This is a genomic window from Variovorax sp. 10N412 (assembly GCF_056394985.1).
Map to the genome: position 1 here is coordinate 502443 of NZ_JBFTIO010000002.1, position 56255 is coordinate 558697.

Sequence of the window (56255 nt, forward strand, 5' to 3'; positions counted from 1 at the left end):
CGCCCTTGCTGGTGCGCTGCGGGCTCAGCTCGTACAGGTCGGCGCCGCTTTCGAGCAGCCGCTGGCGGTAGCGCGCATAGCCGGTGTGCACCAGCGGTTCGTCGTTGGCGGCCAGCGAGTTGGTCAGCAGCGTGAGCTTCACGTTGCGCTTGGCCAGGTCTTCGAAGGCGGCCATGCCGCGCTCGCCGGGCACGAGGTAGGGCGAGGTCAGGTCGACCTCGGTCTTGGCGTCCAGCAGCAGGGCCCACACCTTCATCGTCACGCTGGTGGCGATGGCCTCGTCGGCCGTCATGGTCGCGGGCTTGGTGGGCGGGTCTGCGATGGCGCGGGCCTCGCCCCACAGCAGGCCCATGCGGCCGCCGTCGAGCTCCTCGGCGATCGGGCCGTAGCCCAGGATGTCGGAAGGCGGCAGCACGATCTTCGGCGGCGGCGCGGCCATGCCGACCCAGCTGTCGAAGTCGGCGGTGCCGGGCTTGTGGCCGCCCTCGCCCGCCACGATGTCGGCAATGGGCCAGACCTGCACGCTGTTCCAGTAGGCGTCGAAGATCTGCTCGAGCTGCGGCACCACCTTGCCGACCACCAGCGCGTCCATGTCGATGAAGTTCTGCGCCTCGCTCAGCACGAAATACTCGTCGGCGATGTTGCGCCCGCCCACCACCGCCATCACGCCGTCGGCGATGAACAGCTTGTTGTGCATGCGGTGGTTGAGCCGCACGATCTCGAAGGGCGAGGCCGCAAAGCGCGACAGGAAGCCGTTGCGCCCGCAGCAGAACGGGTTGAACAGGCGCACTTGCACGTTGGGCGTTTCGGACAGGGCCAGCAACAGTTGCTGGCTCTTGACCGTGTACAGGTCGTCGACCAGCACGCGCACCTTCACGCCGCGTGCCGCCGCTTCGCGCAGCGTGCGCAGCAGCAACCGGCCCACCGCGTCGTTCTCGAGCTGGTAGTACTGCACCACCAGCGAGCGCTGGGCCCGCTGCGCGAGCTGGATGCGCGCGTCCAGCGAGTAAACGCCCAGCGGCATCAGCCGGAAGCCCGAATGCTCGCCCGGCGGGGTGGACGCGTCGACGATCTTCGCCAGCGTGGTCGACGCATCGGCGGACGCGGAAAACTCCGCCGGCCTTTCCGGCGTCGGCGGCAGGGAGCCGCAGGCGCCGAGCGCCGCGGCCAGAGCGCCTGCAAGCGCCATGCGCAGAAGTGAGGTCCAGGCCTTCATGATCGAGATTTACCTTGCGTTGTGGTTTTGTCGTTGTCTTCTTGTACGCCCGCGGGGCGGTGCCGGTTTCAGGCAAGCCCCTGCGTTCACGCCGCGGCCTAGAATTCCCGCCACACCGCACCGGAGTACATCATGGCCCGTTCGACCTTCTCGCGCATCGCCGTGACGACTGTTTTTGCCGCTGTCCCGGCCCTTGCACTCCCCGCCTGGGCCGCGCTGGACATCGGCGACCCCGTGCCCCGCTTCACCGCCGACGCCGCCCTGGGCGGCAAGACCTTTCGCTATTCGCTGAACGACGCGCTCGCCAAGGGGCCGGTGGTGGTCTACTTTTTTCCGGCCGCCGACTCCGCCGACTGCTCCATCGAGGCGCACGCCTTCGCCGAGGCCGTCGACAAGTTCGCCGCCCTGGGCGCCACTGTCATCGGCGTCTCGGCGGACGACATCGGCACGCTGTCGAAGTTTTCCGTCAAGTCCTGCCAGAGCCGCTTTCCGGTGGCGTCGGACGAAGCCAAGACCGTCATCAACGGTTTCGACGCGCTGATGCAGACCCGGCCCGACTTCGCCAACCGCCTGTCCTACGTGATCGCACCCGACGGCAAGGTCGCCTATTACTACCAGAACCTGAACCCCGACAAGCATGTGGAACGCACGCTGAACGCCGTGCGGGCACTGCCGAAGGCCACGGCCGCCAAGTAGAGGCGGCACACAGCAGCTGCACAGGGGTTGCCGTCGCGCCCGGCCACGGATTTCGCGCGCTTCGCGCAAAATCCTGCCCCATGCAGCTCAACTACATCGCCAACGCGGACGTTCCGTCCTCCTCCGGCCGCACCCTGCCGGTCATCGACCCTTCCGACGGTCAAACCTTCGACGAGATCCAGCGCAGCAACGCCGCCGACATCGACTCCGCCGTGCGCGCCGCGCGCGACTGCTTCGAGGGCGTGTGGCACAAGGTCAGCGCCGCCGACCGCGGCCGCCTGCTCTACAAGCTCTCGCAGAAGATCGCCGAGCACGTCGACGAACTGGCGCTCATCGAGCAACGCGACTGCGGCAAGCCCGTGAAGCAGGCCCGCGCCGACGCCGTGGCCCTGGTGCGCTACTTCGAGTTCTATGCCGGCGCCTGCGACAAGCTGCACGGCGAGACCATTCCCTACCAGGACGGCTACAGCGTGTTCACCTGGCGCGAGCCGCACGGCGTCACCGGCCACATCATTCCCTGGAACTACCCGATGCAGATCTTCGGGCGCAGCGTGGGCGGCGCGCTGGCCGCGGGCAACGTGTGCGTGGTGAAGCCGGCCGAAGACGCCTGCCTGTCGCTGATTCGCGTGGCGCAGCTGGCGGCCGAGGTCGGTTTTCCGGCCGGCGCGCTCAACATCGTGACGGGATACGGCCACGAGGTGGGCGACGCGCTCGCGCGGCACGAGGGCATCGACCACATCAGCTTCACCGGCAGCCCGAAGATCGGCACGCTGATCCAGCAGGTGGCGGCCGAACGGCACTGCCCGGTCACGCTCGAGCTCGGCGGCAAGAGCCCGCAGATCGTCTTTGCCGACGCCGACCTGGACGCGGTGATCCCGGTGGTCATCAACGCGATCGTGCAGAACGCGGGCCAGACCTGCTCGGCCGGCTCGCGCGTGCTGATCCAGCGCAACATCTACGAGCCGCTGCTCGAGCGCCTGGGACATGCCTTCGAGGCGCTGCGCGTCGGCCCCGCCGCGATGGACCTCGACGTGGGCCCGCTGATCCGCCAGACGCAGCAGCAGCGCGTGTGGGATTTCCTGAGTGATGCCCAACATGCCGGCATTCCGATGGTGGCGCAGGGCGTCGTGGTCGAGGAAGCGCCAGAAACGGGCTTCTACCAGGCCCCCACCCTGCTGCGCGACGTGCCCGTGGGCCATCGCCTGGCGCAGGAGGAGGTGTTCGGCCCGGTGCTGGCCGCCATGTCCTTCACCGACGAAGACGAGGCGGTGGCGCTTGCCAACGCCACGCAGTTCGGCCTGGTGGCCGGCGTGTGGACCGCCGACGGCTCGCGCCAGTTCCGCATGGCCAAGCGCGTGCGCAGCGGCCAGGTGTTCATCAACAACTACGGCGCGGGTGGCGGCGTGGAACTGCCCTTCGGCGGCGTGAAGTCATCGGGCTACGGCCGCGAGAAGGGCTTCGAGGCGCTGTACGGCTTCACCACGCTCAAGACCGTCGCAGTCAAGCACGGCTAGAACCTGGCGCTCCCCCAGGCTGCGCGCACTTCGTGTCGCTTCGCCAACCCCCTCGCCGGGGGCGACACCTGCGGCCCGGCAAAGCCGGTTCCGCGGTGTCCCACGAAGGCCCCCTACCCCAACGCGGTGTCCAGCAGCATCATCAGCACGAAGCCGATCATCAGCCCGCTGGTGGCGAAGGCTTCGTGCCCCTTGCGGTGCGACTCGGGAATGATCTCGTGGCTGATGACGAACAGCATCGCGCCCGCCGCAAAACCCAAGCCCCAGGGCAGCAGCATCGCCGAATGGCCGACCACCGCGGCGCCCAGCACCGCGCCCAGCGGCTCCACCAGGCCCGATGCCATGCCGATCAGCACCGCGAACACGCGGCTGTAGCCCGCGGCCAGCAGCGCCACCGCGACGACCAGGCCCTCGGGCACGTCCTGGATCGCAATGCCGGTCGCCAGCGCGTCGGCGCGCAGGCCGTTGTCGGCCGCATAGCCTACGCCGATCGCCAGGCCCTCGGGCACGTTGTGCAGCGCAATCGCGAACACGAAAAGCCAGGTGCGACGCAGCTGTTTCGCGCTCTGGCCTTCGCGGCCCTTGATGAAGTGCTCGTGCGGCAGCACGCGGTCCATCAGCATCAGCACCGCGCCGCCCAGCAGGATGGCCGAGCCGATCACCCCGCCCGCCGCCCAACTGCCGCCGCCGAACACGCCCACCTGCTTCGCGGCCTCCAGCCCCGGAATGATCAGCGAGAAGGCGCTGGCGGCCAGCATCACGCCGGCGCCGAAGCCGAACAGCGTGTCCTGCAAACGGTCGGGCAGCTTCTGCGAGAACAGCACCGGCAGCGTGCCCAGCGCCGTGGCCAGCGCGGCAATCGAGCCGCCGAGCAAGGCGTTCCACACCAGCGGGTCGGCGCGCACGAACTGCCAGAACTGCGACACCGCCACCAGCCCACCGGCCGCGACGATGGCCAGGCCGACCCATTCGCGCATCGGACGTGCCGGCTTCGGCTGTGCGCCGGCCACCGTGGCGTGCAGCGGTTCGTTCATGGGCCCGCTCCTCAGCCGGCGGTCGCGGCGGCGTGGCGCCGGGCCACCTCGGCCCAGTTCACCACGTTGTAGAAGGCCGCGATGTACTCGGGGCGGCGGTTCTGGTACTTGAGGTAATAGGCGTGCTCCCACACGTCCAGCCCCAGGATGGGCGTGTTGCCCGAGCCGATGCCCCGCATCAGCGGGCTGTCCTGGTTGCCGCTGCTTTCCACGGCGAGCCTGCCGCCAGCGCCCACCGACAGCCAGGCCCAGCCGCTGCCGAAGCGCGTGAGGGCGGCCTTGGTGAAGGCGTCCTTGAACGCGTCGAGGCCGCCCAGGTCGGTGTCGATGGCCTGGGCCAGCGCGCCCGTGGGGGCACTGCCGCCGCCCTGCCCGACCGGCGCCATCACCAACCAGAACAGGCTGTGGTTGGCGTGGCCGCCGCCGTTGTTGCGTACCGGTGCGCGCAGCGCCTCGGGCAGATCCTCGACACCGGCGATCAGCTGCTCGACCGGCGTGCCCGCGTGCGGCGTGTCTTTCAACGCCGCATTGAGGTTGTTCACATAGGTCTGGTGGTGCTTGCCATGGTGGATTTCCATGGTCTGCGCGTCGATGTGCGGTTCGAGCGCATCGAAAGCATAGGGCAAGGCTGGCAAGGTGTACGGCACGGGCTGGAGCTCCTGGGTTGGAAGAGCCCTTTGCGTTGTCGACTTGGTGCGTACTCAGGCAGCCAAATGATAGGAATTCTCATTGGCCGCGTCAAGACATCGAAACATGCGATGCCTCAAACAAGCCAACACCGCACACCCGGCGAGGGCATCGATACACTGCCACGCGTCCTCACCAAAGGCTTCGCACCGATGAAATTGCATCGCATCCTGTCCCTCGTACCCGCGTTCCTGTTGCTGCTGGGCACCGGCGTTGCCGGCGCCCAGCCCGCCAATCCACCCGCCGGCGAGTACATCTACGAAGGCGGCGCCGGCTCGCTGAACGTCAAGCCCAGCGGGCGCTTCGACCTCAACACCATTGGCCCGAACGCCCACCTGTGCGCACTCGACGGCACCATCGTGCGGGGCAAGTCGAAGATCGACGACACCGCGTGCGTGGTGAATTTCACCGTCAAGGGCCGCGTGGTCGAGGTCACCAGCAACGGCTCCGAGGACTGCCGCCAGAGCTGCGGGGCGCGCGCCTCGTTCGAAGGCACGTACACCATGCCGGCCCCCGCCTGCACCACCAAGGCCGTGGCCGCCACCCGCAAGACCTTCAAGCGCCAGTACGACGCCAAGGACTACGCCGCCGCCCGGACCACCCTCGCACCGGTGCTCGGCGACTGCGACAAGACGCTGGACTGGATCACCAAAGGCCGCGTGCGCAACGACCTGGCGATCACGCAGTTCCGGCTCGGCGACCGCGCGGGCTGCCTCAAGACGCTCGAACCGCTGGCCGAAGATGCCGCGCGCACCGACGAGGGCGTGAAGGAAAACTATCCACCGGCGGACGCCGAGGACATCCTGCCCGTCGTGCGAGCCACCCGCACCAACCTGAAGCTCTGCCGCGGATAGCCCGGTGCGGACACGCAACAGACGGCGCCCAAGACCGTCGTGCCGGTTTTGAATTCACCACAACAAGACGGAGACAAATCCATGAGATTCCTGAAACGCACCCTGTGCACCGCCGTGCTGGGCCTCGGCCTGGCCATTCCGCTGCTGGCCGCCGCGCAGGCGCTGCCCACCGCCACGCCCGAGCAGGTCGGCCTGTCGAGCGAGCGCCTGCAGATGCTCAGCGACGTGCTCAAGGCCGACGTGGCCGCCGGCAAGATCCCTGGCGCGGTGCTGCTGGTGGCGCGCCAGGGCAAGGTGGCCTGGTTCGAGCCGGTGGGCAAGCTCGACACGGCCACGGGCGCGCCGATGCCGCGCGACGGCATCTTCCGCATCTACTCGATGAGCAAGCCCATCACCACGGTCGCCGCGATGATGCTGGTGGAAGACGGCCGCCTGAAGCTGGACGACCCCGTCGCCACCTACCTGCCGGAGTTCGCCAGCATGACGGTGGGCGTCGAGAAGCCCGGCCCCGACGGCAAGCCGGTGCTCGACACCGTGCCCGCGCGCCGCCCGATCACCGTGCAGGACCTGATGCGCCACACCTCGGGCCTGACCTACGGCTTCTTCGGCCCGGGCCTGGTCAAGCAGGCCTACAACGCCGCCGGCCTGGGCGCCGGCGACCCGACGCTGGCCGAGTTTTCCCAGCGCCTGGCCAGGCTGCCGCTGGCCTACCAGCCCGGCACGACCTGGGAGTACAGCCAGTCGACCGACATCCTGGGGCGCGTGATCGAGGTGGTGTCGGGCCAGTCGCTCTACCAGTTCGAGAAAACCCGCCTGCTCGACCCGCTGGGCATGAAGGACACCAGCTACTACGTGCCGGAGGCGGCGCGCCAGCCGCGCATTGCCGAGCCGCTGCCCAGCGACCGCAGCTTCGGCGTGGGGGCCGACTTCAACGACCCGCGCATCGTGCGCAAGTACGAGTCGGGCGGCGGCGGGCTGGTGTCGACGGCGAACGACTACGCGCGCTTCCTGCAGATGCTGCTGAACGGCGGCTCGCTCGACGGCAAGCGCTACCTCGGTCCGCGCACCCTGGCGCTGATGACCTCCGACCATGCCAACGCGGGCGCCGGCATCGTGCCCGGTCCGCTGTACCTGCCGGGCCCGGGCTACGGCTTCGGCCTGGGTTTCGCGGTGCGCCGCAACGACGGCGAGGCGCCCTATCCGGCGGCCGGCGGCGAATACAACTGGGGCGGCGCGGGCGGCACCTACATGTGGGTCGACCCCAGGAACGAGATGTTCGTGGTGCTCATGCTGCAGTCGCCCAAGTACCGCACGCACTACCGGAGCCTTGCGCGCAACATGGTCTATGCGGCCGTGCTCAAGTAGCCTGCGCCGAGTGGGCTCATGGGCGATGGCGCAAAATCGCCCTCTCCCCTCGACGCCATGAAGAACAGCAGCAGCACCGTCATTCCCATTTCCGCCGTCGGCCACGCGCAACCCGCCGTGGCCGTGCCGGAGCTGACCGTGCCTGCCACCGGCCAGTTGCTCGACCGCCTGGGCCGGCCCCTGACCGACCTGCGCATCAGCGTGACCGACCGCTGCAACTTCCGCTGCAGCTACTGCATGCCCAAGGACGTGTTCGACAAGGACTACAAGTACCTGCCGCACAGCGCGCTGCTGAGCTTCGAGGAAATGACGCGGCTGGCCCGCCTGTTCGCCGGCCACGGCGTGCGCAAGATCCGCCTCACCGGCGGCGAGCCCCTGTTGCGCAAGAACATCGAAGGGCTGATCGAACAGCTCGCCGGCATCCGCACGCCGGGTGGCGAGCCGCTGGCGCTCACGCTCACCACCAACGGATCGCTGCTGCAGCGCAAGGCCGCCGCATTGCGGGCCGCGGGCCTGCAGCGCGTGACGGTGAGCCTCGACAGCCTGGACGACGCCGTGTTCCGCCACATGAACGACGTCGACTTTCCGGTGGCCGACGTGCTGGCCGGCATCGACGCGGCGCTGGCCGCGGGCCTGGGGCCCATCAAGGTCAACATGGTGGTCAAGCGCGGCACCAACGAGCAAGAGATATTGCCGATGGCGCGCTACTTTCGCCAGCACCACGGCGGCAAGGTGGTGCTGCGCTTCATCGAATACATGGACGTGGGCGCCACCAACGGCTGGCGCATGGACGAGGTGCTGCCCTCGGCCGACGTCATCGCGCGCATCCATGCCGAGTTCCCGCTGGTGCCGCTGGAGGCCTCCACGCCCGGCGAAACGGCCCAGCGCTGGGCCTACGCGGACGGCGGCGGCGAAATCGGGGTCATCAGCAGCGTGACACAGGCCTTCTGCCACGACTGCAGCCGCGCGCGCCTGTCGACCGAAGGCAAGCTGTACCTGTGCCTGTTCGCCAGCGCGGGCCACGACCTGCGACCGCTGCTGCGCGGCACCGCGAGCGACGACGACCTGTCTTCCGCCATCGGCCACATCTGGCAGGGCCGCGCCGACCGCTATTCCGAGTTGCGCGCCCTGCGCGGACCGGAGGACGAGCGCAGCGGCAGCGCGGGCGACAAGGCCCCGCGCCGCGTCGAGATGAGCTACATCGGCGGATGAGGCCGGCCGTGGCCATGCACGCGCAGCCCGCCATCGCGCCTGTTGACATCACGGGCTTGCTGCTGGCCGGTGGACGCGGCTCGCGCATGGGCGGCGTCGACAAGGGCCTGCAGCTCTTCCGAGGCGAGCCGCTGGCGCTGCATGCGATTCGCCGCTTGCGCCCGCAGGTCGGTGCGCTCATGGTCAATGCCAACCGCAACCGGGCCGCCTACGAAGCCTTCGGCGCACCGGTGTGGCCCGACAGCCTGGCCGACTACCCGGGGCCGCTCGCCGGCTTCCTGAGCGGCCTCGAACACTGCACCACGCCCTGGCTGCTGACCGTGCCCTGCGACACCCCGCTGTTTCCGCTCGACCTGGCAGCCCGGCTGGCTGAAGCAGCGGCGGCGGCCGCCGAAGATGCCGAGATCGCCATGGTTGCCGCCCCCGAAACCGCCGAGGGCGATACCGCCGCCGCGCTGCGCCCCCAACCCGTGTTCTGCCTGCTGCGCGCCGACCTGCACCACAGCCTGCGCCGCTACACCGAAGCCGGCGGCCGCAAGGTCCACGCCTGGACCGCGCAGCACCGCACGGTGCGCGTGCCCTTCGACCGCCCCGGCGATGCGCCCGAGGCCTTCTTCAACGTCAACACCCTGATCGAGCTGCACGCGCTCGAGAACCGATGAGCCGCATCGCAGACATCGCCGCCGCCCTGCCGGGCTACGACGCCGCCGACCTGAGCGTCGAAGCGGTGCATGCCTTTCTTGCGCGACTCACCGCGCCGTGCGTCGTTACCCAGCGCGAAAGCGTGGCGCTCTTCGATGCGCTGGGCCGCGTGCTGGCCGAGGACATCGTCTCGCCCATCAGTGTGCCGCCGCACGACAACTCCGCCATGGACGGCTATGCCTTCGACGGCGCCTTGCTGCGGGAAAACGCGCCCAGCGACGCCTCTGTCACCGTGCGCGTCGTGGGCACGGCGCTGGCCGGCGCGGCCTGGCGGGGCGCGCTGGGCGCGGGCGACGCGGTGCGCATCATGACCGGCGCGATGATGCCGGCCGGGCTCGACACCGTGATTCCGCAGGAGTTCTGCAACGTCGAGGGCGACCAGGTGCGCTTTCCGGCGCATGTGGTGCGCCGTGGCGACAACCGCCGCTTTGCCGGCGAAGACCTCATGCAGGGCCAACCCGCGCTGCGCCGGGGCGAGCGCCTGTCGCCGGCCGCGCTGGGCATGGTCGCGAGCCTGGGCCTGCCCGGCGTGAGCGCGCTGCGGCGGCTGCGGGTTGCGTACTTCTCGACGGGCGACGAAATCCTGAGCCTGGGCGAGGCGCCGCGCGAAGGCGCGGTGTACGACAGCAACCGCTACACGGTGTTCGGCCTGCTCGCGAAGCTGGGCTGCGAGGTGATCGACCTCGGCCTGGTGCGCGACGACCCGGCCACGCTGGCGGCCACGCTGAAGCGCGCGGCGCGCGAGGCCGATGCCATCGTCACCAGCGGCGGCGTCAGCGCGGGCGCTGCCGACCACACGCGCGACGTGATGCAGCAGCTGGGCGACATGGCCTTCTGGCGGGTGGCCATGCGCCCCGGCCGGCCGTTGGCCGTGGGGCTCATTCCACGGGACGGGCCCGACGCCTCGACGCAGCCGGCCTTGCTGTTCGGCCTGCCGGGCAATCCGGTGGCCGTGATGGTGACCTTCCTGGCCTTCGTGCGCCCGGCCCTGCTGCGCCTGATGGGCTGCCACGCAACCGCCTGCGCCCCGCCGCCCTTGCTGCGTGCCCGCAGCACGGGCCCCATCCGCAAGAAGCCCGGACGCACCGAGTACCAGCGCGGCTTTGTCACGTCGGTGAACGGGGCCTTGCCCCAGGTGACGGTGGCCGCCAACCAGGGCTCTGGCGTGCTGAGCTCGATGCTCGAGGCCAACGGGCTCGTGGTGCTGCACCACGCCCAGGGCAACGTCGCGCCGGGCGACGAGGTCGACGTGATGATGTTCGACGGGGCGATCTAGGCCGAAGCGTCGTTGTCGCGCGCCCGTTCCTCGAGCTTCGTGACCACCTGCTGCGCCAGGAAGCGCAGTTGCTCCAGGGCTTCGAGGCTGATCTCGCGCGGCTTGGTGTCGATCACGCACACCGTGCCCAGCGCTTCGCCATTGCTCGTCACCAGGGGCGCGCCTGCATAGAAGCGGATGCTCGGGTCGCCGGTGACCAGCGGGTTCGACTTGAAGCGCTGGTCCGCCAGGGCGTCGTTGACCACCATCACCTCGCCGGGCGTCTGGATCGCATGCGCGCAGAACGCATGCGCCCGGGGCGTTTCCGCCGCCTCCAGCCCCACCCGCGACTTGAACCACTGCCGCCGGTCGTCGACCAGCGAGATCAGCGCAATGGGCGTTCCGCACATCTGCGCGGCAAGGCGGGTGATTTCGTTGTAGGCGGCCTCTTCGCTCGTGTCGAGGATGGCCACGCGGCGCAGTTCAGCCAAACGTGAGGTTTCAGTCATCCCGCGATTATCAGGCCCCCGAAAGTACTCAAAACGCCAGGTACGTCTTCGAAATGCCGGCCCCCACGGTGTACTTCGGGTCGACGAAGTTGCCCAGCCGCACCTTGCCGCACTGGCTCAGCATCATGTAGGCGTCCCAGCGGTCGTAGCCGTATTCGGCCTCCATCCAGAGCACCAGCTCCTTGTAGGCGATGCGGGTCGCGTCTTCCAGCGGCCGGGCGCTGCCGATGGCCATGATCATCTCGGCGGTCTCCAGCCGCGGCCATTCGAGGCTCCAGCCCTTGACGAGGTCCACGCGGATGGTCGTGAGGCTCGGGTACTCCACCGCCGTGCCGCAGACCTCGCCGTCGCCCTGGCAGGCGTGCGCGTCGCCGATGAACAAGCGCGCGCCCGCGGTGCGCACCGGCAGGTAGGTGATGCTGCCCGGGCCCATGTCGGGCAGGTCCATGTTGCCGCCGTGCTGGTCGGGCGTGAGGCTGTTGATGGAGTCGATCTCGGGCGAACAGCTCAGCGTGCCGATGTGCGGCCTGTAGGGCAGCGTGACGCGCTTGCTCCAGTACACGCCCTCCTCGTCCACGTCGATCTTGCGGGTGATCTCGGGCAGCGGCTCGTTCAGCAGCGCGGTGAAGGCGGTGCCGCTCAGCGCGCCGAACGACGGGATCATGCAGCAGGTGCCGCGCGGGTTGGGCCCGCGCGGCGCCATCGACTCGATGTGCACGGCGAGGGTGTCGCCGGGCTCGGCCCCCTCGACCATGATCGGCCCGTTCTGCGGGTTCACGAAGGGCATGGTCAGCACCTTCGAGGGCAGGTCCTGCTCGGTCACTATCTTGCCGTCGAAGGCGTCGCGCGTCTCCACCACGATGCGGTCGCCGGGCTTCACCGTCATCACGGGGCTGGAATACGGGCCGATGGTGAAGTGGAAGGTGCCCTGCTTCGCCTCGGTGAGTTCATGCGTGACAATGCTGCGTTCGCGGCCGATGCCGCGCGTGTGCATGATCGATTGGTCGAGCCAGCTCATGGGGTTGTCCTTCAGATCATCAGGTGGTTGCGCACGGTCTGCGCGTTCATGTGGCCCGCTTCGATGCGGCCCACCACGCGGCCCTTCTCCATCACGTAGGCGCGTTCGCCGACGTCCAGGATCGTGTCGAGGTTCTGTTCCACGAACAGAATCGTCGTGCCCAGGTCGCGCCGGATGGCGCGCAGCACGTCGCAGATCAGTTGCACGATGGAAGGCTGGATGCCTTCGGACGGCTCGTCGAGCAGCATCAGCGCCGGGTTGCCCACCAGCGCGCGGCCGATGGCGAGCTGCTGCTGCTCGCCGCCCGACATGGTGCCGGCCAGCTGGTTGCGGCGCTCCGCGAGCTTGGGAAAGTACTGGTAGACCAGGTCGGGCAGCTTCTTGCCCTGGGGCCCGCCGACCAGCTCGCCCACCATCAGGTTCTCCGCCACCGTCATGCGCGCGAACACGTCGCGGCCTTGCGGCACGTAGCCGATGCCCAGGCGCGCGCGCGCATCGCTCGGCAGCGCCGATATTTCCTGCCCGCGCAGTTGCACGCTGCCGCCGCGCGTGCGCAGCAGGCCCATCAGGCAGCGCATGGTGGTGGTCTTGCCCACGCCGTTGCGCCCGATGAGGCTCACGATCTCGCCCTTGCGCACCCTGAGGTCCACGCCCTGCAGGATCGGCGTGGCGCCGTAGCTCGCATGCAGGCCCTTCACGTCCAGAACGACTTCAGTGCTCATGGGTCTTCCCCAGGTAGATCTCGGCCACGCGCGGGTCGGCGATGACTTCTGCGATGGAACCTTCGGCAAACACCTTGCCGAAATGCAGCACCGTCACGCGCTGCGCGATCTGGCGGATGAAGGCCATGTCGTGCTCCACCACCAGCACCGTCATGCCTTCGGCGTTGAGCTTCTGGATCAGCTCGCCGGTCTTGAAGGTTTCCTCGGGCGACAGGCCCGCGGTGGGCTCGTCCATCAGCAGCAGCACGGGCTTGAGCGCCAGCGCCATGCCGATCTCCAGCCACTGCTGCTGGCCGTGCGCCAGCTCGCCGGCCAGCTTCTTCGCGTCGGCGGCAAGGTCGAGCAGCGCCAGCAGCCGGTCTTCCTCGCGCGTGAGTTCCGCGCGGCCCGCCACGTGGTGCTGCAGCGCGATGTGGATGTTCTGCCGCACCGGCAGTTCCTTGAACACGCTGGGCGCCTGCATCTTGATGCTCATGCCCTGCTGCACGCGCTGGAACGGGCGCTGGCGCGTCACGTCCGCGCCCTGGAAGGCGATGTGGCCCGAGGTGGCCTCGTGCGTGCCCACGATCAGCTTGAACAGCGTGCTCTTGCCCGCGCCGTTGGGGCCAATGAGGCAGTGAATCTCGCCCTGCGTCACCGACAGGTCCACCTCGGACACGGCCGCATGCCCGCCGAAGTGCTTGGTCAGCGAGCGGGTTTGCAACAAGGGGGTCATGCGCGCACCTCCTGTGCGTCGGGCACGCTGTGCACCGAACGCTCTTTCACGGCGCTGCCGCCGCGCCTGGCGAACACGCGCCGCACCGCCTGCACCACGCCGATGACGAAGCCCTGCGGCGCCACCATCACCGTGCACAGCAGCATCGCGCCCATCAGCAGCAGCGCGGCCTGCTGGCTGTAGACCGTGATGGTCTGGAACGCCCACAGCACCAGGAACGAGCCGACCAGCGTGGCCGTGATGTCCCCGCGCCCCGAGAACGCCACCCACACGATCGGCATGGCCGCCGCCGGCAGCCCGATGCTCGCGGGCGTGATGAACTGGCCCCACGAGGTGTAGAGCACGCCGCTCAGGCCCGCCAGGGCCGAGCCGATGACGAAGGTCGCCAGCTGGTACTTGCGCACGTCGTAGCCCAGCAGCTCGGCGCGCTGCGGGTCTTCGCGCACCGCGACCACCACATGGCCGAAGCGTGAGTTCAGCAGCATGCGCAGCCCGATGTACACCACCACGATGAGCCCCACCACCAGGTAGTAGAGCGGCATGCCGTCGAAGTACAGCGTTTCGCCGCCCGGCAGCGGCAGGTTCAGCGGCGCCATGTCCTTCATGCCGTTGAAGCCGTTGAGCCGCGCGCTGCCGATGTGCCATTCAGGTCCCGCCGTCTGCCCCAGGAAGAAGGCCAGCACCAGCGTGGCCGACAGCGTGACGATGCCGAAGAACACGCCGCCCACGCGCCCCCAGATCATGAAATACCCCAGCACCGCCGCGGCCAGCGCCGCGAGCACCAAGGCACCCAGCAGCGCCAGGAAGGTGGTGCCCGCCTCGCCGCCCAGGTTGATGGCGAGCACGCCGTAGCCGTAGCCCGCGATGCCGAAGAACAGCGTCTGCCCGAAGGACAGCATGCCGCCGTAGCCCCACACCAGGCACAGGCCCATGGCCATGAAGACCCAGGTGAGCAGGTAGGCCATGTTGCCCACGTCGTAGGCGTCGGCGACCACCGGGTACAGCAGCACCGCGGCGAGCACCGCCAGGAAGGGAAGCCAGAAGACGCGCGTGGTGCCTAGCGTCTGCGGGCCGTTGATGAGTTGGAACATGAAAGATGACTCCGTCGGTTCAGCGTGGTTCAGCGCGGTTCATCGGGTTTTGCGTGCCAGCCAGCCCGACACCCCCTCGGGCAGGATGCGGATGACGACGATCACCGCGAGCAGCATGCCGATCTGCCCCACGATCTGTCCGCCCCAGCCGTTGAGCCCGGTGCGGATCACCGCCAGCAGGATGCCGGCCGGCGCGGTGCCCAGCAGCACGTTGGCACCGCCCACCACCACCGTGACGAAGCTCTCGACCAGGAAGGCCGCGCCCATCGTCGGGATCAGCGTCATGGTGGGCGCATACAGCGCGCCGCACAGGCCGGCCAGCGCCGCCCCGATGCCGAAGCTCAGCGCATACACCCGCCCCACGCGCACGCCGGTGGCCTGCGCAATGGACGCGTTCTGCATCGTGGCGCGCGCATGCACGCCGAAGCGGGTGCGCATGAAGATGAAGTAGATGCCGCCCAGCACCGCCACGGCCGCCGCGAACAGCACCATGCGGTACACCGAGAAGGTGTAGCCGCCCACCACGAAGCTGCCTTCGGGCGTGCCGATGCCCGTGACCGACGAGCCCACCGTCAGCAGCATGCCCTGCGTGACGATCAGGCTCAACCCCCAGGTGGCCAGCAGCGAATCGAGCGGGCGCTTGTAGAGCTTGCGCACCAGGCTCCACTCCAGCACCACGCCGATGAGCCCGGCGGCCAGCGTGCCGCACAGCTGCGCGAGCGGCAGCGCAAAGCCCGCATGCACCAGGCCCACCGTCACGTAGGCCCCGCACATGATGAACTCGCCGTGGGCCATGTTGATCACGCCCATCATCCCGAACACGATCGCCAGGCCGGCGGCCGACAGGATGAGGAACGCGAACACGTCCGCGAACTGGTAGAAGAACGAAAAGATTTCGGCGAACACCGCAAGGTCCTCGGGGCGCGGGCTTCAGGACTTCTTCGGCAGGTCCGAAGGCGTGTACTGCTTCTTGTCGTTGCTCTTCGTCAGGTCGCAACCGATCTTGCCGAGCCAGTAGGGCTGGATGGTCCCGTAGTCCTTCAGCACGTTGACCTTGTGCTTCTCGTCCACCGCGATCAGGCGCATCTGGTGCGAGGCGTGCTGGCTCTTGGGGTCGATGCAGACCTTGCCCTCGCCTGCCTCGATGCACGCGTCGCCCGCGGCGATCACCTTGCGCAGGTCGGCCAGCTTGGTCGACTTGGCCTTCTCCACCATCGTCTTGTACATGTACAGCGCGTTGTAGGCGTTGTAGCCCATGTCGTTGATGTACGGCTCGTTGGGGAACTTGGCGTGCCAGCGCTTCTTGAAATCGGTGGCGGCGGGCGAATCGATCTCCTCGAACCAGTTGGCCGTGGCGTGCATGCGGTTGAGCGCCGGCGGCGCGAAGCGCTTGTGCTCGAAGCCCAGCATCACCTTCACCGACGAGCCCATCGGCAGGTTCAGCTTGGCGGCGGCGGCCTGCTCGAAGAACGAATCTTGCGCGGCGCCCACGTTGAGCATCAACAGCCAGTCGGGCTTGGCCTTCTGGATGTTCTGGATGGTCTGCGCGAACTGCGACACGCCCAGCGGAATGAACTCTTCGCCCACCACGGTGCCGCCGATGTCCTTCAATATCGAGCGGTTCCACTCGGCGCTGATCTGGCCGAAGTTGTAGTCGGCCGCCACCACGTAGACCTTCTTGCCGAACTTCTCGACCATGTAGGGAATGAGCGTGGAGAACTGCTGCTCGGGCACCGCGCCCATGCTGATCATGTTGGCGTCGCACACGCCGCCTTCGTACTGGTTGGTATAGAAGTACGGCGTCTGCGTGCGGTCGACGATGGGGCGCACGGCCTCGCGCGAGGCCGAGGTGATGCCGCCGATGAGCACGTCGACCTTGTCCTTGCTCAGCAGGCGCCGCGTGAACTCCTGGTAGCGCGCGTTGTCGCCCTGCGGGTCGAGGTGAATCAGCTCCACCTGCCGGCCCATGATGCCGCCGGCCTTGTTGATTTCTTCCACCGCCAGCAGCGAACCGTTGAGCTTGGGCTTGCCCATGAAGGCGAGGTCGCCCGAGACGTCTTCCATCAGCCCGACCTTCAGCGGGTCCGCGGCCCATGCGGAGGTGGCCAGGGCCAGCGTGCAACCCAGGGAGACAAGCGCGTGACGTAGTTTCATGGTGATGTGCTTTCGAGGGATGTGAAGAAAGGAGGAAAGAGATTCAGAGCGCCGGGTGCTTGCGGTGCCAGTCGGTCGCTTGCTGGAAGGCCGCGCCCGCGCGCACCAGCAGCGCCTCGTCGAAGTGGCGCGCCACGAACTGGAAGGCCACCGGCATGCCCGCGGGCGTGAAGCCGCCGGGCAGCGTGATCGTGGGGCTGCCGGTCATGTCGAAGGGGCAGGTGTAGCGCAGCATCGCGGCCATCAGATCGGCGTCCACGCCCATCTGCGACATGCGCTCCATCGTCGGCGACGCGATGCCCGTGGCCGGGATCAGCAGCAGGTCGATGTCCTGGAAGAGCGCCCTCACCTTGCCGCTGAAGTCGTGGCGGCGCAGCACGATCTTCTGGTAGTCGACACCGCGCTGCGCCAGGCCCAGCTCGACCAGGCCGGCCACCGCCGGGCCGTACATGTCCTTGCGCGAGGGGTAGGTCTGTTCGTGCACCACTGCGGCTTCCATGCCGCACAGCGGGAACCAGTCTTCGATGGCCTGCGTGGGGTCGGGGAAGCTCACTTCGCGCACCTCGCCCCCCAGCGTCTTCACGGCCGCGATGGCGGCGTCGAGCACCGCGCGCGTCGGCGCATCGACGCCATCGGTGGTCCAGCGCGTGTCGATGCCCACGCGCAGGCCGGCCAGGCCCTTGGCCATGTCCGCGAGGTAGTCGGGCACGGGCAGCAGGCTGGCCGTGGGGTCCTTCGCGTCGGCGCCGGCGATGGCGCCGAGCATGGCGCCCGCGTCGGCCGCGCTGCGGGTCATCGGGCCGATGTGGTCCAGCGTGGCCGCCAGCTCGAAGGCGCCGTAGCGGCTCACGCGGCCCCAGGTCGGCTTCAGGCCCGTGAGGCCGTTGGCGGCCGAGGGAAAACGGATGGAGCCGCCCGTGTCGGTGCCCAGCGAGCCGTAGCACAGGCCCGCCGCCGTGGCCACGCCCGAGCCGCTGGACGACACGCCCGGCCAGTGCGCCGCGTTCCACGGATTGACCGGCGGCGACACCGACGGATGGTGGTCGGCGTACGCGCTCTCGGTGAGCTGCAGCTTGCCGAGGATGACCGCACCGGCTTCGCGCAGCTTGCGCACCACGGTGCCGTCTTCGGTGGGCACGAAGTCCTTGTACAGCGTCATGCCGGCGGCGGTGGGCACGCCTTGCGTCCAGCACAGGTCCTTCACGCCGACCGGCACGCCCTGAAGAGGACCGCGCAGCTGCCCCTTGGCGATCTCGGCATCGGCGCGCTCGGCTTCGGCCAGCGCCGAGTCGGTCATCACGCGCACATAGCTCTTCAGGGCGCCGTCGACCTGGTCGATGCGCGCGAACTGCGCCTTCGTCACCTCCACCGAAGACAGTTCCCGGGACTGGATGAGGCGGCCGACTTCAAGAAGCTCGAGGTAATGCAGATCGTTGCTCGACATGGCGGGAGGACTCCGGTCGTGGTTGAAGAAGAAGGGCTCTGGAAGTGCGTCCAGAGCAGGTACCGAAGTTATCGGCCGGCGGCTGCGAGCGCTTTGCTCACAGCGCCATTGCGATGTGCTGGTTCGGCCAGCCTGTGCCTCAGCACAAGACACGCACGCGCCGATCGAAGGCGCTGGCAAGCCGGAAGGCATGGCCGGCGCGCAGCGGCGCGGCTCGGCGCAGGGCCGGCCGATGATCTTTGGGAGGGTGCCGGCTCAGTGCCGGCGCAGGAGCGTCTGCGGCGTCACGCCGTAGGCCTTCTTGAAGACCCGGCAGAAGTGCGACATGTCGCTGAAGCCGTACTGGAACGCCGCCTGCGTGACCTGCCGCACGCGCCCGTCCGTCAGCGCACGGTGGCTGGCTTCGAGCCGCTGCTTCCACAGCCACTGCGCCGGTGTGGTGCCCTGCTCGGCGAACACCCGCGCCAGCGTGCGGGCCGAGACGTTCTGTGCGCGGGCGATCTGTGCCACGTCGAGCTCGCAGTCGTCGAGATGAGCCACGATGTAGTCGCGCGTTCTCTGCAGCAGTGCGCCGTGCGCCGTGCGTGCCGAGTCCGTGCCTTCGGCCTGCACTTGCAGCGCGGCCGAGAGCATGTCCAGCAGCGAGCTCGCCAGGCTGGCCTGCATGCCGTCGCGCCCTGAGATGTCGAGCACCGCCGCCTCGCGGATCATGGTGCCCAACAGCTTCGCGATGGGGTGGCCCTCGGCCAGGTGCATGGCCGTGAGGTTGTGCGCCTCGGGCACGCGGCACAGCAACTGCATGCGCGGAATGCGCACCAGCAGCGCCGATTCGGGCGCGAGGTCGAAGCTGAAGGGGCGCGCGGCGTCGTACAGCACGATGTCGCCGTTGCGCTGCATCACGCTGCGGCCCGACTGCGACAGCACGCCATGGCCCGACACCATCAGGCTGAGCATGAAGTCCTCGTTGGGCCCGCTGCGCAGGTGCCGGGCATCGCGCTCCCAGAGGCACCGCGGGGAACACATCTCGGCCAGCGTGAGGTTGCCCAGCGAGCGCACCGAAAAGCGCGCATTGAAATGCGCGCGGTCGGGCACCAGGCTCTTGGCGGGAATGAAGTGCCTGCAGACCACGTCGCTCCAGTAGTCGAAGCGCTGGCCGGGGTCGACCGCGTCGGTGGTGTAGTCGAGGTTCATGCTGCGAACGAGTGAGTGACCGTGGGACGGGAACCGCCCGGTGGCGCCGCAGCGCACTCTAGCAACATCCATGCCCCTTGCGCAGGGGCCCGACCCGGGTCAGCCGCGCATCAAAGGCGGCCGAGTGCCTTGTCCACGCCCTTGTTGGCCAGCATGTCGGCGCGCTCGTTGCCCGGGTCGCCGGAGTGGCCCTTTACCCAGCGCCATTCGATCTGGTGGCCGCCCTCTGCCACCAGCTTGTCGAGCCGCTGCCAGAGCTCGACGTTCTTCACCGGCTGCTTGCTCGCGGTCATCCAGCCCTTGGCCTTCCAGCCGCGGATCCACTCGGTGATGCCCTTGCGCACGTACTGGCTGTCGAGGTAAAGCAGCACCTTGCAGGGCCGCTTGAGCGCGGCCAGGCCTTCGATGACGGCGGTCAGCTCCATGCGGTTGTTGGTGGTGTCGAGTTCACCGCCGAACAGGTCTTTCTCGGTGGCACCGGACTTGAGCCACGCGCCCCAGCCTCCGGGGCCGGGGTTGCCCTTGCATGCACCGTCTGTGTAGATCACGACTTCGTTCAAACCGACTGTCCTTGTGTATTCGTTGGCGTCATTGTCTTGTCAATTGCCGGGTTCGCCGGTCTTGTTGCGGTGCACCTTGCCCGTAATGGGCACGGGCGCCGTCGTCCGGGCGGCGGCACGGCGCCAGTCGGCGCTGAGCAGGCGCATGCCGCGCACGCGCTTCACCGCCACCAGGAAGTAGGCCGCGCCGAATATGGGCCACCAGCGCTCGCCGGCGGCGTCCATCCAGCGCGCGCGCTCCAGCCAGGCCTCGCTGCGCACGGCCGGCCGGTAGATGCCGAAGCGGCCCGACTCGACCTCGAAGCTCAGCAGCCGCAGCCAGTCGCGCATGCGCCAGTAGCCGATGAACTCCCCGCCCTCGGGCAGGTAGAGATCGCCCACGCCCAGCTTGCGGTAGAGGTGCGCCCGGCGCTGCCGCATGCCCCACAGGCTGGCCGGGTTGAGCCCGCAGATCACCACCCGGCCCTCGGGCACCAGCACCCGCTCGACCTCGCGCAGGGTGGCGTGCGGGTCGGGGCTGAGCTCCAGCGCGTGCGGCAGCACCACCAGGTCGAGGCTGTTCGCCGCGAACGGGAGTGCCGCAAAGTCGGTCAGCAGCGTCCCCCTGGCGCCGCGCGCCGGGTCGTCCAGCGCCAGCCAGCGGTGCGGCATGCGGTTGGTGCGCAGGGCGTCGACCTCGGCGGCGCCCAGCTGCAGCGCGTGATAGCCGAACACGTCGGCCACCGCCTGGTCGAACTGGGCCTGCTCCCAAGCCAGAAGGTAGCGCCCCGGGGGGGTCGCGAACCACTCGTGCAAACCTATAATTTGACCGCTCATGACCCTTGTTCCGCTGCCCGCCTTCGCCGACAACTACATCTGGATGCTGCACGACGGGTCCCACGCCATCGTGGTGGATCCGGGCGATGCCCAACCGGTGTTCGACGCGCTCGCGCGCCACAAGCTGCAGCTCGCCGCGATTCTAGTCACGCACCACCACGCCGATCACACGGGCGGCGTGGCCGCGCTGCATGCGGCCACCGGCGCGCCGGTGTGGGGACCCGCGACCGAGCGCATTCCCGAGCCCTTCACGCCGATGGCGCAGGGCGACGTGGCCGAGGTGCTGGGGCTGCAGTTCCAGGTGATCGACGTGCCGGGCCACACCGCCGGGCACATCGCCTACTTCCTGCCATCGGCGCCTTCCCAGGCGCCGTTGCTCTTCTGCGGCGACACGCTGTTCTCCGGCGGCTGCGGACGACTGTTCGAGGGCACGCCCGCGCAGATGCTGCATTCGCTCGACGCGCTGGCGGCGCTGCCCGGCGATACCCGTGTCTGCTGCGCCCACGAATACACACTTTCTAACCTGCGTTTCGCGCTGGCCGTGGAACCGGGCAACGCCGAACTGAGTCTCTACTACGCGCACTGCGAAAGCCTGCGCGCGCAGGGGCAGCCCACGCTGCCCTCGCAACTGGCCACCGAACGCCAGATCAACCCTTTTCTTCGCAGCCGCGAAGCCACTGTCCTTCGAGCGGTGCGTGCCCACGCCGAGCTGGCTGCCGATGCAGCCGAAGCCGACGTGTTCGCCGCACTGCGCCAATGGAAAAACGACTTCCGATGAAATTTTTCGCTGCCACCTGCCTTGCAGGTTCACTGGTGCTCGCGGGCTGCGCGGGCCCGAACAACAGCTCCGCACCCTCCTCTTCTTCACCCCAGGCCGGCGGCACCGGCAGTGCGGCCCCGGTCTATCCGCGCAGCGCCCTCTCCCCGCTTGCCGATGGCAGGGCGCAGTCGCAAAGCGTCGTCACGCTCGCCCCGCCGGTGGACATGTGGGACCGCATCCGCCGCGGCTTCAAGATGCCCAACCTCGAAAGCGACCTGGTTCGCGACCGCGAGCAGTGGTACGCCAGCCGGCCCGACTACATCCAGCGCATGACCGCGCGCTCGGACAAGTACATCTTCCACATCGTCGAGGAACTCGAGCGCCGCAACATGCCGACCGAGCTCGCGCTGCTGCCCTACATCGAGAGCGCGTTCAACCCGCAGGCCGTCTCCAGCGCTCGCGCGGCGGGCATGTGGCAGTTCATGCCGGCCACCGGCAACGACTTCGACCTGAAGCAGAACATCTTTCGCGACGACCGCCGCGACGTGCTGGCCTCCACCCGCGCCGCGCTCGACTACCTGCAAAAGCTCTATGGCATGTTCGGCGACTGGCAGCTCGCCCTGGCCGCCTACAACTGGGGTGAAGGCAGTGTGAGCCGCGCCATCGCCAAGAACCAGCGGCTGGGCCTGCCGACCACCTACAGCGACCTGACGATGCCGGCCGAAACGCGCCTGTACGTGCCCAAGCTGCAGGCCGTGAAGAACATCGTGGCGAACCCGCAGGCCTTCAACACCGAGCTGCCGGTGATCGCCAACCACCCGTACTTCCAGACCGTCACGCTCACGCGCGACCTCGACGTGGAGCTCGCCGCCAAGCTGGCCGACGTGCGGCTGGAAGACTTCCGCGCCCTGAACCCGGCCGCGCACAAGCCCGTGCTCATCGCCTCTGGCACGCCGCAGATCCTGCTGCCCTGGGACAACGCGGCCGTGTTCCAGCGCAACTTCGACGCCTACTCGCAAGGCCAGTACGCCAGCTGGACCGCCTGGGTCGTGCCCACCACCATGACGGTGGCCGACGCGGCCCAGCGCTCGGGCATGAGCGAAAGCGACCTGCGCGCCATGAACAACGTGCCGCCGCGCATGCTCATCAAGGCCGGCTCGACGCTGATCGTGCCGCGCGGCGCGCGCGTGAAGGAAGACGTGGCGGCGGTCGTGGCCGACGGTGGTCACCTGAGCTTCCAGCCCGAAATCGTCACCCGCCGCACCACCGTGAAGGCCGGCCGCGCCGACAACGTGGCCAGCATCGCGCGGCGCTACAACCTCAAGCCCGCCAACGTGGCCGAGTGGAACGACGTGCAGCAGAACCACGCGTTCAAGCGGGGCTACAGCGTGGTGGTGTACCTGCCCATCCGCGCGAGCGTCGCGGCCCGCGTCGGCACCGGCATCCGGCCCGTCGCCCACACGCCCACGGTCACGACCTCGCGGCGCGGCGCGGCGGCGCCCTCCAAGGCGGCGGCGCCCAGGGGCTCCAACATCGTCAAGGTGCCTGCCAGCAGCAAGCAGCCAGTCGTGCGCGAGAAGCGCGGCGGCACGCCGGCGAAGAAGCAGCGCTGAACCCCGCGGTTCGCCGCATCTACTGCATTCGCCGTATCAGGGCGCCTTGGCGGCCCACGCCCTGCGGCGGACCACCGCTTCGAGCGCGGCCACGGCAATCATGATGACCGTGGTCAGTGCGCCCACCGTCATCACCGTGAGGTGCGACCCGAAGACCGCAAGCACGGCCAGCAGGCCCAGCCCGTACAGGTGCGACTGCGGCAGGAAGCCGCGCACCACGCGCTTGAACAGCGCATTGCCGAACAGGTAGAGCGCCGGCCCGCCGATCAGGGCGCCCAGGTACTTGAGTTCGGCATGGTGCGCGCCCTCGCCGATCGTCAGTTCGTCGGCCACCGCGCACACGATGATGCCGGCCACCAGGATCACGTGCGTGTAGTGGAACTTGGCGCCGATGGCGCCCGGGTCCGGCGAATGCTCGATGACGTGCGTCGCCTCCTTGGCGCTGGTGTCGAAGTACATCCACCACATCGCCAGGCTGCCCGCAAAGCCCACGAGCAGCGCGAACAGGTCGGCGGCATGCCATTCGGCGTGGTGCCCGAAGGCGATGCCGGTGGCCAGCACCGACTCGCCCAGCGCCACGATCACGAACAGCTGGCAACGCTCGGCCAGGTGGCCGCCGTCGATGGTCCATTCGCGGGTCGACGAGCGCCCCAACCCCGGAAAGTGCAGCCCGATCATCGGCGCGATGTACTCGCACAGCACGCCGCCGAACCACAGCGCAAGGCGCACCGGCCCGTCGGCCAGGCCGCCCGCGATCCAGAATGCCCCCGCCACGCAGTTCCAGGCCAGCAGGCGGCGGAAGTTGGGCGTGAGCGGATCGTTGCGGCCGATGGCGATCAGCATGCAGAGCGTGCGCCCCGCCTGGATGCCCACCAAGCACAGCGCGAACACCAGCCCCCGCTCGGCAAAGGCCCCGGGCAGCGCCGAGGCCATCACCAGGGCCAGCAGCATGATCGCGAACAGCACGCCGCGGATGCGCAGCGTGCCGGGGTTGAACCAGTTGGTGGTCCACGCCGTGTACTGCCAGCCCAGCCATACGGCGAACCACATCACCAGTGTCTGGAACGCGCCCAGCAGCGTGAGGTGGTCCAGCAGATAGTGGGACAGCTGCGTGACGGAGAACGCGTAGACCAGGTCGAAGAACAGTTCTTCGTTCGAGACCCTGGCCGCCTGGTCGCGCGAGCGCAAGGTCGTGGCCCGCTTGTGGTCCTGATTCATTGTTCACCCCGGTGGATTCGTTGCGGCGCCCTGCGCACCGCGCGGGATCATCGCACGCACGCCGGGGCTAGAGCTTTTCGGTTTCGCCCGTTCTGGGCTGCCACTTCATGAGGCGCTTTTCGACCAGGCCCACGATGCCGTCGAGCACCAGCGCAAAGGCGGTGAGCACCACGATGCCTGCGAACACGGTGTTGACGTCGAAGGTGCCCTCGGCCTGGAGAATCAGGTAGCCCACGCCGCGCGCCGAGCCCAGGTACTCGCCCACCACCGCGCCCACGAAGGCCAGCCCCACCGACGTGTGCAGGCTGGAGAACACCCAGCTCGTCGCGCTCGGCAGGTACACGGTGCGCAGCAGCTGCCGCTGGTTGGCACCCAGCATCTTCGCGTTGGCCAGCACCACCGGGCTCACCTCGCGCACGCCCTGGTAGACGTTGAAGAAGACGATGAAGAACACCAGCGTGACGGCCAGCGCCACCTTGCTCCAGATGCCCAGGCCGAACCACAGCGCGAAGATGGGCGCGAGGATCACGCGCGGCATCGAGTTGGCGGCCTTGATGTAGGGGTCGAGAATCAGGCTCGCGGTGGGCGCGAGCGCCAGCCACAGCCCGCAGGCCAGCCCGAGCACGGTGCCGATGCCGAACGCCAGCACGGTCTCCAGCAGCGTGGTGCCCAGGTGCAGGTAGATGTCGGCGTTGCCCTTCAGTCCTTCGGGAAAGAACACGTTGGCCGGCACCGCGAACGGCAGGAACCAGCTCCAGATGCGACCCGCCACCTGGATGGGCTCGCCCAGGAAGAAGGCGAACTGCTGGTTGCGCGAGGCAAGGTGCCACGCCACCAGAATGACCACCAGCAGCGCCAGTTGCCAGAAGCGCGCATTGCGTTCGTTGAGTCCGAGGCGGGCCATCAGGCGGCCTTCCTCAGTTGCTGCGCATAGCCCTTGAGCACCTCGTCGCGCAGCACCTCCCAGATCTGCGTGTGCAGCTCGACGAAGCGCGGCTGCGTGCGCACCTCGGCCACGTCGCGCGGGCGTGCGAGGTCGATCGCGAATTCGCCGATCGGGTGCGTGGCCGGCCCGGCCGACAGCACCACCACGCGGTCGCTCATGGCGATGGCCTCGTCGAGGTCGTGCGTGATGAACAGCACCGCTTTCTTCTTGGCGCTCCAGAGGTCCAGCACCTCGTTCTCCATCAGCTGGCGCGTCTGGATGTCGAGTGCGCTGAAGGGCTCGTCCATCAGGATGATGTCGGGGTCGAGCACCAGCGTCTGCGCCAGCGCCACGCGCTTGCGCATGCCGCCGGAGAGCTGGTGCGGGTAGCGGTCGCCGAAGCCCGAGAGGCCCACGCGCGAGAGCCACGCCTCGGCCTGCCGGCGCGCCTCGGCATCGGGCACGCCGCGGTACTGCAGCCCCACCATCACGTTGTCGACGGCGCTGCGCCACGGCATCAGCGCCTCGGTCTGGAACATGTAGCCCGCGCGCGCGTTGACACCCGCAAGCGTCTTGCCGAAGACCTTCACGGTGCCCGACGAAGGCTCCAGCAGGCCCGCGCCCACGTTCAGCAGCGTCGACTTGCCGCAGCCCGTGGGGCCGACCACCGACACGAACTCCCCGGCCTTGATGCGCAGCGTGGTGTCCGCCACCGCGGTGTAGCGCTGGCCGGGATCGTCCTTCGAGTGGAAGGTGCAGCTGATGGAGAGGAGTTCGAGTGCGTGGTCGTGCATCGTCGGACGGGGGAATAAAAAACCCGGCCGAAGCCGGGTCGCGGGGACGTTCGTCGTCAGGCTTTGAACCTGTCTTTCGCGCGCCGGGCAAAATCGTTGGTGTAGGTTTTCGCGAGGTCGATCTTGTCGGCCTTCACGGAGGTGTCGAAGCTCGCGATCGCGGTGAGCGCCGTCCTGGGGCCGTCCGTGGGCACGAGCCCGTCGGTGGCGATCGATTCGCGCACCTTGTCGAAGGACGCGAGGTACAGCGCGCGGTCGCCGAGCAAATAGGTCTCGGGCACCGTCTTGATGATGTCGCCCGGCCCCGCCGTCTGCAGCCACTTCAGCCCGTGCACGATGGCATTGGCCAGCGCCTGGCAGGTGTTGGGATTCTTCTGGACGAAGTCGGCCGACGCGTACAGGCAGGCCGCCGGCATCGTGCCGCCGAACACCTGTTCCGTACCCTTGAGCGTGCGCGTGTCGCTGATGATCTTCACGTCGCCCTTCTGCTCGAGCATGGTCATCACCGGATCGGTGTTGCTGATGGCGTCGATCTGGCCCGAGCGCAGCGCGGTGAGCGCGCCGGCCGCCACGCCCACGCCGATGAAGCTCACGTCGCTGGCCTTCAGCCCGCCGCGCGACAGCACGAGGTTGGCCACCATGTTGGTCGACGACCCCGGCGCCGAGACGCCGATCTTCTTGCCCTTGAGGTCTTGAATGCCGGTGTAGCCCGCCATGTTCTTGGTCGACACACCCACCGCGATCTGCGGTGCGCGGCCCTGCAGCACGAAGGCCTGGAAGAACTGGTTCTTGGCCTGCAGGTTGATGGTGTGTTCGTACGCTCCCGAACAGACATCGGCCGAACCGCCGACCACCGCCTGCAGCGCGCGCGCGCCGCCGGCGAAGTCGGAAATTTCGACATCGAGCCCTTCGGCCTTGAAGTAGCCCAGCTGCTCCGAAATGGTGAGCGGCAGGTAGTAGAACGCCGCCTTGCCGCCCACGGCGATGGAGATCTTCGTCTTCTCCAGCTTCGCCTGCTGCGCAAAGACACGCGGCAACGCGATGGTTGCGGCGGCAATGGCGGAGGCTGAAATGAGGGCGCGGCGATGAAGCATGAAACGGTGCCTGTGACGGGGCCTGCAATGGCGCCTGCAATGTGGCTTGAAGGCTCTGTGATTCCTGTGAACTGAATCGAGCTTAGAGGCCGCATCACGCCACTGCATCGGGGTCATCCCGTGCGGGTTTTCACGTAAGCACGAAGGCCTCCAGGAGGCCCGTGGCCAACCGTTCTTCTGCGCTTGTCCTGCGCGCTTACCGCGCGAGGAAAAGAATCGCGACGTTCACCAGGAACGCCAGGGCCCAGACCGCGCTGCGCGCACCGCCGATGCCCTTGATGTAGAGCCCCAGGTAGATCACGCGCAGCACCACGTAGGCCACGGCGAGCATGTCCAGGCGGGACTGCGCCGCGCCAAGCTGGTGCGCAATGATCACCGCGCCGACGAAGAACGGCAGCCCTTCGAAGCTGTTCGCCTGCGCACTGTTGGCGCGTGCGCGCCAGCCGCTCTGCCTGGCGGCCCAGTCGCGCGGGTGCTGGTTGTCGCGCGGCCCGAAGCTGCCGGCCTTGGCGAGCCACGCGGAGAGGTACGGCAGGCCGCAGGCGATGAACACGCACCAGTAGGCGACGGTGAGCAATGAGAAGGTCATGTCGAGGGGGGCTGTGTTAACGGCGGTCGACCAGCGCGTGGGCGATGGTGCCCAGGTCCACGTATTCGAGTTCGCTGCCGGCCGGCACGCCGCGCGCCAGGCGTGTCACGGTCAGGCCATGCTGCTTGAGCGCTTCGCCGATCACATGCGCGGTGGCTTCGCCTTCGGCCGTGAAGTTCGTGGCCAGGATGACTTCGCTCACCGTGCCGTCGCGGGCGCGGTCGAAGAGCTTCTGCAGGCCGATGTCGTTGGGCCCGATGCCGTCGAGCGGACTGAGCTTGCCCATGAGCACGAAGTAGTAGCCGCGAAAGGCGCCAGTGCGCTCCAGCGCGGCCTGGTCGGCCGGCGTCTCGACCACGCAGAGCTTGGTGCCGTCGCGCCGGGAGTCCATGCAGACGTTGCAGATGGGCGCTTCGGTAAAGGTGTTGCACAACTCGCAGTGCCGCACATGGCCCGCGGCCTGCTGCAACGCGCGCGCGAGCAGCTGCGCGCCGTCGCGGTCGTGCTGCAACAGATGGAACGCCATGCGCGAGGCCGACTTGATGCCGACACCCGGCAGGCGGCGCAGCGCATCGACCAGGGCGTCGAGCGAGCTTGCGTCTGCCATGTACCGCTTAGAACGGCAGCTTCATGCCGGGCGGCAGACCGGGCATGCCGGCCGTCAGCTTGCCCATCTTCTGTTCGCTCGTTTCCTCGGCCTTGCGCACGGCAGCGTTGAAGGCTGCGGCCACGAGGTCTTCGAGCATGTCCTTGTCGTCCGCCAGCAGGCTGGGGTCGATGGTGATGCGCTTGACGTCGTGCTTGCAGGTCATGACGACCTTCACGAGACCGGCACCGGACTCGCCTTCGACCTCGATGTGCGCCAGTTCTTCCTGGGCCTTCTTGAGGTTGTCCTGCATTGCCTGCGCCTGCTTCATGAGGCCGGCGAGTTGTCCTTTGTTGAACATCGTGTGGTCCTAGTCGATTGAGATGGGTTGGAAAGTGGGGAAGGATAAGAGAGACGGGCCATCGGTCCGGTGTCAGACCGGCTTCAGCGTGCCAGGGACGATCTTCGCATCGAAGTCGCGCATCAGCGCCTGCACCTCGGGGTCGCTCAGGATGGCGTCTTCGGCCACCCGCTGGCGCTCTTCGGCGGCCTGCTTGTTGCGGCGCGCGGGGCTGTCGATGACGCCACCGATCTCGATGGCCAGCTTGACGTCATGGCCGATGGCAGCAAGGGCAGTGGTCAGCTTTTCGCGGCTGGAAGGCTGGCTGAGCGTTTCGCGCTCGATGCGCAGCAGCCATTGGTCGGTGTCACGCCCCACCAGTTGCGACTGCAGCGCCAGTTCGCGCGCCAGTGCCGTGATGGCCTCGGCTGCGACCAGCTGGGTGACCGTGGCGTACCAGAAATCGCCGTCCTCGCTGGGGGGAATGGGCGTGAAGGCACCGCGTTGCCCTTCGGCATGCGGCACGTCGCGCGCACCCGCCGGCGGCTGCACGCGAATCGGTACGCCGAAGACCTTGGCAGACGCTTCCGTGGGCGCCGGACGGGGGTCGGCATGGCGGGGTTCGTCGACCACCGAGAGGCGTTGGCCTGCCGGGGCGGCGGGGGCAGCGGGAGCAGTGGGTGCGGGAGCGGCCAAGGCCGGCGGCTCTGCGGGAGGGCGAACCGCTGCGGGTGCGGGTGCGGCCGCAGGCACGGGTGCAGGTACCGGGGCAAGGGGCACCGCGGGCGCGTTCACCGATGCAACGGGCGCCGCGGGGGCGGCGCGTGCCGGGGCCTGCGGCGCGACCGCCGCAGCTTCATTCAGAGTTTTTTTTTCCGTGGAGGCTGTTGAAGCAGCCGCGTGGGACGGTTTGAAGGCCAGCAGCCGCAGCAGCACCATGGTCAGCGCGGCGTACTCGTCGGGCGCCAGGCCCAACTCGCCGCGGCCGTGCAGGCAGAGGCTGTAGAGCAGTTGCGTTTCGTCGGCCGGCATCAGCGCGGCGAGGCGCGCGGTGTCGGCCGCGTCGGGGTCGGTGGCCGAGTCGGCCGATTCCGCCCGAGAAGGCACCGCCTGCAGCACCGCCATGGCCTGCAGCACAGCCGTCATTTCTTCCAGCGTGGAGGCGGCGGACATGCCGTCGACGCGCAGCGCCTCCGAGGTCTCGACCACCGTCTTGCCGTCTCCTTGCGCCAGCGCCTCGATCAGGCGGAACACATGCCCGCGATCGACGCTGCCGAGCATCTGGCGCACGCCGGTCTCGAGCAGCTCGCCGTTGCCGAAGGCGATGGCCTGGTCGGTGAGCGACAGCGCATCGCGCATCGAGCCGCGCGCCGCGCGCGCCAGGAGGCGCAGCGCCTGCTGCTCGGCGGGGACCTGCTCGGTCTGCAGCACGCTCGTCAGATGTTCGAGCACCGTCTCGGGCGCCATCGGGCGCAGGTTGAACTGCAGGCAGCGCGACAGCACCGTGACCGGCACTTTCTGCGGATCGGTGGTGGCCAGCACGAACTTGAGGTACTCGGGCGGCTCCTCGAGGGTCTTCAGCATCGCGTTGAACGCGGTGTTGGTGAGCATGTGCACTTCGTCGATCATGAAGACCTTGAAGCGCCCCTGCACCGGCTTGTAGACGGCCTGCTCGAGCAGCGACTGCACTTCGTCCACGCCGCGGTTGGAGGCCGCGTCGAGCTCGGTGTAGTCCACGAAGCGGCCCGAATCGATGTCGCGGCAGGCCTGGCAGACACCGCACGGCGTGGCCGTGATGCCGCCCTGCCCGTCCGGCCCCTGGCAGTTGAGCGACTTCGCCAGGATGCGCGAGACCGTGGTCTTGCCCACGCCGCGCGTGCCGGTGAACAGATAGGCGTGATGCAGGCGCTGCGTGGTCAGCGCGTTCTCGAGTGCCTGCACCACGTGCCCCTGGCCGACCATCTCGGCGAAGGTTTTCGGACGGAACTTGCGGGCGAGCACGAGATAGGACATTGCGGGCATTCTAAAAGGCACCAGCCGCCGATCCGGGCCGCCGGCCAAGAAACGCCGTGCGACACCCCGGCGCAGAAAAGGGTTGTCAATGCGACATCCAGTGCGCGAAAAAGTGAGGGTTAGAATGCAGTTTGACGGGCCTCCCTGCATGGTGAAGTGGCCAACCGGGTCAGGTGGGGAACCAAGCAGCCCTAACTGCGTAGTCAGTGCCAGGGGTAAGGCTCGTCAACCTCTTCAGCAGCCTCGTTTCATTCCGTGCGAAATGAAACGAGGCTTGCAAATTCACTCAGCCAGTCAGCAGAAACACCCAGCGATTCGGGGCCTTCACAGGCCCAGCCGCTGAATCGCGCCGCGCGCTGCCGCCGCACCGCTGGCCATCGACGCCGTCAGCAGGTAGCCGCCGGTTGCCGCTTCCCAGTCCAGCATTTCTCCCGCGGCAAACACACCCGGCAGCGCGCCGATCATCAGCTGTGCATCGAGCGCGCCGAAGCGCACACCGCCCGCCGTGCTGATGGCCTCGTCCACCGGCCGCGTCGCGACCAGCTTCAGCGGCACCGCCTTGATCGTGGCCGCCAGTTGCGCCGCATCCTGCATTGCTTCGCGGCTCAGCGCCTCGTGCAGCACACCGGCCTTGATGCCCTCCAGGCCCAGCCGGCTCTTGAGGTGGCTGCTCAGCGAACGCGCACCGCGTGGATGCCTCACCGCGGCCAGCACCTGCTCGGCACTGCGGTCGGGCAGCAAGTCCAGCAACAGCGTTGCACTGCCGTTGGCTGCGATCTCGTCGCGCAGCAGCGCGGAGGCCGCATAGACCAGGCTGCCTTCGATGCCCGTGGCGGTCGCCACGAACTCGCCCTTGCGCGCAAACTGACGGCCCTGGCTGTCGGTGAATGCAATGGCCACCGACTTGAAGGGCTGGCCGGCGAAGCGGCTGGAGAAATGCTCGCTCCAGCCCGCGCCGTCGAAGCCGGAATTGGCGGCCAGCAGCGGAGCCACGTCCACGCCCTGCGCCTGCAGCCAGGGCGCCCAGGCACCGTCGGAACCCAATCGCGCCCAGCTGGCACCGCCCAGCGCCAGCACCACCGCATCGGCCTTCGCCGTGACCTCGCCGCCCGGCGTCCTGAAGCGCAACGCACCCAGGTCCAGCGCCCCGTCGCCCTGCCAGCGATGCCGCATGTGAAATTGCACGCCCGCCGCGCGCAGCCGCTGCAGCCAGGCGCGCAGCAGCGGGGCTGCCTTCATGTCGGTCGGGAACACGCGCCCCGAGGTGCCGACAAAGGTCTCCACGCCCAATCCAGCCGCCCATTCGCGCACCTGCTGCGGCCCGAACTGCGCGAGCATCGGCTCGAGCTGCGCGCGCCGGTCGCCGAAGCGGCTCATGAACACGTCGAAAGGCTCGGAGTGCGTGAGGTTCAGCCCGCCGCGGCCGGCCAGCAGGAACTTGCGGCCCACCGAGGGCATGGCGTCGTACACATGCACCTGCGCGCCGGAGGCGCTCAGCACTTCGGCCGCCATCAGGCCGGCAGGTCCGCCGCCGATCACGGCAACGGTAGAGGAAACAGTCATTCGAGATTTACCAGTTCGCCCTGCCCGGTCAGGAACGCGACGCGCACCGTGGCACCGGGGTAGGCATGTTGCACCGCGGCGCGGTAGCGCTGCATCTGTGCGATCAGCGCGGCGTCCCGTTCGGGGCGCGCCGCGGATTTGTAGTCGAGGATCCACCAGGCGCCGCCGTCGCGCTCGCGCACCAGACGGTCGATGCGCAAGGTCTCGCCTTCATGCACCAGCGTGACTTCGTTGCCATGCCAGTCGACCCTGCGATCGTCCCACACCCAGGCGCCCTCGCCCGCGCGGATGCGCTGGGCCAGCGCCGCCGCGCCGCGCGCCTGCTGCGCGTCGAGCATGAATTCGCGTGCCGCGGCACGCACATGCGCCGCCGGCAGCGCCTCGCCCGGCACGGCCCATTCGAGCAGCCGGTGCATGGCCTGGCCGAAGGCCGCCGCGCGCGCATCGACGGTCGCATCGGCGGCCTTTTTCGCGGTCGGCGGCTCGGCGGATGCGGGCACCGCAGGCATCTGCTTCATGCCGAAGGTGACCGCGCTCGCTGCCGTCGGCAGCGCGACCACCGGCTCGTCGGCCTCGGTGGGCTCGCACAGAGGCTCCAGCCGCGACCACCAACTGCTTTCGTTGGCACGCGCGGGACGCACCGACGACAGCACCAGCCGCTCGCGCGCCCGCGTGGTCGCCACGTAAAGGCCGTTGAGCTCCTCGCGATGCCGCGCGCGCTGCTCTTCCTCGAGCAGCGAGACCGCGCAGGCGGGCGGCGCCTTCTCGCTCGCAAGGAACACGAAGCGCGTCGGCGCGCTGTCGCTTCCCTTCCATTCGACCAGCACGCCCATGGTCTGGGCGCGCGGTGGCGCGGCGTCGCAGTCGAGCATCAGCACCGTGTCGGCTTCGAGGCCCTTGGCGCCGTGCACGGTCAGCAGTTGCACTGCATCGGGCGCAGCCACGGTCGGCGCACGCACCCCGCCGGCGCGCAGCGCACGCACCAGCGCGTAAGGTGTGACGAAGCGCGCGCCGTCGATGTCGAGCGACGCCGTCAGCACGCCGCGCAGGTTGGCCAGTACGCCTTGGCGCAGGGTGGCCGGCACGGCGGCGCCGAATTTTGCGAGCAGGTCGCCGTCGTGAAAGATCGCGTCCAGCGCATCGTGCGGCGGCAGCGTCATCAGCCAGCGCTGCCACTTCTTCAACCTCGCGCCCGCCTCGGTCAACACCGGCGGCAGGCTTTCGTCCTTCTGCACCAGCGCAAACCAGCTGACCATGCCGCGCTCGCGCTGGCGCAATGCCAGTTGCACCAGCACCTCGTCGTCGACGCCGAACACGGGCGACTTGAGCGCGCGCGCCAGCGACAGGTCGTGCGCGGGCGACACCAGCGCGTCGATGAGCGCGACCACGTCCTGCACTTCGGGCGCGTCGTGCAGCTCGTTCTTCTCGGGCTGCTGCACGGGAATGTGGCGCTGGCGCAGGGCGTCCTGCATGGCGGACAGGCGGCTGCGGCGCCGCGCCAGCACCATGATCTGCCGCGGCGGCGTGCCGTCGGCGATGCGCTGCGCGACCCATCTGGCGGCCTGCTCGCACTCCTTCTGCAGCAGTTGCTCTTCGGGCAGCACGCGCGGGGTGACGAGGCTGTCGCGCCAGTGCAGCATGCCGTCGTCCGCCGGCGCCGCCTCGGCCGATTCACCGAGCGCATCGCGGTCGATGGCCGGCAGCTTGAGCAGCTCGCCCTCGTCGCCGCGTTCGGTGGTGTGGGCGCGGTAGCCGTCGAACTCACCGGCATCCTGCGCGGCCAGCATCGCCGCGTTGACCAGGCCGACCACGTTGCGCGCGTTGCGGTGCGTGTGGTCGCAGTTCAGCAGCTCGCCGCCCAGCCCTTCGCGCACGAACTTCTTGGCCGCGATGAACACCTGCGGCTCGGCCCGGCGAAAGCGGTAGATGCTCTGTTTCGGGTCGCCCACGATGAACACGCGCGGCGCGCTGCTGCCTGCGCCGACGTAGGCGCTGAGCCAGCCGTAGAGCGCCTGCCACTGCAGCGGGTTGGTGTCCTGGAACTCGTCGATCAGCAGGTGCGCGATGCGCGCGTCGAGCCGCTCCTGCACCCAGCCTGACAGCGCCGACTGGCCCAGCAGCAGTTGCGCGGCCTGCTCGACGTCGTTCATGTCGACCCAGCCGTGGGCGCGCTTGACATCGGCAAAGGCGGCGATCAGCAGGCGCGTGAGGCGCGTCATGCGCTGCTGGTAGAGCCAGGCCGCGTGCTGCGCCTGCGCGCCGCACAGCACCTGCAGTTCGGCCTCGGCCTCCTGGGCGGCGGGGAACTTCTGCAGGTTCTTGTTGAGCCGGTCTTCGGTCGCGACGAAGAAGTTCTTGCGCAGGTGCGCGAGTGCGGACGACAGCGATTCAACCGCGGGCTCGCCCGTGCCGAACACGTCGATGATGGCTTCGGCCGCCTTCTGCGGCGTCTTGTTGGATTCGCGGCCCAGCGCGGCGGCGCGGTCGAGCCAGCGACGCCGGACGGGTTCTCCGCGCAACGCATCGGTCGGCGCGTCCAGGCCTTCGAGCGACGGATGGAACGCGCTGAAATGCTGCACGGCGTTTTCCGGGTCGGCGAGCGAGAACTCCACGCGCTTGGACAGGGCTTCGCTCAGCGCCTTGGCCGTCTGCGAGCGGCCGTGCGTCGCGACGACGGCGTAGTAGTCGGCCAGGGCGTCCTTGTCGGCAGTGACCGCTTCGAAGAACGGGCGCCACGTGTGGCCGCGCGCCTCGGCATCGTCTTCGAGCAGCTCGTAGTTGGAAGGCAGCCCCAGTTCGCGCAGCACCGCGAGCGGCGCATTGCGCAGCAGGCCCGCAAACCAGGCGTGGAAGGTGCGGAACTGCACCGGCCGGCCGCCTTCGAGCAGGCGCCGGTAGAGGCCCTTCAGGCGCGGAACGGCGGCCCCTGCGGCCGCAGGTTCGACACCACGGATCACGAGTTCGCGCACCAGCTCCTCCGGCGGGCGCTCGGCGAAGTCTTCGAGCCACTGGTCGAGCCGCTCGCGCATTTCACCGGCCGCCTTCTTCGTGAAGGTGATCGCCAGGATCTCGTGCGGTTCGCAGGCGGATTCGCCCTCTTCGAGCAATGCACGCAGGATGCGCGAGACCAGCATCCAGGTCTTGCCCGCGCCGGCGCAAGCCTCCACCGCCACGGAGCGGCGCGGGTCGCAGGCGACCGTGTAGAAAGCCTCGCGCGCGACGTGGCGGCCGTTGTGTTCGTATGCCGCGCCGTTCATTTCGTATCGCCTCCGACCGCCGGGCCGCCCCAAGGCGCAGGCGCCTCCCCCTCGGGGGGTGGCGAAGCAAGCCGGGGGGCCTTATCGCCCCAGAAATCCTTGCGGCACAGGCCGCGCGCCACGCAGTAGTCGCACACGGCGCCCTCCCCCAGCGGCGGTAGCGCAGCGCCCTGCGCGATGCGGGCGAAGTCTTCGATGATGCCGGCCACCAGGGCGTCGCGCGCCTCGACCACGGCGGGCTGCTCGACGGTCTGCGTGCCGGACGATTTCTCGCCCACGTTCACGTAGGCCGCGCGCAGGGTGTCGTCGGCCACCAGCGCCGCGTAGAACGCGAGCTGCGTGTCTTCGGTCGGATCCTTCACGCGCTCCTTGGTCACCGAGGAAGACTCGGTCTTGTAGTCGATCACGAAGGCCTGGCCGTCGGGCATGCGGTCGATGCGGTCGAGACGGCCGACCAGCCGAAGGTTGCCCAGCGACTGCTCCTTCCAGGGCTCGGACTCGACGAAGACCGCGCCGCCCGCTTCGTGGCCCGTGAGCCAGCCGAGGTAGCCGTCGCGTACCGCAGGCCAGGCCGCGGCAAAAGGCAGGAACTCGGCGTCGGACAGCGCCATTTCACGGGTGGCGCGCTGCGCGGCGTCTTCGATGAACGCGAGGCGCTCCTGCGCATCCTGCGTCGGGGTTTCGATCAGCGCCTCATGAAAATGGCCCAGCACGGCGTGCAGCCAGTTGCCGAAGTCGCGCTTGTCGACCTCGGCGTCGAGCTCGTCGGCGCTGCGCAGGCCCAGCTGGCGCAGCGCGAAGAAACGGTAAGGGCAGCGGCGCAGGTCCTCGTACACGCTGGTCGAGATGTTCTCCAGCGGCAGGAGTGCGCCCGAGGGCTTCGGATACGCGGTCGGCTCCACGGCAACCTCGCGCGGCAGGCGCGGATCGGCGGAAGGCTGCAAGGCATGGTCGAGCCGCAGTGCCTGCACCAGCGGACTGGGACTCACCGGCTCACCGGTGGCATCGGACTGGCGCCAGAGCAACTCGCAGCAGGGGTTGCGCAGGGCCGCGGCCCATGCCGCGCGCTGTGCCGCCTCGAGCACCTCGCGCGAAGGCAGGCCGAGTTCGAGGCGTTGCGCCGCGCTCCAGTTGCCGGGTGGCTCGGGCGATGCGGGCAGGCGCCGGTCGTCGCAACCGGGGATGACCACGGCGCCGAAAGCGCGACCCAGCAGTTGGTACAGCGGGAGCACGACGACGCGCGGGGCCTGATCGCCGGCCGGCGGCACGAAGCTGGCGTCTTCCAGCACGTCGCGGGCCCAGGCGGTGAACTCGGCCAGCGTGTGGCGCCCGCCCGGAAACGCGTCGTCGTCGCCGTGCGCGCCGGCGTCGAGCCACAGCGCACCGATGACCTTGCCGCCGGCGAAGTCGTCGACCAACAGCTGCCAATGGCCGCCCGCCTCGAGCAGCTCTCGCAAGGCGAGCAGCCATTCGGCCAAGGGGCGCGAACGGGCCATCGGCATGCGGCGCGCCTCGACGGCCTCGGTGAAGGGCAGCAGCGCGACGTCCTGCGCTTTCTCGCTGCGCGCCACCAGCGCACACCACGCGGACCAGTCGCGCAGGCCCTCGCGGCGAAGGCGGGCCTCGAGCGACTGAACGGCCGGGGCATCGCCATCGGCGCCGCCCTTGAGCCACTCGAGCACCTGGTCGCTGCCGGCGTCGTGGGCGCAGGCGCGCAGCGCGCTCATCAGCGTGGCGGCGGCGCGCGTGGTCGACAGCTTCCAGCCGGTCTCGTCGTGCGTGACCACACCTTGCGCGGCGAGCTGGGCATTGATGCGGCGGGTGAGCGCGCGGTCGGTCGCAACCAGCGCGACGGGCGCGCGCTCTTCGGCCAGGTGGCGCAGCACGCAGGCGGCGGCGAGCTGGGCTTCGTCTTCCGGATCCAGCGCCACGTGGAAGGCGGCCGGCTCCCCGACCGCGCCCGGCGGCACGAGCGTAAAACGCAGGGCATCGTCGCCCCACAGGGCGCACAGCGACTGGGTGAGCGGATCGGTCTGGAAGCCTTCGAGAACGATCAGCGCATCGACCTGCGCGCGCGTGGATTCGCGCAGCAGCACGTCGGTCGCGTAGCCCGAGGTCGAGACCCACGCGACGGCGATGCGGATCAGCGCGCTTTCGGTGCGGAACCACTCCGATTCGCTGCCCGCCTCGGCCACGCCGGCGGCACGCTGCGCCCAGTCGCCGGCGCGCGCCTCGGGCGTCTCGGCTGCCGCGAGGGGCGCGAGCTGGTAGGCCAGCTCGACCACACGGCCAGCCAGGGCAAATCGCTCGGCGGTGAACCCCGACTGCGAAAGCAGCGCCTGGGCCGTGACGAGGTCGCGCGCCATGTCGTGCGCGATGTCGTAGCCGCTCGGCACGAAGCCGCCCGCGCTGCGTGCCCAGTTGTGGGTGGTCTCGAAGCGCGGCACAAAGCCGGTGCTGCCGCAGCGCGCCCACATGGCGCGCGCCACGCCCATCAGCTGCGCATAGGGCACCAGCACCACGGTGCGGGCGGCATGCAGCTGGCGGTCGTCGAGCGCGCGGACGATGCGCGCAACGACGCCGTCGGCGGGATCGCACCACAGGGCCTGGACAGGGTGGCCTTCGTTCATGTTCTATCGAGGGGGTTGGAGGAGCGCGTGGAGGTGACGGACAAGGGCTTTGGCTATCGCTGCCATAGCATGCCCGCACGGCACGCCACCCCTTGGTTTCTGTCACAATGACCAGCACTTTAGCTGCACCGAAACTCTCCGCGCACCAAGGACACATCACATGGCCAGCGAACTCATCAAACACATCTCCGATTCCTCTTTCGAGGCCGACGTGCTCAAGTCCAGCCAGCCCGTGCTGGTCGACTACTGGGCCGAATGGTGCGGCCCCTGCAAGATGATCGCCCCGATCCTCGACGAAGTGTCGGCCACCTACGAAGGCAAGCTGCAGATCGCCAAGCTGAATGTGGACGAGAACCGCGACATCCCCGCCAAGTTCGGCATTCGCGGCATCCCCACGCTGATGCTGTTCAAGGACGGCCAGCTGGCCGCCACCAAGGTCGGCGCCATGAGCAAGGCGCAACTCACGGCCTTCATCGACCAGCAACTCGCCTGAGCGATTTCAACCGGCCAGCGCGCAATGCGTTGGCCGGCGCGTTTTTCCTGTCATAATCTCCCACAGATCACCGGCCCTTCCAGGCAACCGGTTCGAGTTCCCCGGTTAGTGAAGCACTTCTCGCTTCACATTCAACCTCCCCCCGTTTTCCGTTCGATTACCCCGCGAGGGGTCATTCCATGCACTTAAACGAACTCAAGGCACTCCACGTGTCTGAAGTCCTCAAGCAAGCTGAAGCGCTTGAAATCGAAAACGTCGGCCGCATGCGCAAGCAGGAGCTGATGTTCGCGATCATCAAGAAGCGCGCCAAGGCGGGCGAACAGGTCTTCGCCGACGGTGTGCTCGAAATCCTGCCCGACGGCTTCGGCTTTCTGCGCAGCCCCGACACCAGCTTCACGGCCAGCACGGACGACATCTACATCTCGCCCAGCCAGGTGCGCCGCTTCAACCTGCACACCGGCGACATGATCGAAGGTGAAGTGCGCACGCCCAAGGACGGCGAACGCTACTTCGCGCTGACCAAGCTCGACAAGGTCAACGACGGTCCGCCCGAGCAGAACAAGCACAAGGTGATGTTCGAAAACCTGACGCCGCTGTTCCCCAAGGAACAGATGAAGCTGGAACGCGACGGCGTCAAGGGCGAAGAGAACATCACGGGCCGCATCATCGACATCATCGCCCCCATCGGCAAGGGCCAGCGCGCCCTGCTCGTGGCGCCGCCCAAGAGCGGCAAGACGGTGATGATGCAGCACATCGCCCACGCAATCAGCGCCAACTACCCCGACGTGCACATGATGGTGCTGCTCGTGGACGAGCGCCCTGAAGAAGTGACCGAAATGCAGCGCACGGTGAAGGGCGAAGTCATTGCTTCGACCTTCGACGAGCCCGCAGCGCGCCACGTGCACGTGGCCGAAATGGTGATCGAGCGCGCCAAGCGCCTGGTCGAACTCAAGAAGGACGTGGTGATCCTGCTCGACTCGATCACCCGCCTGGCCCGCGCCTACAACAACGTCGTGCCCTCCTCGGGCAAGGTGCTGACCGGCGGCGTCGACTCCAACGCACTGCAACGCCCCAAGCGCTTCCTGGGCGCCGCGCGCAACGTGGAAGAAGGCGGCTCGCTGACCATCATCGGCACCGCGCTGATCGACACCGGCAGCCGCATGGACGAAGTGATCTTCGAAGAGTTCAAGGGCACCGGCAACTCCGAAATCCACCTCGACCGCCGCCTGTACGAAAAGCGCGTGTTCCCGTCGATCCAGCTCAACCGCAGCGGCACGCGCCGCGAAGAGCTGCTGCTGGCGCCCGAGATCCTGCAGAAGACCCGCATCCTTCGCCAGCTCATGTACAACATGGACGAGATCGAGTCGATGGAGCTGATGCTCAAGAACATGAAGGCGACCAAGACCAATGTCGAGTTCTTCGACATGATGCGTCGCGGCGGCTGAGCACCACGCTCTGTCGCAAAAGCGCGTTGGCCCTCACGGGTCAACGCGCTTTTTTCATGGGCGCGCGATGCAGATCGCGCGGCCCTCATGGGCGCTCTGGCGACCGATGTCCAGCAGTTCCATCAGCGCGACCGCCTGCTCTGGCGGCACCGGGTTCTGCCCCTGGCCGAGGATCGCGTCGCGCACCGCGGCGTAATAGTCCACATAGTTGCCCGGGCGCGTCGGCACGGCCCGCGTGCTGGCGGCCCCGTCGCTGCCGATCAGCGTGAGTTCGCCGTCCAGCGGATCGGCGCCCCACCCTTCGGACGGCGGCCGCTGGCCGGCGCGCAGCGCATCTTCCTGCGTATCGACGCCGTGCTTGACGTAGCTCCCGCGCGTGCCGTGAAGGATGTAGCGCGGCGCGGCATGCGCGGCCAGCGTGGTCGAATGCAGCACCACGCGCAAGGGTGCATGCGGCCCGCTGTCATAGCGCAGCACGGCGTGAAAGTAGTCTTCGACCACGGCGCCGTCGCGCAGGACGGCGGTGTCGAGCTGGAGCGCGTCGGGCCGGCCGAACAGCTGCACGGCCTGGTCGACCAGGTGGGCGCCCAGGTCGACCCAGAGGCCCGAACCTGGCACGGCCTGCTCGCGCCAGCGCACCTTCACTTCCGGCCGGAAGCGGTCGAAATGCGACTCGAAGTACACAGGTCGGCCCAGCTCCCCGCTGGCCAGAACGTCTTTCAGCGTCAGGAAATCGGCGTCGAAACGCCGGTTCTGGTAGACACTCAGCACACGGTGGTGGCTCCGCGCCAATGCCTCCAGCGCCCGGGCCTGCGTCACGTCGAGGGTGAAGGGCTTGTCCACCACCACATGCCTTCCAGCCTCCAGTGCCGCCCTGGCGACCGGAAAGTGCTCGGCATTCGGCGTTGCCACCACGACCAGGTCGATGTCCGCCCGGGCCACGAGCGCTGCCACGTCGGGCACCACAGCCACGCCCAGCCAGTCGGCGTGGACCTTGTGCGGCTGCGAACTGGCCACGGCGGCCAGTTCGAGCCCCGGCACGGCGGAAAGCACCGGGGCATGGAAGGTCTGGCCGGCAAAACCATAGCCGACGAGGCCGGCGCGCAGGGGTCTGGAAGTCATGGAAGCGCCTCGGTTTGCTCGAAAATGGGGCAGTATGCGATAATCATTGGCTCCGCGAAAAGTGCGGCTGGGCAGCTTGGCCCGGCTCCCCAGCTTGCCTGGGGCAGCGCGCCAGACGACTGGCATGCTGGTGGCTCTCGCATCGACCGCGCATTGATTCCAACAGCGCAAAAGGAAACACCATGGCAAAAGAAGGCATCCACCCCAATTACCGCGACATCCTGTTCGTCGACATGTCGAACGGCTTCAAGTTCGTGACCCGTTCGTGCGCGAACACCAAGGAAATGGGCAAGACCGACGACGGCCGCGAGCTGCCCCTGTTCAAGCTCGACACCACGAGCGAATCGCACCCGTTCTACACCGGCACGCAAAAGTCGGTCGACAACATGGGCGGTCGCGTCGAGAAGTTCCGCAACCGCTTCGGCAAGACCACCGGCACTGCTTCGAAGTAAAGCACGCGCTTGTGCGTCGAGGGCAGCCCGGTTTACCGCGCTGCCCTTTTTCTTTCCGACTCCTGCTTTTCGCCACTTGAACCAGCCCACCCCCGCCATCGTTGCCCAGAATGCCGTGCGTCGTCTCCCGCGCATCGCATTGCTCCTGCTGTGCGCGGCCTATCTGCTGCCGGGCCTGGTTGGCCGGGGCCCCTGGAAGAGCGCGGACATCACCGCCTTCGGCTACATGGCCGAGCTGGCCCACACCGCCGAAGGCATCGCGCGCTGGTTCGACCCGATGCTGCTGGGCCTGCGCCCGGAAACGCCCGCGCTGGTCCCCTACTGGATCGGCGCCCTCGCCATCAAGATCGCCCCCTCGTGGCTGAACCCCGACCTGGCCGTGCGCATCGTGTTCGCGTTCCTGCTGTGGGGCGCGTTCACCGCCACCTGGTACGCCGTGTACTACCTGGCCCGCACCGCGCGCGCGCAGCCAGTGGCCTTCGCCTTCGGCGGCGAGGCCCGCCCGACCGACTATGCGCGCGCCATTGCCGACGGCGGCCTGCTCGCGCTGATTGCCTGCCTCGGCCTGGCCCAGCTCGGCCATGAAACCACGCCCGCGCTGGCGCAGTTGTTCTTCGCCTCATACCTGTTCTACGGCGTTGCCGCCTTGCCCTACCGCCGGACCGGCCCGGTGACCGCCCTGGTCGTGGGCACGCTCGGCGTCACGCTGAGCGGCGCGCCCACCGTCGGCCTGGCATTGGCGATCGGGAGCGCGCTCTACATCGCCTACGAGCGCCGACTCGTGGCCGCGCGCCTCGCCAAGGACGCGTTCAGCGAAGACGACAGCGGCCGCGGCTACACGCGCGCCGCCTTCCTCACGATGGTCGGCGTCACCGTGCTGGCCGCCGTGCTGGTGTTCGCCCTGAAGCTGCCGACCTGGAAAATCACCATGACCGGCGGCTCGCTGCTCGGCGACGTCCGCAGCCAGGCCAAGCTGCTCCTGTGGTTCACCTGGCCGGTCTGGCCGCTGGCCCTCTGGACGCTGTGGCGGTGGCGGCGCCAGCTCACGGCACGCCATGTCGCCCTGCCGTTCTGGTTCGCGCTGGTGCCGCTGGCCGCCACCTGGACCACCGACTTCTCGGACCGCTCGCTGCTGTTGGCCCTGCCCGCCTTCGCCACGCTCGCGGCTTTCGCCCTGCCCACGTTCCGGCGCAGCGCGGCAGCGCTGATCGACTGGTTCAACGTGCTGTTCTTCAGCGGCCTGGCCGTGCTGGGCTGGATCTACTGGATCGCGATGCAGACCGGCGTGCCGCCCAAGCCGGCCGCCAGCGTGGCCCGCCTGGTGCCGGGGTTCGTGCCCGAGTTCTCTCTGATTGCCGTCGTGCTGGCGGTGGCCGCGACCATTGCCTGGTGCTGGCTGGTGCGCTGGCGCACCGGGCGCCACCGTGCGGCACTGTGGAAGACGCTGGTGCTGCCGGCCGGCGGCACCGCGTTGTGCTGGATGCTGCTCATGACGCTGTGGCTGCCGCCTATCGACTACGCGCGCAGCTACGTGCCGCAGGTCGACGCCGTGGTCCAGCGCGTCGGTCGAAACGGCTGCGTGGCCGAGCTGGCCCTGAGCCGTGCGCACATCGCGGCGCTGCGCCACCACGGCCAGCTCGACGTCAAGCCGCTGCTGCTGGACAACAACTGCCCGTGGCTGCTGGCCAGCCCCGAGACCATCGAGCGGCTGCACACCATCATTCCGTTCGACCAGTGGCGCTTTGCCGGCACGCTGCGCCGCCCCAGCAGCGCGGCGGACGACCTTCTCCTGTACCAGAAGATCCCGGCGCAGTGAGTGGCGAACGGGGCCTGATCGCGCGGCACGCCGGCACCGTGCTGGTCGGCCAGTTGGCCGTGATGGCCTTCGGCGTGACCGACACCATCATCGCGGGCCGCTATTCCGAAAACGCACTGGCCGCCCTGTCGGTCGGCGCGGCCGTGTTCATCAGCGTGTACGTGTCGCTGATGGGGGTGCTGCAGGCGCTGTTGCCGATCTGGGCGGAGCTGCACGGCGGCGGCCGCGGCGCGGAGGTGGGCCGTTCGGTGCGCCAATCGCTGTACCTTGCCGGCATCGCCATCGTGGTCGGCATGGCGGTGCTGCTGTCGCCCGGTGCCGTGCTCCGGTGGACCCAGGTGCCGGCCGAGATGCGCGGCGAGGTCGAGGCCTACCTCATCGTGCTGGCCTTCGGCCTGGCTCCCGCCCTGCTGTTTCGCCTCTTCAGCACGCTCAACCAGAGCCTGGGCAAGCCACAGCTCGTGACGTGGTTGCAGCTGGGCTCGCTGCTGGTGAAGCTGCCGCTGTCGGTGTGGTTCACCTTCGGTGGCGCGGGCGTACCGGCCATGGGCCTCGTGGGCTGCGGCTGGGCGACGCTGTGCGTCAACTGGGCCATGCTGGGCTGCGCGGTCTGGCTGCTGCGCAGCATCCCCCTGTACCGCGGCTACAGGCTGTGGGAGCGCCTGGAAGCCCCCGACTGGCACACGATCCGCCACTTCGCGCGCATGGGCGTGCCCGCGGGGCTGGCGGTGCTGGTGGAGGTGACCTCGTTCACGCTGATGGCGCTGTTCATCGCCCGCCTCGGCACGGCCGCGGCCGCTGCGCACCAGATCGCCGCCAACCTGATGGCGGTGGCCTACATGGTGCCGCTGTCGCTGTCCATCGCGACCAGCGCGCGCGTGAGCTTCTGGCTCGGCGCGGGAGATGCGGCCAGGGCCAGGCACGTCTGCCGGCTGGGGTTCGAGCTGACGGTGCTGTGCGCGCTCCTGTTCGCGGGGGTGATGGTTGCGCTGCGCTCGCAGCTCGCCAACGTGTATTCGGACAACCCCGCCGTGGTGGCGCTGGCCGCCGCATTGCTGCTGCCCGTGGCGGCCTTCCACCTGTCGGACGCCGTGCAGACGCTCTGCGTGTTCGTGCTGCGCTGCTACCGCGTGACTCTGGCGCCGTTGCTCATCTACTGCGCCATGCTTTGGGGCCTGGGGCTGGGCGGCAGCTACCTGCTGGCCTACCGAGGCATTGGCCCCTGGCCTGCCATGCAGTCGCCGCTGGCGTTCTGGGTCATGAGCGCCGGCGCGCTGGCATTGACGGCGTTGATGTTCATCGCGCTGCTGCGCCGCACGATGGCGCAGCGGCCGGGCTGAAACGCCCCGCCGGCTACCTGACCAGCACGCGCGCTTCCCGCACGCGCGCGGACGGAAACAGCAGCGCGAAGCGCGAGCCCTTGCCCACGGTGCTTTCGATGCGCAACTCTGCGCCGTGCCGCTGCGCGATGTGCTTCACGATCGCCAGGCCCAGCCCCGTGCCGCCCGTCTCGCGCGAACGGCTGCGGTCGATGCGGTAGAAGCGCTCGGTCAGCCGCGGAATGTGCTCCGCGGCAATGCCCGGCCCGGTGTCCTTCACGGCATATTCGCCGCGCCCGTCGGGCAGCACGCGCCAGCTCACGGCCACCTCTCCTCCGCCCGGCGTGTAGCGGATGGCGTTGCTCAGCAGGTTCGACATGGCGCTTTGCAGCTCGGTCGGCGCGCCCGACACCTCGGACTCCGCGTCGATGGTGAAAGACAGCCGGTGCCCCAGCGGCGCCAGCCGGCCGGAGAGCCCGCGACCTTCGTCCTCGCAGTGCGCAAGCAGCGCGCGAATGCGGATCCACTGGTTGCCAGAAGGCGCCGCGCTGCCTTCCAGCCGCGACAGCGTCAGCAGGTCGTTCACCAGCGTTTCCATGCGGTGCGACTGCTGCCCCATCAGCGACAGGTAGCGCATGCGCTCGTCCGCATCGAGCGGCAGGTTCTGCAGCGTTTCGACAAAACCGGCCAGCACGGTCAGCGGCGTGCGGATTTCATGCGACACGTTGGCCACGAAGTCGCGCCGCATCGCCTCGGCCTGCTCCAGTGCCGTGATGTCGCGCGTGAGCAGCATGCGGCGGTTTCCGGCATAGGGATGCACCTGCACCGACAGCCGCATCGCATGCCCGCGCTGGTGCGCGTGATGGCCGATGCCCGGCGCGTCGATGACCACGTCGCGGCTGTAGTTCCACGAGGCCAGGTAGGCCACGAAGGCCGGATCGCGCACCAGGTTCGCCAGGTGCTGGGCCAGGTCGCGCTCGGCGTCGATGCCGAACTGGGCCGCCGCCGTCTGGTTGCACCACTCGATGCGGCCCTGTTCGTCGAGCAGCACCACGCCGTTGGGCGAGGCCTGGATCGCCGCCAGAAACTCCTGCAGCCGGTCTTCGGCCTGGCGGGTCTGCTGCTCGCGCTCGCGCAGCAGCTTGCGGATGCGCTCCGACAGCTCGCCCCACACACCCGGCCCGCGCGTCGGCAGGCCCGCTGCGTCGTTGCGCAGCACCTGCAGCAGCCGCTCGGCGCGCCACGCGTCCAGCGCCAGCCAGAGCACAGCGCCCAGCCACGCACCCAGCCAACCGTATGTCCAGCCGAAAACAACGATGGCGCCCGCCGCCATTGCGAGGGACGCTATTAAAAATGTAGCAATGCGAAAAGGCATGGCGGGCGATTATCCGCGCCTGCCATCGGGCGGCGCCGACGGCACGGCGCTCAGACCGTGACCTGGGCCGTCAGGCGATAGCCCGCGCCGCGGACGGTTTCCACCATCGGTGCGGCCGCGCCCAGCGATTCGCGCAGGCGCTTGACGTGCACGTCGACCGTGCGCTCCTCGATGTAGACGTGGTCGCCCCACACCTTGTCGAGCAGTTGCGCCCGGCTGTGCACGCGCTCGGCATGCTGCATCAGGTAGGCCAGCAGCTTGAACTCGGTCGGCCCGACCTTCAGCGCGCCGCCCTGCCAGGTCACGCGGTGCGTGGAGGTGTCGAGTGCGAGCTCGCCGATCTCCACCCGCTCCGTGACCACTTCCGGCGCCCGGCGACGCAGCACCGCACGGATGCGCGCCAGCATTTCCTGCGTGGAAAAGGGCTTGGTGATGTAGTCGTCGGCACCGGCGTCCAGGCCGGCCACCTTGTCGGGTTCGTCGCCGCGCGCCGTCAGCATCAGGATCGGAATGGCCTTGGTGCGCGGATCCTTGCGCCACTGGCGCGCGAGTTGCAGGCCGCTCTGGCCCGGCAGCATCCAGTCGAGCAGGATCAGGTCCGGCAGCAGCGCGTCGATCTCGCGCTGGGCTGCCGCGCCGTCTTCAGACCAGATCGGCTCGAAGCCGTTGTGGCGCAGGTTGACGGCGATCAGCTCGGCGATCGAGGACTCGTCTTCGACGATCAGGACTCGGGGTTTCTTCATGCTATTTGAGGGAGTCTTGCCGCCGCCGTTACAGGAGCGCGGACTCGATTTCCTGCATCGAAGTGTGCCGCACATCGGCGCCCTTGACGATGTAGATGATGAATTCGGCAATGTTCTTGGCGTGGTCGCCGATGCGTTCGATCGCCTTGGCCAGGAACAGCAGGTCCAGGCTGGCGGAGATGGTGCGCGGGTCTTCCATCATGTAGGTGACCAGCTTGCGCACGAAGCCGTCGAACTCCTTGTCGATCAGGTCGTCGTCCTTCAGGATCGACACCGCGGCGGCCGTGTCCAGGCGCGCGAAGGCGTCGAGCGCCTTGCGCAGCAGGCCCGAGGCCAGGTCGGCCGCAATGCGCAGCTCGGTGGTGGGCAGGGCCCGGGCCGAACCGCTCTCGATGATCGACTTGACCATGCGCGCGATCTTGTTGGCCTCGTCGCCCACGCGCTCCAGGTTGGCGGTGGTCTTGCTGATGGCGATCAGCAGGCGCAGGTCGCGTGCCGTCGGCTGGCGTCGCGCAATGATCGAGGAGAGCTCGCGGTCGATGTCGATTTCCATCGCATTGACGCGGTTCTCCGTTTCCATCACGCGGTCGGCGGCTTCCACGTCGAACTGCAGCAGCGCGTACACGGCCGTGTGGATCTGCGACTCGACCATGCCGCCGAGCTCCATCACGCGCGACGAGACGCCGTTGAGTTCGCTGTCGAACTGGCTGGACAAATGTTTTTCAGTCATGGTTGTCTCCTTAGCCGAAACGGCCGGTGATGTAGTCCTCGGTCTCCTTGCGCTGCGGCTTGAAGAACATCTGTTCCGTCGCGCCGAACTCGATCAGGTCGCCCAGGTACATGTACGCGGTGTAGTCGCTGCAGCGGGCGGCCTGCTGCATGTTGTGGGTCACGATGACCACGGTGTACTCGTTTTTCAGCTCGGCGATCAGCTCCTCGATCTTCGCGGTCGAGATCGGGTCCAGCGCCGAGCAGGGTTCGTCGAGCAGCAGCACTTCGGGCTTGATCGCGATGCCGCGCGCAATGCACAGGCGCTGCTGCTGGCCGCCAGAGAGGCCCGAGCCGCTTTGCTGCAGCTTGTCGCGCACTTCGGTCCACAGCGCGGCCTTCTTCAGTGCCCATTCGACGCGGTCGTCCATGTCGCTGGCCGAGAGGCTCTCGAACAACTTCACGCCGAAGGCGATGTTGTCGTAGATCGACATCGGGAACGGCGTGGGCTTCTGGAAGACCATGCCGATCTTGGCGCGGATCAGTGCCACGTCCTGCTTGGACGTGAGCAGGTTCTCGCCGTCCAGGGCGATCGTGCCTTCGGCACGCTGCTCCGGGTACAGCTCGAACATGCGGTTGAAGGTGCGCAGCAAGGTCGACTTGCCGCAGCCCGACGGGCCGATGAAGGCCGTGACCTTGTTCTCGGGAATCTCGAGGTTGATGCCCTTGAGCGCGTGGAACTTGCCGTAGTAGAAGTTCAGGTCCTTGACCGAGAGCTTCGAGCGCGACATTTGGGGTGCGACGGTGGTTGGCATGAAAGCTTCTTCTTCAGTGTTTGTTGCGCGTCAGCACACGCGCCAGGATGTTGAGGGCGAGCACGGCGACGGTGATCAGGAACACGCCGGCCCAGGCCAGCTTTTGCCAGTTCTCGTACGGGCTCATCGCGAACTTGAAGATCGTGACCGGCAGGCTGGCCATCGGCTGGCTCACGTCGGCGGTCCAGAACTGGTTGTTCAGCGCGGTGAAGAGCAGCGGCGCGGTTTCACCCGCGATGCGCGCCACGGCCAGCAGGATGCCCGTGACCACACCGGCGCGTGCGGCGCGCAGCGTGATGCTCAGAATGACCTTCCACTTCGGCGCACCCAGTGCGTAGGCGGCTTCGCGCAGGCCCGGCGGGACCAGCTGCAGCATGTTCTCGGTGGTGCGGATCACCACCGGAATCACGATCAGCGCGAGCGCCAGCGCACCGGCCAGGCCCGAGAAGGTCTTGAAGTAGGCCACCACCACGGCGTAGACGAACAGGCCGATCACGATCGACGGCGCCGACAGCAGGATGTCGTTGACGAAGCGCGTGACCGAGGCAAGCCAGCCCTTGGTGTTGTATTCGGCCAGGTAGATGCCGGCCATGATGCCGATCGGCGTGCCCACGAAGGTGGCGAGCGCCACCATCACGAACGAGCCGAAGATCGCGTTGGCGATACCGCCCATCTCGTTCGGCGGCGGTGTCATTTCGGTGAAGGTGGCGAGCGCCAGCCCGCCTAGCCCCAAGCGCAGCGTTTCCCACAGGATCCACACCAGCCAGAACACGCCGAACACCATCGCGGCGAGCGACAGCGTGAGCGCGATCTTGTTGACGCGGTTGCGGGAAGCAAACCGGGCCTGGCGCGTTTCGGCCAGCGCCTGTGCGTTCATCAGGTTTTGAGCAGTACTCACGACTTGGTCCCTTCGCTCTTCTTCATCTGCGCCAGCAGCACCTTCGAGAGCGTCAGCACGACGAAGGTGATGAAGAACAGCACGAGGCCGAGGTACATCAGCGCGGCCTGGTGCAGGCCTGCGCCGGCTTCGGCGAATTCGTTGGCCAGTGCCGAGGTGATGCTGTTGGCAGCCTCGAACACCGACAGCGAGTTGAGCTGGTTCATGTTGCCGATCACGAAAGTGACCGCCATCGTTTCACCCAGCGCCCGGCCCAGGCCGAGCATGATGCCGCCGATCACGCCGGCCTTGGTGTACGGCAGAACCACCTTGGAAACGACTTCCCAGGTGGTCGAGCCGAGGCCGTAGGCCGACTCTTTGAGCAGCGGCGGCGTCACTTCGAACACGTCGCGCATCACCGAGGCGATGAACGGAATGATCATGATCGCCAGGATGATGCCGGCCGACAGGATGCCGATGCCCACGGGCGGGCCGGACACCAGCGCGCCGAGGTACGGCACGCCGGCGAGCAGCTTCTGCAGCGGCTGCTGCACCCAGGTCGACAGGATCGGGCCGAACACCAGCAGGCCCCACATGCCGTACACGATGGACGGCACGGCGGCGAGCAGCTCGATGGCAGTGCCCAGCGGGCGCTTGAGCCAGTTGGGCGAGAGTTCGGTCAGGAACAGCGCAATGCCGAAGCTCACCGGCACGGCGATCACCAGCGCGATGAACGAGGTGGCCAGCGTGCCGTAGATCATGACCAGGCCGCCGTACTCCTCCTTCACCGGGTCCCACGTGCTGTTGGTGAGAAAGCCGAGGCCGTACTTCGAAATGGCGGGCCAGGCGCCGACGATCAGCGACAGCAGGATGCCGATGAGCATCGCGAGCGTCAGCAGCGCGGCGCCCTTGGCGGCCCAGCCGAACAGGCGGTCGGCCATGGGGCCGGAACGCGGTGCCTTCACGGGCGGCGGTGGGGCGGTGGCGCGACCGCGCTCGGCCGAGAGGTCGAGCGAGGTGGCAGCGGTGGGAAAGGTGGATGACACAGGTCGCTCCGGCAAAGACGAAAGCGGCGCGTCCTTGAGCGAGGAGTTGCTCATGGCGCGCCGGTCTGGACTGATGGTTGGATTTACTTGAACGCGACGGCCTTGCCCGACGCGTCCTTCACATCGCCCCATGCCTTGGCGATGGTGGCCTTCACGGCGTCAGGCATCGGCACGTAGTCGAGGTCGTCGGCCGTCTTGTCGCCGCTCTTGTAGGCCCAGTCGAAGAACTTCAGCACGGTGGTCGCGTTGGCCGGCTTGTCCTGCACCTTGTGCAGCAGGATGAAGGTGGCACCGGTGATGGGCCATGCGCCCTTGTCGGCCTGGTTGGTCAGCACCTGGTAGAAGCTCTTGTTCCAGTCGGCAGCGGCGGCGGCAGCCTTGAAGGCGGTGTCTTCGGGCGAGACGAAGTTGCCGGCGGCGTTCTGCAGCTGGGCGTAGGTCATCTTGTTCTGCTTGACGTAGGCGTACTCGACGTAGCCGATCGAGTTGGGCAGGCGGTTCACGAAGGCGGCGACGCCTTCGTTGCCCTTGCCGCCCGCGCCGGTGGGCCAGTTCACGGCCGTGCCTTCGCCGACCTTGGTCTTCCATTCGGCGTTGACCTTGCTCAGGTAGTTGGTGAACAGGAAGCTGGTGCCCGAACCGTCGGCGCGGCGAACCGGGGCGATGGCAGCGTCAGGCAGGGCCAGCGAACCGTTCAGCGCCTTGATGGCGGGGTCGTTCCACTTGGTGATCTTGCCGAGGTAGATGTCGCCCAGCACCTGGCCGTTGAGCTTCAGCTCGCCGGGCTTGATGCCCTGGATGTTGACCACGGGAATCACGCCGCCGATGACGGTGGGGAACTGCATCAGGCCCTTGGCTTGCAGTTCGTCGTCCTTCAGGGGAGCGTCGGAAGCGCCGAAATCGACGGTCTTGGCTTCGATCTGCTTCAGGCCGGCACCCGAGCCGACCGACTGGTAGTTGATCTTGACGCCGGTGGCCTTGTTGAAGTCAGAAGCCCACTTGGCGTACAGCGGTGCGGGGAAGCTGGCGCCGGCGCCGGTCACGTCCTGTGCGAAGGCGGGAATGGTGAACATCGCGGCCAGCAGGCCGGCGGTTGCAAATTTGAACGTCGTTTTCATGAAGCTTCCTTTAGAAGTAAGAAGTAGTCCCCTGAGGGCTTGGCACGGACTCTAAAAACCTTGTGTGACATCGGTGTGACACCCCGCTGTCGAGGGAAAATGCCCCGATTCACCCCGTGTCGCGTGTGACGCTGTCACACAACCGTCATGCGTCGCGCCTAGCCTTGCGAGCCTCGCTGCTGCGCGAAAACGGGAGGCCGCACGCGCTGTCATGGCGCTACGATCGAACTCCAGGGCACCCGCCTTCTTCATCAGAACAACATGCAAAACGGCACCCGCCTCGCAGCAGTCGACCTGGGCTCGAACAGCTTCAGGCTCGAAATCGGACAGGTCGACCACGGCCAGATCCACCGCACCGAATACCTCAAGGAAACCGTGCGCCAGGGCAACGGCCTGGACAGCGCGCGCAACCTGACGACCGAAGCCATGCAGCGCGGCTGGGACGCCCTCGCCCGCTTCGGCGAACGCCTGGCCGGCTTCAAGCGCTCGCAGGTAAGGGCCGTAGCCACGCAAACGCTGCGCGAAGCGCGCAACCGCGAAGAGTTCTTGTTGCGCGCACGCACCATCCTGGGCTTCGGCATCGACGTGATCCCCGGCCGGGAAGAAGCGCGACTGATCTACCAGGGCGTGGCGCACATGCTGCCGCACACCGACGCCTCGGACAGCGAACGCCGGCTGGTGGTCGACATCGGCGGGCGCTCCACTGAAATGATCATCGGCCAAGCCTTGGTGGCCGACCGCATGGAGTCGTACCGCGTCGGCAGCGTCGCCTGGTCGATGAAGCACTTCAGCGAAGGCCAGTTCACGCCCGCAGCATTCCGCGCCGCCGAAGTGGCCGCCAAGGCGGTGCTGGACGACGCGCTCGCCAGCTACACCCGCGACCAGTGGGACGTGGCGTACGGCGCCTCCGGCACCATCGGCGCGGTCGGCGACGTGCTGGCGGCTTCCGGTGCCGAGCCCGGCAAGGTCACGCGCGAAGGCCTCGACTGGCTGCTCGACCGCCTGCTGAAGGCTGGCAGCGCCGACAAGCTGCGCATCGAAGGCATGCGCGACGACCGCAAGGCCGTCATCGGCGGGGGTGTGAGCGTGCTGCGCGCGGTGTTCGACCTGCTCGGCATCGAGGAAATGAAGGTCGCCCAGGGCGCGCTGCGCCACGGCGTGCTCTATGAACTGCTGGAACGCGACGACAGCGTGGCCGACATGCGCACCGCCACGGTGGCGCGCCTGGCCAACCGCTTCGCCGTCGATGCGGCGCAAGCCAGGCGCGTGGGCGACACGGCCGCGGCGCTGTTCGTGCAGCTGGCGCCCGCCGCGCGCGGCGGCAGCACGGCCAACCGCGCGGGCCGCGCGCTGCGCAAGCTGGGCTGGGCGGCGCAGTTGCATGAAATTGGCACGCAGATTTCGCACAGCGACTATCACAAGCACGGCGCCTACATCCTCGACAACACCGACGCGCCCGGGTTCGCGGTGAACGAAATGCATGCGCTGGCGCAACTGGTGCTGGGCCAGCGCGGCAAGCTGCGCAAGCTGGAGGCGGCGCTGGACGACGAGACCTTCGTCATGCAGCTGCTGTCGCTGCGCCTGGCGCTCATTCTTTGCCACGCGCGCCGCGACCCCGATCCGCGGGCGCTGCACCTCGCGGCACTGGGCGCACAGGCCTTCACGATCGTGTGCGCACCCGACTGGGCGGAGGCCTATCCGCAGTCGGCCCACCTGCTGCGCGAGGAGGTGCTGGCCTGGCAGAAGACCAGCAGCTGGCGCGTGGAGCTCAACGGAGCCTGAGCGAAGAAGGCTAGAGCAGCTCGGGCGACTGCACCGTCACCACGACGGTCTGCACGTCGCCGTCGCGTTCGCGCGTGCGGATCCACCACAGCGCGCCCTTGCGCACCGGGCAACTGTCCTGCTTGAGGCCCAGCAGCAGCGAAATCGCCTGCCCCACCGAGGGCTGGTGGCCGATCATCAGCACCACCGACTTGCCGCCGGGCCAGCCCGCCGCGCCGAGCAGCGCCTCGGGCGTGGTCTCGGGCGACAGTTCTTCCCGCAGCTTGAACTTGCGGCCCAGCGCCAGCGCCGTCTGCTCGCAGCGGCGCGCGGGGCTGCAGATGATGCGGGTGCCATCGGGCAGTTGCCGGTCGAGCCAGCTGGCCATGCGCTTGGCCTGCTTCTCGCCGCGTGCGGTGAGCGAGCGTTGCATGTCGTCGCAACCCTCGGTCCAGTCCTCGGCTTCGGCGTGGCGCCAGAAGATCAAGTCCATGGTCATCGTCTTTCGGTCGTCAGTTGTTGGATGCATCACGCAGATGCCCTCTGGATGCGTAGCGGTTCATGAGCGCGGCCTGCGCGCCATGCGCCTCGATGGCTCGCGAGGCGCCCTCCTCGCCCGGATGCGTGTCGCGGTCCACGCGCGTGTAGGTGCCGTCCGCGCCCAGGTCCCAGGCGTCGCGCCCGTCGTGCAGGTACGCCACCAGGCATTCGTCGATCAGGCGCTGCCGCAGGCCCGGGTCGGTGACCGGCCAGGCGAGCTCGATGCGCCGCATCATGTTGCGGTTCATCCAGTCGGCGCTGGACAGGTACAGCGACTCGTCTTCGCCGTTGCGGAAATAGAAGACCCGCGAATGCTCCAGGAAGCGCCCGATCACCGAGCGCACGCGGATGTTGTCGGTCAACCCCGGCACCTGCGCGGGCAGCGTGCAGGCGCCGCGCACGATCAGGTCGATCTTCACGCCCTTCTGCCCCGCACGGATCAGCGCGCCAATGATTTCCTCGTCGGTCAGCGCATTCATCTTGGCCACGATGCGCGTGGCCTGGCCGGCCACGGCGGCAAGGCCCAGCGCATCGATCTGCGCCACGATGTTCTTGTGCAGGTCGAACGGCGCCAGCCACATGCGGTTGAGCTTGGGCAGCCGGCTCTGGCTGGCCAGGTGCACGAACACGGCCTCCATGTCGGCCGTCAGCATCGGGTCGGCCGTGAGGTGGCTGATGTCGGTGTAGAGCCTGGCGGTGCGCGGGTTGTAGTTGCCGGTGGACAGATGGCCGTAGCGGCGCATCTGCTTGCCTTCGCGGCGCGTCACCAGCAGCATCTTGGCGTGCGTCTTCAGGCCGACCACGCCGTACACCACCTGCGCGCCGATCGACTCGAGCATTTCGGCCCAGTTGATGTTGGCCTCTTCGTCGAAGCGCGCCTTCAGCTCCACCACCACCGTGACTTCCTTGCCGCGGCGCACCGCCTCGCGCAGCAGGTCCATCAGCTCCGAGTCCGCACCGGTGCGGTAGATCGTCTGCTTGATGGCCAGCACCTGCGGGTCGAGCACCGCCTCGCGCAGGAACGCGAGCACGCCGTCGAAGCTCTCGAAGGGCTGGTGGATCAGCACGTCGCTGCGCTGCAGCCGCTCGAAGAACGACTGCGAAGGCGACAGCGTGACAGGGTACGACGCGGGGTACGGCGCAAAGCGCAGCTGCGGCTCTTCGAGCAGGTCGGCCAGCTGCGTGAGCCGCGCCAGGTTGACCGGGCCGTGCACGCGGTACAGCGACTGCGGCGGCAGGTTGAACTGCGCCAGCAGAAAGCTCGCGAGCGATTCGGCGCAGCTTGCCGACACTTCCAGTCGCACGGCCTGCCCGTAGTGGCGGTGCTGAAGGCCCTGGCGCAACGCGGTGCGCAGGTTCTTCACGTCTTCCTCGTCCACCGCCAGGTCGGAATGCCGCGTGACGCGGAACTGCGAGAAGTCGCCCACCTCGCGGCCCACGAACATGCTCGCCAGGTGCGCGCGAACCACGCTCGACAGCGCCACGAACAGCGTCTTGCCGTCGGACACCTTGGCCGGCATCCGGATCAGGCGCGGCAGCACGCGCGGCACCTTGACGATCTGGATCGGGTTTTCGCGCCCGAAGGCGTCCTTGCCGCCCAGCCGCACGATGAAGTTCAGAGACTTGTTGGCCACCTGCGGAAACGGATGCGCCGGGTCGAGCCCGACCGGAATCAGCAGCGGGCGCACCTCGCGCTCGAAATACTCGCTGACCCACTTGCGCTGCGCCGGGTTGCGCTCTCCGTGCGAAATGATGTGGATGCCGTGGGTGGCAAAGGTCGGCATCAGCTCGTCGTTGTACAGCGCGTACTGGCGCGCCACGAGCGTGTGCGCTGCCTCGGCCAGCCGCTCGAACGAATCGACCGTGTAAGTGCCCTTTTGGTCGCCCGCGCTCCCCGCGATCAGGTGCGGCGCGGCGCGCACTTCGAAGAACTCGTCGAGGTTCGACGACACGATGCACAGGTAGCGCAGCCGCTCGATCAGCGGCACCTCGCGCCGATGCGCCCAGTCCAGCACCCGTTCATTGAACGAGAGGATGCTGTGGTCGCGGTCGAGCAGCGCGAACGTGGGCGCCGCGGCGGCAAGCGACCGGTCTGCGGGGGCGGATGGCATGGGGACTGATTCTGGAGCAAGGGGCACAGGAGCACACGTAGGCGGAAATATGACAGTGTCGACATCGTTTGTGACGTTCTCATGACACCCCCGTGACGCATCCGGTCCCGTTGTCGCATGCGCTTTGTGCGGCTCCATCATGCCCGGAGGCAATGCGGACGGCCCGTTGCTGGACGGGACGGCCGCGGGCTTCATGCGCCCAGGAAGTGCTTGCGGTAGCGCGCCGGCAGGTCGTCGATGCGCATCAGCATCGGCAGGTCGGCGGCGTTGAAGTCCGGGTCCCAGGCGGGTGCGCCCAGCACCTTGGCGCCCAGGCGCAGGTAACCCTTGATCAGCGCGGGCGGCTCCACGTCCAGCGTGCTGTCCAGCCGTTCGAC

The 56255-nt window shown here is 68.2% G+C and carries 51 protein-coding genes and 1 other RNA gene (2 of these 52 cut by a window edge); 16 read left to right on the plus strand and 36 right to left on the minus strand.

The window, feature by feature from the left end:
- Positions 1-1216: the 5' portion of a phospholipase D-like domain-containing protein gene (locus tag AC1DJH_RS07890; protein ID WP_478185311.1), read on the minus strand. It extends 359 nt beyond the left edge of the window; 1216 of the gene's 1575 nt are visible here — the first part of the coding sequence; the start codon lies at positions 1214-1216; its stop codon lies beyond the left edge, outside the window.
- Between the two features lie 132 nt (positions 1217-1348).
- On the opposite strand from AC1DJH_RS07890, the gene AC1DJH_RS07895 reads away from it, so the two are divergent.
- Together AC1DJH_RS07895 and AC1DJH_RS07900 are read left to right on the plus strand one after the other, a co-directional pair.
- Positions 1349-1912, plus strand: a complete 564-nt coding sequence (locus AC1DJH_RS07895; protein ID WP_478185312.1) for a peroxiredoxin — start codon at positions 1349-1351, stop codon at positions 1910-1912.
- An 80-nt stretch (positions 1913-1992) separates the two neighbouring features.
- Entirely contained in the window at positions 1993-3426 is a 1434-nt protein-coding gene (locus AC1DJH_RS07900; RefSeq protein WP_478185313.1) for an aldehyde dehydrogenase family protein, read from the plus strand.
- 113 nt (positions 3427-3539) lie between these two features.
- Here AC1DJH_RS07900 and AC1DJH_RS07905 read toward each other — a convergent pair whose 3' ends face one another.
- Positions 3540-4460: a ZIP family metal transporter gene (locus AC1DJH_RS07905; protein ID WP_478185314.1), complete on the minus strand. Its 921-nt coding sequence runs from the start codon at positions 4458-4460 to the stop codon at positions 3540-3542.
- A gap of 11 nt (positions 4461-4471) precedes the next feature.
- On the minus strand, positions 4472-5107 hold the full coding sequence (locus tag AC1DJH_RS07910; RefSeq protein WP_478185315.1) for a superoxide dismutase: 636 nt from the start codon (positions 5105-5107) through the stop codon (positions 4472-4474).
- 192 nt (positions 5108-5299) lie between these two features.
- Between AC1DJH_RS07910 and AC1DJH_RS07915 the strand changes: the two genes are divergently transcribed.
- The 5 genes from AC1DJH_RS07915 to moeA all read left to right on the plus strand — a co-directional run bounded on the left by AC1DJH_RS07915 (position 5300) and on the right by moeA (position 10556).
- Positions 5300-6001: a hypothetical protein gene (locus AC1DJH_RS07915; protein ID WP_478185316.1), complete on the plus strand. Its 702-nt coding sequence runs from the start codon at positions 5300-5302 to the stop codon at positions 5999-6001.
- 81 nt (positions 6002-6082) lie between these two features.
- The gene (locus AC1DJH_RS07920) at positions 6083-7366 is read left to right on the plus strand and encodes a serine hydrolase domain-containing protein (protein ID WP_478185317.1); all 1284 of its coding nucleotides are present in this window, start codon (positions 6083-6085) and stop codon (positions 7364-7366) included.
- Between the two features lie 57 nt (positions 7367-7423).
- Positions 7424-8578: a GTP 3',8-cyclase MoaA gene (gene moaA / locus AC1DJH_RS07925; RefSeq protein ID WP_478185318.1), complete on the plus strand. Its 1155-nt coding sequence runs from the start codon at positions 7424-7426 to the stop codon at positions 8576-8578.
- Positions 8575-9240 carry a molybdenum cofactor guanylyltransferase MobA gene (gene mobA, locus AC1DJH_RS07930; protein WP_478185319.1) on the plus strand — a complete coding sequence of 222 codons (666 nt, stop codon included), beginning with the start codon at positions 8575-8577 and terminating at the stop codon, positions 9238-9240. Before moaA ends, mobA begins: the two co-directional genes overlap by 4 nt.
- Positions 9237-10556 (plus strand): molybdopterin molybdotransferase MoeA, encoded by a 1320-nt coding sequence (gene moeA, locus AC1DJH_RS07935; protein ID WP_478185320.1) that lies wholly within the window; start codon positions 9237-9239, stop codon positions 10554-10556. The genes mobA and moeA overlap by 4 nt, the downstream gene beginning before the upstream one ends.
- Here the strand turns inward: moeA and AC1DJH_RS07940 are convergent.
- From AC1DJH_RS07940 to AC1DJH_RS07990, 11 genes are all read right to left on the minus strand, one after another.
- Complete coding sequence (locus tag AC1DJH_RS07940; RefSeq protein WP_472114967.1) at positions 10553-11044, minus strand: GAF domain-containing protein; 492 nt, start codon at positions 11042-11044, stop codon at positions 10553-10555. The two genes, moeA and AC1DJH_RS07940, sit on opposite strands and share 4 nt — an antisense overlap.
- Before the next feature lie 28 nt (positions 11045-11072).
- On the minus strand, positions 11073-12062 hold the full coding sequence (locus AC1DJH_RS07945) for an acetamidase/formamidase family protein (RefSeq protein ID WP_478185321.1): 990 nt from the start codon (positions 12060-12062) through the stop codon (positions 11073-11075).
- A gap of 11 nt (positions 12063-12073) precedes the next feature.
- The gene (locus AC1DJH_RS07950) at positions 12074-12784 is read right to left on the minus strand and encodes an ABC transporter ATP-binding protein (RefSeq protein WP_435483928.1); all 711 of its coding nucleotides are present in this window, start codon (positions 12782-12784) and stop codon (positions 12074-12076) included.
- On the minus strand, positions 12774-13499 hold the full coding sequence (locus tag AC1DJH_RS07955) for an ABC transporter ATP-binding protein (RefSeq protein WP_478185322.1): 726 nt from the start codon (positions 13497-13499) through the stop codon (positions 12774-12776). Before AC1DJH_RS07955 ends, AC1DJH_RS07950 begins: the two co-directional genes overlap by 11 nt.
- Positions 13496-14590 (minus strand): branched-chain amino acid ABC transporter permease, encoded by a 1095-nt coding sequence (locus tag AC1DJH_RS07960; protein WP_472114955.1) that lies wholly within the window; start codon positions 14588-14590, stop codon positions 13496-13498. The genes AC1DJH_RS07955 and AC1DJH_RS07960 overlap by 4 nt, the downstream gene beginning before the upstream one ends.
- Positions 14591-14629: 39 nt before the next feature.
- Complete coding sequence (locus tag AC1DJH_RS07965; RefSeq protein ID WP_472114952.1) at positions 14630-15496, minus strand: ABC transporter permease subunit; 867 nt, start codon at positions 15494-15496, stop codon at positions 14630-14632.
- 24 nt (positions 15497-15520) lie between these two features.
- Positions 15521-16744 (minus strand): urea ABC transporter substrate-binding protein, encoded by a 1224-nt coding sequence (locus tag AC1DJH_RS07970; RefSeq protein WP_478185323.1) that lies wholly within the window; start codon positions 16742-16744, stop codon positions 15521-15523.
- A gap of 43 nt (positions 16745-16787) precedes the next feature.
- Positions 16788-18188 (minus strand): amidase, encoded by a 1401-nt coding sequence (locus tag AC1DJH_RS07975; RefSeq protein ID WP_478185324.1) that lies wholly within the window; start codon positions 18186-18188, stop codon positions 16788-16790.
- Between the two features lie 255 nt (positions 18189-18443).
- Positions 18444-19379 carry a helix-turn-helix domain-containing protein gene (locus AC1DJH_RS07980; protein WP_478185325.1) on the minus strand — a complete coding sequence of 312 codons (936 nt, stop codon included), beginning with the start codon at positions 19377-19379 and terminating at the stop codon, positions 18444-18446.
- 110 nt (positions 19380-19489) lie between these two features.
- Positions 19490-19939, minus strand: a complete 450-nt coding sequence (gene rnhA, locus AC1DJH_RS07985; protein WP_435446254.1) for a ribonuclease HI — start codon at positions 19937-19939, stop codon at positions 19490-19492.
- Between the two features lie 39 nt (positions 19940-19978).
- Positions 19979-20755 carry a class I SAM-dependent methyltransferase gene (locus tag AC1DJH_RS07990; protein WP_478185326.1) on the minus strand — a complete coding sequence of 259 codons (777 nt, stop codon included), beginning with the start codon at positions 20753-20755 and terminating at the stop codon, positions 19979-19981.
- On the opposite strand from AC1DJH_RS07990, the gene gloB reads away from it, so the two are divergent.
- Positions 20754-21533, plus strand: a complete 780-nt coding sequence (gene gloB / locus AC1DJH_RS07995) for a hydroxyacylglutathione hydrolase (protein WP_478185327.1) — start codon at positions 20754-20756, stop codon at positions 21531-21533. The genes AC1DJH_RS07990 and gloB overlap by 2 nt on opposite strands.
- Positions 21530-23128, plus strand: a complete 1599-nt coding sequence (locus AC1DJH_RS08000; RefSeq protein ID WP_478185328.1) for a transglycosylase SLT domain-containing protein — start codon at positions 21530-21532, stop codon at positions 23126-23128. The genes gloB and AC1DJH_RS08000 overlap by 4 nt, the downstream gene beginning before the upstream one ends.
- Before the next feature lie 36 nt (positions 23129-23164).
- Here the strand turns inward: AC1DJH_RS08000 and AC1DJH_RS08005 are convergent, their stop codons facing one another.
- From AC1DJH_RS08005 to dnaX, 8 genes are all read right to left on the minus strand, one after another.
- The gene (locus AC1DJH_RS08005) at positions 23165-24346 is read right to left on the minus strand and encodes a low temperature requirement protein A (RefSeq protein ID WP_478185329.1); all 1182 of its coding nucleotides are present in this window, start codon (positions 24344-24346) and stop codon (positions 23165-23167) included.
- A 67-nt stretch (positions 24347-24413) separates the two neighbouring features.
- Positions 24414-25250: an ABC transporter permease gene (locus AC1DJH_RS08010; protein WP_435438095.1), complete on the minus strand. Its 837-nt coding sequence runs from the start codon at positions 25248-25250 to the stop codon at positions 24414-24416.
- Entirely contained in the window at positions 25250-26065 is an 816-nt protein-coding gene (locus AC1DJH_RS08015; RefSeq protein ID WP_478185330.1) for an ABC transporter ATP-binding protein, read from the minus strand. The genes AC1DJH_RS08010 and AC1DJH_RS08015 overlap by 1 nt, the downstream gene beginning before the upstream one ends.
- Before the next feature lie 56 nt (positions 26066-26121).
- Positions 26122-27159, minus strand: coding sequence for an ABC transporter substrate-binding protein (locus tag AC1DJH_RS08020; RefSeq protein WP_478185331.1), 1038 nt, complete (start codon positions 27157-27159; stop codon positions 26122-26124).
- A gap of 196 nt (positions 27160-27355) precedes the next feature.
- On the minus strand, positions 27356-27748 hold the full coding sequence (locus AC1DJH_RS08025) for an MAPEG family protein (RefSeq protein ID WP_472114927.1): 393 nt from the start codon (positions 27746-27748) through the stop codon (positions 27356-27358).
- Positions 27749-27764: 16 nt separating this feature from the next.
- A complete protein-coding gene (recR, locus tag AC1DJH_RS08030; protein WP_435483942.1) occupies positions 27765-28355 on the minus strand; it encodes a recombination mediator RecR in 591 nt (196 codons plus the stop codon).
- Positions 28356-28362: 7 nt separating this feature from the next.
- A complete protein-coding gene (locus tag AC1DJH_RS08035; RefSeq protein WP_007836669.1) occupies positions 28363-28695 on the minus strand; it encodes a YbaB/EbfC family nucleoid-associated protein in 333 nt (110 codons plus the stop codon).
- A gap of 72 nt (positions 28696-28767) precedes the next feature.
- Positions 28768-30687, minus strand: coding sequence for a DNA polymerase III subunit gamma/tau (gene dnaX / locus AC1DJH_RS08040; protein WP_478185332.1), 1920 nt, complete (start codon positions 30685-30687; stop codon positions 28768-28770).
- A 133-nt stretch (positions 30688-30820) separates the two neighbouring features.
- Here dnaX and ffs point away from each other — a divergent pair.
- Positions 30821-30917, plus strand: an RNA gene (gene ffs / locus AC1DJH_RS08045) — signal recognition particle sRNA small type.
- Positions 30918-31011: 94 nt separating this feature from the next.
- Here the strand turns inward: ffs and AC1DJH_RS08050 are convergent.
- From AC1DJH_RS08050 to AC1DJH_RS08060, 3 genes are read right to left on the minus strand one after another with little or no spacing between them, the layout of a single operon-like run.
- Positions 31012-32250, minus strand: a complete 1239-nt coding sequence (locus AC1DJH_RS08050) for a TIGR03862 family flavoprotein (protein ID WP_478185333.1) — start codon at positions 32248-32250, stop codon at positions 31012-31014.
- Positions 32247-35507 carry a UvrD-helicase domain-containing protein gene (locus AC1DJH_RS08055; protein ID WP_478185334.1) on the minus strand — a complete coding sequence of 1087 codons (3261 nt, stop codon included), beginning with the start codon at positions 35505-35507 and terminating at the stop codon, positions 32247-32249. The genes AC1DJH_RS08050 and AC1DJH_RS08055 overlap by 4 nt, the downstream gene beginning before the upstream one ends.
- Positions 35504-38137, minus strand: a complete 2634-nt coding sequence (locus AC1DJH_RS08060; RefSeq protein WP_478185335.1) for a PD-(D/E)XK nuclease family protein — start codon at positions 38135-38137, stop codon at positions 35504-35506. Before AC1DJH_RS08060 ends, AC1DJH_RS08055 begins: the two co-directional genes overlap by 4 nt.
- 160 nt (positions 38138-38297) lie before the next feature.
- Between AC1DJH_RS08060 and trxA the strand changes: the two genes are divergently transcribed.
- Positions 38298-38630, plus strand: a complete 333-nt coding sequence (gene trxA / locus AC1DJH_RS08065; protein ID WP_042578306.1) for a thioredoxin TrxA — start codon at positions 38298-38300, stop codon at positions 38628-38630.
- Between the two features lie 179 nt (positions 38631-38809).
- Positions 38810-40075, plus strand: coding sequence for a transcription termination factor Rho (gene rho / locus AC1DJH_RS08070; RefSeq protein WP_013540932.1), 1266 nt, complete (start codon positions 38810-38812; stop codon positions 40073-40075).
- A gap of 54 nt (positions 40076-40129) precedes the next feature.
- On the opposite strand, the gene AC1DJH_RS08075 is transcribed toward rho, so the two are convergent.
- Complete coding sequence (locus tag AC1DJH_RS08075; RefSeq protein WP_478185336.1) at positions 40130-41197, minus strand: oxidoreductase; 1068 nt, start codon at positions 41195-41197, stop codon at positions 40130-40132.
- Between the two features lie 182 nt (positions 41198-41379).
- Here AC1DJH_RS08075 and AC1DJH_RS08080 point away from each other — a divergent pair, with 182 nt between their 5' ends.
- The 3 genes from AC1DJH_RS08080 (at position 41380) to AC1DJH_RS08090 (ending at position 44805) form a co-directional block, all read left to right on the plus strand.
- Positions 41380-41649, plus strand: coding sequence for a type B 50S ribosomal protein L31 (locus AC1DJH_RS08080; RefSeq protein WP_472114912.1), 270 nt, complete (start codon positions 41380-41382; stop codon positions 41647-41649).
- Positions 41650-41725: 76 nt separating this feature from the next.
- Positions 41726-43465 carry a DUF2339 domain-containing protein gene (locus tag AC1DJH_RS08085; protein ID WP_478185337.1) on the plus strand — a complete coding sequence of 580 codons (1740 nt, stop codon included), beginning with the start codon at positions 41726-41728 and terminating at the stop codon, positions 43463-43465.
- Positions 43462-44805, plus strand: a complete 1344-nt coding sequence (locus tag AC1DJH_RS08090) for an MATE family efflux transporter (protein WP_478185338.1) — start codon at positions 43462-43464, stop codon at positions 44803-44805. Before AC1DJH_RS08085 ends, AC1DJH_RS08090 begins: the two co-directional genes overlap by 4 nt.
- A gap of 13 nt (positions 44806-44818) precedes the next feature.
- Here AC1DJH_RS08090 and phoR read toward each other — a convergent pair whose 3' ends face one another.
- The 7 genes from phoR to pstS are packed head-to-tail and all read right to left on the minus strand — an operon-like array spanning position 44819 to position 51466.
- Positions 44819-46159: a phosphate regulon sensor histidine kinase PhoR gene (gene phoR, locus AC1DJH_RS08095; protein ID WP_478185339.1), complete on the minus strand. Its 1341-nt coding sequence runs from the start codon at positions 46157-46159 to the stop codon at positions 44819-44821.
- 50 nt (positions 46160-46209) lie between these two features.
- Positions 46210-46902 carry a phosphate regulon transcriptional regulator PhoB gene (gene phoB, locus AC1DJH_RS08100; protein ID WP_435438081.1) on the minus strand — a complete coding sequence of 231 codons (693 nt, stop codon included), beginning with the start codon at positions 46900-46902 and terminating at the stop codon, positions 46210-46212.
- 28 nt (positions 46903-46930) lie between these two features.
- Positions 46931-47632, minus strand: a complete 702-nt coding sequence (phoU, locus tag AC1DJH_RS08105; protein ID WP_435446234.1) for a phosphate signaling complex protein PhoU — start codon at positions 47630-47632, stop codon at positions 46931-46933.
- A 10-nt stretch (positions 47633-47642) separates the two neighbouring features.
- Complete coding sequence (gene pstB / locus AC1DJH_RS08110; RefSeq protein WP_435483952.1) at positions 47643-48425, minus strand: phosphate ABC transporter ATP-binding protein PstB; 783 nt, start codon at positions 48423-48425, stop codon at positions 47643-47645.
- Between the two features lie 13 nt (positions 48426-48438).
- On the minus strand, positions 48439-49323 hold the full coding sequence (gene pstA, locus AC1DJH_RS08115; RefSeq protein ID WP_435483953.1) for a phosphate ABC transporter permease PstA: 885 nt from the start codon (positions 49321-49323) through the stop codon (positions 48439-48441).
- On the minus strand, positions 49320-50402 hold the full coding sequence (pstC, locus tag AC1DJH_RS08120; RefSeq protein ID WP_435483954.1) for a phosphate ABC transporter permease subunit PstC: 1083 nt from the start codon (positions 50400-50402) through the stop codon (positions 49320-49322). Before pstC ends, pstA begins: the two co-directional genes overlap by 4 nt.
- A gap of 29 nt (positions 50403-50431) precedes the next feature.
- Positions 50432-51466 carry a phosphate ABC transporter substrate-binding protein PstS gene (gene pstS / locus AC1DJH_RS08125; protein ID WP_435483955.1) on the minus strand — a complete coding sequence of 345 codons (1035 nt, stop codon included), beginning with the start codon at positions 51464-51466 and terminating at the stop codon, positions 50432-50434.
- A 261-nt stretch (positions 51467-51727) separates the two neighbouring features.
- Here pstS and AC1DJH_RS08130 point away from each other — a divergent pair, with 261 nt between their 5' ends.
- Positions 51728-53248, plus strand: coding sequence for a Ppx/GppA phosphatase family protein (locus AC1DJH_RS08130; RefSeq protein WP_478185340.1), 1521 nt, complete (start codon positions 51728-51730; stop codon positions 53246-53248).
- 10 nt (positions 53249-53258) lie between these two features.
- Here the strand turns inward: AC1DJH_RS08130 and AC1DJH_RS08135 are convergent, their stop codons facing one another.
- The 3 genes from AC1DJH_RS08135 to AC1DJH_RS08145 form a co-directional block, all read right to left on the minus strand.
- Complete coding sequence (locus tag AC1DJH_RS08135; protein WP_472115232.1) at positions 53259-53720, minus strand: SixA phosphatase family protein; 462 nt, start codon at positions 53718-53720, stop codon at positions 53259-53261.
- Between the two features lie 19 nt (positions 53721-53739).
- Complete coding sequence (gene ppk1, locus AC1DJH_RS08140) at positions 53740-55878, minus strand: polyphosphate kinase 1 (RefSeq protein ID WP_478185341.1); 2139 nt, start codon at positions 55876-55878, stop codon at positions 53740-53742.
- 191 nt (positions 55879-56069) lie between these two features.
- Positions 56070-56255 carry the 3' portion of a GNAT family N-acetyltransferase gene (locus AC1DJH_RS08145; RefSeq protein ID WP_478185342.1) on the minus strand. Its footprint extends 705 nt past the window's final position, so only the last 186 of its 891 coding nucleotides appear in the window; its start codon lies off the right edge, out of view; the stop codon is at positions 56070-56072.

Coding starts and splice junctions, on each gene's coding strand:
- AC1DJH_RS07895 (WP_478185312.1), top strand. CDS start 1,349: ATGGCCCGTTCGACCTTCTCGCGCATCGCCGTGACGACTGTTTTTGCC.
- AC1DJH_RS07900 (WP_478185313.1), top strand. CDS start 1,993: ATGCAGCTCAACTACATCGCCAACGCGGACGTTCCGTCCTCCTCCGGC.
- AC1DJH_RS07905 (WP_478185314.1), bottom strand. CDS start 4,460: ATGAACGAACCGCTGCACGCCACGGTGGCCGGCGCACAGCCGAAGCCG.
- AC1DJH_RS07915 (WP_478185316.1), top strand. CDS start 5,300: ATGAAATTGCATCGCATCCTGTCCCTCGTACCCGCGTTCCTGTTGCTG.
- AC1DJH_RS07920 (WP_478185317.1), top strand. CDS start 6,083: ATGAGATTCCTGAAACGCACCCTGTGCACCGCCGTGCTGGGCCTCGGC.
- moaA (WP_478185318.1), top strand. CDS start 7,424: ATGAAGAACAGCAGCAGCACCGTCATTCCCATTTCCGCCGTCGGCCAC.
- mobA (WP_478185319.1), top strand. CDS start 8,575: ATGAGGCCGGCCGTGGCCATGCACGCGCAGCCCGCCATCGCGCCTGTT.
- moeA (WP_478185320.1), top strand. CDS start 9,237: ATGAGCCGCATCGCAGACATCGCCGCCGCCCTGCCGGGCTACGACGCC.
- AC1DJH_RS07940 (WP_472114967.1), bottom strand. CDS start 11,044: ATGACTGAAACCTCACGTTTGGCTGAACTGCGCCGCGTGGCCATCCTC.
- AC1DJH_RS07945 (WP_478185321.1), bottom strand. CDS start 12,062: ATGAGCTGGCTCGACCAATCGATCATGCACACGCGCGGCATCGGCCGC.
- AC1DJH_RS07950 (WP_435483928.1), bottom strand. CDS start 12,784: ATGAGCACTGAAGTCGTTCTGGACGTGAAGGGCCTGCATGCGAGCTAC.
- AC1DJH_RS07955 (WP_478185322.1), bottom strand. CDS start 13,499: ATGACCCCCTTGTTGCAAACCCGCTCGCTGACCAAGCACTTCGGCGGG.
- AC1DJH_RS07960 (WP_472114955.1), bottom strand. CDS start 14,590: ATGTTCCAACTCATCAACGGCCCGCAGACGCTAGGCACCACGCGCGTC.
- AC1DJH_RS07970 (WP_478185323.1), bottom strand. CDS start 16,744: ATGAAACTACGTCACGCGCTTGTCTCCCTGGGTTGCACGCTGGCCCTG.
- AC1DJH_RS07975 (WP_478185324.1), bottom strand. CDS start 18,188: ATGTCGAGCAACGATCTGCATTACCTCGAGCTTCTTGAAGTCGGCCGC.
- AC1DJH_RS07980 (WP_478185325.1), bottom strand. CDS start 19,379: ATGAACCTCGACTACACCACCGACGCGGTCGACCCCGGCCAGCGCTTC.
- gloB (WP_478185327.1), top strand. CDS start 20,754: ATGACCCTTGTTCCGCTGCCCGCCTTCGCCGACAACTACATCTGGATG.
- AC1DJH_RS07990 (WP_478185326.1), bottom strand. CDS start 20,755: ATGAGCGGTCAAATTATAGGTTTGCACGAGTGGTTCGCGACCCCCCCG.
- AC1DJH_RS08000 (WP_478185328.1), top strand. CDS start 21,530: ATGAAATTTTTCGCTGCCACCTGCCTTGCAGGTTCACTGGTGCTCGCG.
- AC1DJH_RS08005 (WP_478185329.1), bottom strand. CDS start 24,346: ATGAATCAGGACCACAAGCGGGCCACGACCTTGCGCTCGCGCGACCAG.
- AC1DJH_RS08010 (WP_435438095.1), bottom strand. CDS start 25,250: ATGGCCCGCCTCGGACTCAACGAACGCAATGCGCGCTTCTGGCAACTG.
- AC1DJH_RS08015 (WP_478185330.1), bottom strand. CDS start 26,065: ATGCACGACCACGCACTCGAACTCCTCTCCATCAGCTGCACCTTCCAC.
- AC1DJH_RS08020 (WP_478185331.1), bottom strand. CDS start 27,159: ATGCTTCATCGCCGCGCCCTCATTTCAGCCTCCGCCATTGCCGCCGCA.
- AC1DJH_RS08025 (WP_472114927.1), bottom strand. CDS start 27,748: ATGACCTTCTCATTGCTCACCGTCGCCTACTGGTGCGTGTTCATCGCC.
- recR (WP_435483942.1), bottom strand. CDS start 28,355: ATGGCAGACGCAAGCTCGCTCGACGCCCTGGTCGATGCGCTGCGCCGC.
- AC1DJH_RS08035 (WP_007836669.1), bottom strand. CDS start 28,695: ATGTTCAACAAAGGACAACTCGCCGGCCTCATGAAGCAGGCGCAGGCA.
- dnaX (WP_478185332.1), bottom strand. CDS start 30,687: ATGTCCTATCTCGTGCTCGCCCGCAAGTTCCGTCCGAAAACCTTCGCC.
- AC1DJH_RS08050 (WP_478185333.1), bottom strand. CDS start 32,250: ATGACTGTTTCCTCTACCGTTGCCGTGATCGGCGGCGGACCTGCCGGC.
- AC1DJH_RS08055 (WP_478185334.1), bottom strand. CDS start 35,507: ATGAACGGCGCGGCATACGAACACAACGGCCGCCACGTCGCGCGCGAG.
- AC1DJH_RS08060 (WP_478185335.1), bottom strand. CDS start 38,137: ATGAACGAAGGCCACCCTGTCCAGGCCCTGTGGTGCGATCCCGCCGAC.
- trxA (WP_042578306.1), top strand. CDS start 38,298: ATGGCCAGCGAACTCATCAAACACATCTCCGATTCCTCTTTCGAGGCC.
- rho (WP_013540932.1), top strand. CDS start 38,810: ATGCACTTAAACGAACTCAAGGCACTCCACGTGTCTGAAGTCCTCAAG.
- AC1DJH_RS08075 (WP_478185336.1), bottom strand. CDS start 41,197: ATGACTTCCAGACCCCTGCGCGCCGGCCTCGTCGGCTATGGTTTTGCC.
- AC1DJH_RS08080 (WP_472114912.1), top strand. CDS start 41,380: ATGGCAAAAGAAGGCATCCACCCCAATTACCGCGACATCCTGTTCGTC.
- phoR (WP_478185339.1), bottom strand. CDS start 46,159: ATGCCTTTTCGCATTGCTACATTTTTAATAGCGTCCCTCGCAATGGCG.
- phoB (WP_435438081.1), bottom strand. CDS start 46,902: ATGAAGAAACCCCGAGTCCTGATCGTCGAAGACGAGTCCTCGATCGCC.
- phoU (WP_435446234.1), bottom strand. CDS start 47,632: ATGACTGAAAAACATTTGTCCAGCCAGTTCGACAGCGAACTCAACGGC.
- pstB (WP_435483952.1), bottom strand. CDS start 48,425: ATGCCAACCACCGTCGCACCCCAAATGTCGCGCTCGAAGCTCTCGGTC.
- pstC (WP_435483954.1), bottom strand. CDS start 50,402: ATGAGCAACTCCTCGCTCAAGGACGCGCCGCTTTCGTCTTTGCCGGAG.
- pstS (WP_435483955.1), bottom strand. CDS start 51,466: ATGAAAACGACGTTCAAATTTGCAACCGCCGGCCTGCTGGCCGCGATG.
- AC1DJH_RS08130 (WP_478185340.1), top strand. CDS start 51,728: ATGCAAAACGGCACCCGCCTCGCAGCAGTCGACCTGGGCTCGAACAGC.
- AC1DJH_RS08135 (WP_472115232.1), bottom strand. CDS start 53,720: ATGGACTTGATCTTCTGGCGCCACGCCGAAGCCGAGGACTGGACCGAG.
- ppk1 (WP_478185341.1), bottom strand. CDS start 55,878: ATGCCATCCGCCCCCGCAGACCGGTCGCTTGCCGCCGCGGCGCCCACG.